The sequence below is a fragment of the Cytobacillus gottheilii genome, from assembly GCF_018582665.1.
Taxonomy (GTDB): domain Bacteria; phylum Bacillota; class Bacilli; order Bacillales; family Cytobacillaceae; genus Cytobacillus; species Cytobacillus gottheilii.
In genome coordinates, this window is the sequence record NZ_CP071709.1 from 808,357 (window position 1) to 866,027 (window position 57,671).

The window sequence follows — 57,671 nt, forward strand, 5'->3', positions numbered from 1 at the left end:
TACCTTCAGCAATCATCATTCCGTAGAAAATTTTACGGCCTTGCTGTTCTTTTTGAGTTGTTCTAGAGATAATAGGTGTTTGTGTTGCATGGAATCCAGATAATGCACCGCAAGTAATCGTAAAGAAAATCAGCGGGAAGATTGGTAAATTGTCAGGATGGAAATTTGATAATGAAATCTCAGGAATTTTTGCACCTGTTACAATTAGACCAATTCCTACTCCTAGTGCACTAATAATCAGAAGTGCCCCGAAGTAAGGGTATAAGCGGCCGATAATTTTATCAACTGGCAGTAAAGTAGCCAAAACATAGTATAAGAAAATGGCTGCAATGATAATCCATAAAGCAACGCTTCCATCTGAAAGTACATATAAAAGATCTGCTGGTGTAGAAACGAAAACAGTTCCGACTAGTAACAGAAGAAGTACTGCAAACGCGTTAACAACGTGTTTCATTACTTTACCAAGAAACTTGCTCGCAAGCTCTGGTAAATGGGCACCGCGGTTGCGGATGGAGATCATCCCTGTTAAATAATCATGAACAGCACCTGCAAAAATACAGCCAATAACAATCCAAATGAAAGCGACTGGTCCGTAAAGTGCTCCCATGATTGGACCAAAAATCGGCCCTGTACCTGCAATATTCAAAAGCTGGATCAATGAGTTTTTCGGTGTGCTCATTGGCAGATAATCGACTCCGTCAGAATGGGTATATGCTGGAGTTGCTCTCGCCGTTTTAACGCCGAATACTTTTTCTACATACTTGCCGTAAGTAAAATATCCGATAATTAAAAGTGCGATAGAGGCAAGAAAAGTAATCATAAATAATTCCCCCTTGTATGCGTTTACATTAAGTATAAAAGATCAAAAAAGAAATATGAACATTTTGTGACTAAGATGTAAGATTAAGAGGTTAATATGTTGAAAAGGCTTTCTAAGATGCAAAATAACGGATAAATACGGTTGTATGGAAGGATTGTGTATGAGTAAAAAAAGAAAAAGGCGAGCTGCCGTCCAGAATATAGACGGCAACTCACCTCATAAATCTGTGCAGTAAGTTAGATTTCTAATTTAGCACGCAGAGCCTTAACATAATTTCGGCTGACAGACAATTTTTCACTGTTTCCTTCAAGTTCAAGCTGATATGCCCCGTTAAACCATGGGCTGAGCTTGCTGACATAATCCAGATTAACAATATAGCTTTTATGAATTCTGAAAAAACGATAGGAAGAAAGGCGATTCTCTAAATCCTTGAGCGGAAGCTTTGTTTCAAAGGATCCTTGTTTTGAAATGATTTTTGTGACTTTATCATCTCGGGAAACATACAAAATCTCAATGGGATCGACATATAAGATCTCTCCATCCTCTTCGACGGCGAGTTTTCCTGCTGGCCGAAGCTGTGTGCTCTCATTTACCGTCAGCAGTTTAGAGATTCTCCCAATTGTGTCAGCAAGCTGTTCTTCGTCATAAGGTTTAAGTAAATAGTCTGTTGCTTCGTAGCGAAATGCCTCTGCGGCAAACTGCGGATAAGCGGTTGCAAAAATAATAATAGGCTTCTTTTTCAATTCCATTAATATCTTTGCAGCTTCCATTCCGTTCATCTTTGGCATTTCGACATCAAGGAAGACAACATTAGGCTGCAGCTGAACTGTTTTCATCACAGCACTTTCTCCTGATTCCGCTTCTCCAATTACATTGATGTTCGGAAAGGAAGAGAGAAGATGCTTCAGCTCTTCACGGCTATAGTGTTCATCATCGGTAATCAACACGGAAATTTGCTTTTCCAATTAAGTTTCCTCCATCGTATTTAATAAAAAATGAATGCTTGTACCTTCATTTATTTTTGAGTGTATTTTTAAAGCAGACTGTTTGCCGAACATCATCGTGAGACGGCGATTTACATTATACAAGGCAAGACCAGAGCCTGTTTGTGAATGAACTTCTTTAACGCCAAGGTCCTTGATCCTTTCTTTTGTTATGCCATTTCCGTTGTCTGTAACCGTTACTTTTACTGCTTCATAATATTTTTTAATGGAGACGGAAATAATACAATTTTCCTCTTTATCCATAATTCCATGCTTAATTGCATTCTCCACAATCGGCTGCAGTGTCAGCGGAGGAATCTTTTCGAGGAGCGTTTCTTCATCAATATCATATTCTACAGTAAGCTTATGGAAAAAACGTGTTTCCTCAATAGCCAGATATGCTTTTGTGTGCTTTAATTCCTGTTCTAGTGTGGTCATTGTCACTGTGGTGGCCGTTAAGTTTTTTCTGAGAAAGTGAGAAAGTGATACGAGCAGGCTGCGTGCTTTATCAGGATCAATTCTTGTTAAAGAGATAATGGTGTTTAACGTATTAAATAAGAAATGAGGACTGATTTGCGCTTGCAATGCCTTAATTTCTGCCTCTTGTGCCAGCTGATACGCTTTTTCGGCTTGTGCAATTTCAAGCTGATTGCTTAAGAGCAGGCTTAAACCTGTAATAAGTTCGATGGATAGATTGGTAATTTCTTTTTCCGAGCTGAAGTAGAATTTAAGTGTGCCAATCGTTTCCCCGCGCTGCTTTAAAGGTGCAATAACAGCTGCTCCAAGCGGACAATCTTTATTTCGGCAATGGATTGTGTCATCCTTTGCAATCACAAGCTCGCCATTTTGGATTACATCCCGTGTGATTTGTGTTTGGATTGTGCTGTTCGCTTTATGATGGTCATCACCAAGCCCCAAATGAGCAAGAATCTCAGTAGTGTTTGTAATGGCGACAGCACTTGATTGTATTTCTTTATGTAAAATATGACAAACAGCATTTGCAGATTCGGCATTCATGCCTTTTCGCAAGTATGCAAGTGTCTGGTCTGCAATCCGCAGTGCTCTTTGTGCCTGTGCTGCCCCGGCTTTTTCTTCTTCATTGATCACATTTTTAATAATTAATAAGAAGAGAGCAGAGCCAAGTCCGTTGGCTAATATCATGGGCAGGCCAATAATTTCAACAAGTGTTAGAGCCTTATCGAACGGTTTGGCCATTAAGAGAATGATCAGCATTTGTACAGACTCGGCTAATGCGCCAATGAAAAAAGCAGCAGGGAGCTTTACATGGCGATCTTTCTTATGAAAAAATCCCGCAATAATCCCGGCTAACATCGCAGCCAAGCCACAGGCAAGTGCTGTAAATCCGCCTAATGTAAAACGGTGAATGCCAGCAATGATTCCTGCTCCAATTCCGACCTTATATCCGCCCAGCAGGCCCGCTAGTACGACGCCAACCACACGTGAATTGGCAATCGCTTCATCTGAAGTAAGTTCTGCCACCCAGCGGTCAAATTGCTGTGTGCCAGTATCTAACGCCATTCCAGAGTATGTACCGATGATGCCAAAGAAACCGAAAAAAATGATCGCTTTATATTGCTGCTGTGTATCTAACCGTTCTTGATGAATCATGTCACGAAAGAAGCTAAAACGTGTTAAAACAAATGCGATCGTAACAATAATTCCAAGACGCTCAACCATGGTAATTAGGAGCTCAAACATGTCAAGCCTCCTCTAAAAGTATATTTCTAAACATAATAAATCAGCTTAAATCTCATACATTATATTACATTTTAACATGATTAAAGAAAAGGGAACTTCTCAGGGGCAGAGAACTGGTCATTTCCCAATTGAATTACGGAGCCGTCATTTAGCTGCTCTGCTGCATAATGACATGGGTGTCTGCTCGGAATCTAAGTTCATTCATTACTACTCTCCAGCAAAATAGACTATAATAATGATACAACTTTTAAAAAGGTAGGATGTAAAATGATTATTAAAACGGAAGAAGACTTAGCAGCTCTAAAAGAAATTGGCCGCATTGTAGCGGAAATCCGAGATAAAATGATTGAAATGACAAAGCCTGGCGTAACCACTAAAGAACTTGATGATTACGCAGGAGAACTTTTTGAAAAGAACGGAGCTATTTCAGGTCCGAAAGGCGAATATGATTTTCCTGGCTTTACTTGTATTAGTGTTAACGAGGAAGTCGCTCACGGAATTCCCGGCAGCCGCGTAATCCAAGATGGAGATTTAGTGAACATAGACGTTTCTGGTTCGAAGAATGGCTATTTTGCTGATACGGGACGTTCATTTGTTGTTGGCGGCCAAAATGAAAAATTAACGCATTTATGCGAGACCGCTCAAAAAGCGTTTGATGAAGGTCTAAAGAAATTGAAAGCAGGCTCAAAGCTTAGTCAGGTTGGGAAAGTCGTTCATAATACAGCGAAAAACAATGGCTATACCGTTATTATGAATTTAACCGGTCATGGAATAGGACGCTCGCTTCATGAAGCTCCTGATCATATCCTTAACTATTTCGAACCTTGGGATAACCAGCTTTTAAAAGAAGGAATGGTTGTCGCTTTCGAACCATTCGTTTCATCTGGAGACGATCAAGTCATCGAGCTTAGTGATGGCTGGACATTTGTAACACCAAATAAAAGCTTTGTTGCTCAATGTGAACACACGGTGGTCATTACTAAAGATCAGCCTATTATTTTGACTTTATAAGTAAGAATGAGGCATGCCTGCATGAGGGGTATGCCTCTTTTTTTCTCTAAAAGGTTTTGTGAATTGCCACTAATCAAAAAATAAAAAGTCAGATTGTTGATCCTAAAGTACTTTTCCTTGTAGTATGGAACTAAGAATTTGAATAAGGAGTGGTATAAATGAGAGCGTTAGCACATGAAGGCACAAATGGAATGGAAGGCCTCTCGTATAGGACATTAGATAAACCGGAACCTGCTCAAGGAGAAGTATTGGTAAAGCTTCTGACAGCAGGACTAAATCATCGTGATTTATTTGTTCTTCACCGCCATCATTCTGCTGATCCTGCCCTAGTAATCGGATCTGATGGTGCAGGGATCATTGATGCTGTTGGAGAAGGGGTGGAACCATCTCTGATTGGCAAAGAAGTCATGATTAATCCTGGTCTCGGCTGGAAGGAGAACAGCGATGCACCGCCAGCTGGGTTCGAGATTGTGGGATTGCCTTATCACGGCACATTTGCTGAGTATATTACCATTCCGGCAGAAAATGCTGCTGCTAAGCCAGGTTTCTTAACATGGGAGGAAGCGGGCGTTACATCCCTTGCCGGAATAACAGCATACCGCGCCTTATTTACTCGAGGAAAGCTGAAAGAGGGGATGAAAGTATTCATTCCAGGGATTGGAGGCGGAGTAGCCACATTCCTGCTCCAGTTTGCAGTTGCTGCAGGAGCTGAAGTATATGTTAGCTCCCGTTCCAAAGAGAAATGTGACGCTGCGCTGAAGTTAGGAGCAAAACAAGCAGTTGACAGCAATGAAGACTGGCAAGAGGCACTTGGGGGCATAGGAATGGATTTAATTATTGAATCTGTAGGTGCTGCCACCTTTAATCAGTCTATGTCTTTATTGCGAAAAGGTGGAACCATCGTAACATTTGGATCATCTACAGGTGATACATTTCAATTTAATTTAAGGGAATTTTTCTACGGCCAGTTTAATTTGCTTGGATCAACAATGGGAAGTGCAGAGGAATACTTAGAAATGCTCTCATTTATTGAGAAACACGGCATCAAACCTGTTCTTGATGAAGTCTACACTTTAGATCAATATGAAGCAGCCTTTACTAGACTTGAAGAGGCGAAACAACTTGGAAAAATTGCTTTTCGAATCGGTGAATAACGAATTAGGACAGGTAGAAAGATAGATTAGCTGCGAGCTAGTCTATCTTTTTTTATTTCGATTATTTCCTAAAGAGTATCAATCCCTTTCCCGATTTTTTTCGGGTCAATTCGAAGATATTTTCGATCATTCCAGGCAGACGTTCAATCATTTCTCTGCATTTAACGGTCAATTCCTAGTGCAGGATCCACCATATTAAAGATTTCTGAAAAAGTTACACTCTACTAACTGGAATATATTGGACTGAACTTAATGCCGTGTAAATCCACACTATTTATCCAACAAAATGCCCTCATTTTTAGTTGCTTTCTTTGCAGCTTCACAGCAGATTAGTTAGCGTTTTTAAGCTGATATCCCACTAAATCAATATGAATTAATCCATTTTTCCTGTTACTTTTTTATATCTATGAAACTTCACTTAATTTTCACAGTTTAAATGTTGCATAGATTGACATATGTTTTAATTTGGAAATTTTCACTATACTGAGGTCACATCCATGAAACACAAATAAATAAATGGAGAGGAGAAATAGGATGAAAAAAAGAAAGCTTGGTGCCGTGCTACTTAGTTTGACTTTGGGCGTATCTCTTTTCACAGGAAATGCATTTGCAAAGGAGGATTCTGCAGCAGAGGCGAAAGAAACCTATCGTGTGTTAATTCAAGGATCTTCTTCAGCAAAAGCAAGTCTGCAGTCGCAGCATGAACCCCGCTGGAATTTTGGCAATGATGGATTCACTACAACAGTAAATGCAAAGCAATATCAAGCACTGCAGAACAATAAAAATATTAAAGTAGAAATTGTTCAAGAGGTAAAGTTAGAAACGGCTTCGACAAAGCGCAAACAAAATAGCCTGTCAAATGACATAAACGCAGTTCCTAGTGACCAGACACCATGGGGCATTCAGGCAATTTATAATGATAGCGGCATTAGAGCCACATCAGGGGGAAGCGGCATTAAAGTAGCTGTTCTTGATACAGGCGTATATACATCGCATATTGACCTGGCAGGATCAGCTGAGCAATGTAAAGACTTCACACAATCGAATCCGCTCGTAAACGGTTCTTGTACGGACAGACAAGGGCATGGAACACACGTAGCTGGCAGTGTATTAGCGCATGGAGGCCATGATGGATTGGGTATTTACGGTGTTGCTCCTCAATCGAAGCTCTGGGCATATAAAGTGCTTGGTGACAATGGCCGAGGTTACTCGGATGATATTGCTGGAGCCATCCGCCATGTAGCAGATGAAGCATCAAGAACAGGCTCTAAAGTAGTTATTAATATGTCTTTAGGTTCAGCTGGTAAGGACACATTGATCACAAATGCGGTTAACTATGCATACAGCAAAGGTGTATTAGTTGTTGCTGCATCAGGTAATAGCGGTCCTTCTAGCAATACAATTGGATATCCTGGCGCCTTGCCAAACGCAGTTGCTGTTGCTGCTCTTGAAAATGTACAGCAAAACGGAACTTATCGGGTTGCAAACTTCTCTTCAAGAGGAAATCCAAATACAGATGGTGACTATGTCATTCAGGAGAGAGATGTTGAGGTTTCTGCACCTGGTGCGAACATTGAATCAACATGGATAGGCGGCGGCTATAATACAATTAGCGGAACATCAATGGCGACTCCGCATGTTGCAGGATTAGCAGCTAAAATCTGGTCTTCTAATCCATCTTGGTCACACACACAGCTTCGCACAGAATTAAGAAACCGTGCCATTCAATACGATATTAAAGGCGGAACTGGTGCTGCAGCTGGAGATGATTATGCTTCAGGATTTGGCTTTCCGCGTGTAAGATAATTCAAAAAAGAAAGAAGCAGTCCAATTCCTAGTTGAATTGGACTGCTCTTCTATTTTTGCATATTCATAAAATCATAGGACTCATTATAGGGGAGAAATTCCGGCTATTTGGTATAACAGGGCAAAATAAGCAAAAATAAAGGGAGGAATTCCGGCTATTCGTTATATCAGGGCAAAATAAGCAAAAATAAAGGGAGGAATTCCGGTTAACTCCTCTATTTAGAGCAAAATTCATTGAATATGTGCATATAGTCGGAAATACTCCGCCTATTTGGGGGGAAATGTAGGTATTTCTCTAAATAAACGTAATTTCTCCGTCTATTTCTAAACCAATTATCATTCTAGTGTGAACAAAATTGAAAACAGCCTGGAGAGATCTTACTCCAAGCTGTTTTCATATCAAGTATAAATGGACATTGGAAATACAAGGTCTGTTCAAATTCCGCCTTCAAAATCAGGCTTTCTTTTTCAAATTCAAGTCACCGAATCCTTCGATAGCTCTGGGTGCCGATGTGTTGATGCAAGTAAAATAAGACCGCTTATAATCAGAAGTGAACTTGTAAGCAGGAAGACGGCTGTAAAACCAAAATAAGCAGATATGATTCCGCCCATTGCAGGTCCAATAACATTGCCTAGGAATCGCAGGCTTGTATTGTAGCCGAGCACCTCGCCTTGCATGGTGAGCGGTGCCTCTTGGCGAATATATGCGACACGCACTGGTATAATGCCGCCGATGGTTACTCCGAGCAGAAAACGAACAAGCACAAGCTGCCACATATTGGTGACAAATCCGCCTGGAATATAGAAAATACCAGCCAATAATAATAGGATTATAAGCACCTTAATATAGCCATGCTGATCTCCAATTTTCCCCCATTTACGTGCCATTAATAAATTTCCTGCTCCTGCTGCAGAAAAGGCAACTCCAGCGAAGAAAGCGAGATTTTCTGGGCCATGAAGCTCGCTGACGTATAGAGATAAGATAGGCTGAATACTAAAATGCGCAATTTGAACTAAGGAGGAAATGAGCATAACGGTTAATAAAACCGGATGGCGGATGATGTGTAAAATAACTTCTTTGCTTGAATACTTTTGTTTGGTTCCCTTCGTGCGTTCGATTACATATTCTTTTGTAAACATCACGAGGATCGCGGAGAGAATAATGGCAAAGGAAGTTCCCTGGAATGTACTTGCGTAGCCATAAGTATCTGCGAGGATACCGCCTAGCAGCGGTCCCATTAAGGAGCCGGTAATGCTTCCTGTCTGAAGCGTGCCGAGAACACGTCCAGCAATTTCTTTAGGAGTTTGTGTGGAGATATAAGCCTGCGAGACACTGATAAATCCTGTGAATATACCCATGAATAGTCTTAATGTAAAAAGCTGTCCGACAGAAGTGACATAGCCCATTAAAAAGATGGATACCCCCATGCCCAGACCGGAAATAATCAATATTTTTTTGCGGCCATATAAATCCCCAATTCTTCCCCATATAGGTGAGAAGATAAAAGCAGTCACAAATGTAATGGCGAATGTCCAACCTGACCAATGCTGAACATAAGCGGAGGAGAAGTCTCCGAATGTCTCAATGTACAAGGAGATAAACGGCAATACCATTGTCATGCTTCCGGCTATGAAGAAATTGGCAAACCACATGATGAAGAGATTTCTCTTTGATTGCTGATTCAATAAAAACACTTCTTTCTTGAAGATATTTCGTTTTCCTAAATATAAGCATAACGGAAATTTCAGAAAAATGAAAGTGATTTAAGTATGACCTAACAAGACAATAACTAGTCCAAATTCTTTTCTAGTGAAAATGTCAAAAAAAATGATTGTATTGAATTTACATATGTCCTATAATTCTTAATATGGTAAAAATTCAGAATAAAGAGGAGGTTTTTGCTTGGAAGAATTCGTAGGCAGTCTTAATAATGTTTTATGGAGCAACCCCGTCATTTATATTTGTTTGGCAATAGGACTATTTTTTACAATCATGACAAGATTTCTTCAAGTAAGGCATATTAAAGATATGTTCTTGCTCATGTTTAAGGGGAAAAGCTCAGAAGCAGGTGTTTCTTCGTTTCAGGCTTTATCACTAGCATTATCCGGCCGTGTAGGGACAGGGAATATTGCTGGTACTGCAACAGCGATCGCAATGGGTGGTCCAGGTGCTGTATTCTGGATGTGGACTATTGCATTCATTGGTGCAGGAAGTGCGTTTGTTGAATCAACGCTTGCCCAAATTTATAAGGTTAAGAAAGACGGTGTATACCGAGGCGGACCAGCATATTATATTGAAAAAGGCATTGGGGTGAAATGGTATGCCGTACTATTTGCACTTGCAGCTTTACTAGCAATGGCAATCCTCATGCCTGGTGTTCAATCCAATTCAATTTCTGTCGGGATTGAAAACGCATTTGGTGTCAGTAAGTATATAACGGGTGGAGCTATTGTCATTTTATTAGCTTTAATCATCTTCGGCGGTGTTAAAAGAATAGCAACTGTTGCTCAGTATGCTGTGCCTTTTATGGCAGTCGGGTATATGATTGTTGCTCTTATTATTATCGGAATGAACATTAGTGCAGTTCCGGAAGTGTTTTCACTAATATTCCGCAGTGCCTTTGCAGCTGATTCGATGTTTGGCGGTATTGTGGGCAGTGCGATTGCATGGGGAGTAAAGCGGGGTATTTACTCTAACGAAGCTGGTCAGGGTACTGGTCCTCATGCGGCGGCAGCAGCAGAGGTATCACACCCTGCTAAACAAGGACTTGTTCAGGCTTTCTCTGTATATATTGATACGTTATTAGTGTGTTCAGCAACAGCATTTATGATTTTATTTACGAATATGTATAATACAGTTGGCCCTGATGGAAGCTTCCTTGTAGAAAATCTTCCAGGTGTTGAAGCGGGTGCAGGATTCACTCAAGAAGCTGTTGAATCCGTGCTTCCTGGATTTGGAGCAGGTTTTGTTGCTGTATCATTATTTTTCTTTGCATTTACAACAATTATGGCTTATTACTATATCGCAGAGACGAATGTTGCCTATTTAGTAAAAGGCAAGAATATTAAGCCGGCAATGTTTATATTGAAATTAGTCCTCCTAGGTGCAACATTTTATGGAGCTGTTAAAACAGCAGGGCTTGCCTGGGCGCTTGGAGACGTTGGTCTCGGATTGATGGTATGGCTGAATTTAATCGCCATCCTCATTTTAACAAAGCCAGCTCTTATTGCCTTGAGAGATTATGAAGCACAAAAGAAACAAGGATTGGATCCTGTATTCAACTCAACGAAACTTGGCATTAAGAATGCTGAGTATTGGGCAGATGGATATAATCTTGAAGAAGAGAAGGATAAGGTTTCATAAATAAAACCACCAGAGGTGTCCAGCGCTATTGCTGGGCATCTTTTAGTTTGTTAGAATAAAAAAGCTTTATGTTGTAAATAAAAAGTGAGTATGACAATGAAAATGCAGAAACTGCACAATCAAATATATGACGTTTAGCGTTTAACCGAACATAACAGTGGTATTTTTAGGTATGATTAACTTCGAACAAATCCTATTTAATACACTGATTAATACAGAAAACTGAAGGTGACAGAAATTGGATACACTTATAAAAGATATGAAGCCATTTATTCAAGAAGCATGGACTAAAAGCGGCTTTCAGCAGCCTACGACTATTCAGCAGCAGGCTATTCCACTTATTATTGATGGTAAAGATGTTATTGCTCAATCTCCAACCGGTACCGGGAAGACATTAGCATACCTATTGCCGCTTCTGGAAAAAATCGATGTTGAGAAAAAAGCTGTACAGGCAGTTATTATAGCCTCCTCGCAAGAATTAATTATGCAAATTTTAGAGGAAATAGGGAAATGGGCAACTGGCAGCGGAATTCGAGCAGCGTCCTTTATCGGCGGAGCCAATGTGAAGAGACAGCTTGAAAAATTAAAAAAACATCCTCATATTGCTTTAGGAACACCAGGAAGAATGCTTGAGCTTATTAAGCAGAAGAAGCTGAAAATGCATGAAGTAAAAACCATTATTTTAGATGAGTGTGACCAGCTGCTTGTACCCGAGCATACATCCACTGTAACAAATATCGTGAAATCCACTCTAAGTGACCGGCAAATGGTTATGTTCTCAGCAACATTACCATCTCACATTGAAAAAATTGCGACAGAAATGGCCAAGTCGCCAAGTATGCTTAAAATTAATAAAGACGAAACCATAGTAGCAGAAGAAGTTTCACACTTTTACTTTATCGCAGAGCAAAGAGATAAAATGAAAATGCTTGAAAAGATCTCCAGGCTTAATGGGATAAAAGGATTGGTTTTTGTAAGAGATATCGGCAATTTAACGGTGCTTTCTGAAAAGCTGGACTTCAAAAACATTAAAGCAAGTACTCTGCATAGCGACCTGGATAAAACAGAACGTCAAAAAGCGCTTAAAGATTTTAAAGAAGGCAGAACGAATCTGCTGCTCGCAACTGATGTGGCTGCAAGAGGCTTAGATATTAAGGGGATTACCCATGTAGTTCATTATGATTTTCCTAAGGATATGGAGCAATATGTTCATAGATCTGGCAGAACAGGCCGATTTGGCGCGAGCGGAACGGTTCTTTCCATTATCAATGAGCGCGAAGAAAGAGAACTAAAAAAGTTTGGAAATCAGCTGAACATCCCTGTACAAAAAATGATGATCAGAGGCGGAGATATTACGGAATACAGTACGCGTGATCAGCGTAAATAAGTTGTTAATGACAAAATAATAAAATCGGATCGATTCCCGAATGATTAGAAAAAGCTTTACTAATCATTCGGGTTTTTTATTTATATTTAAAATAAATTTTTTAAAATGAGTGAAATAGAATGCTCTATTTTTTTGCCAGGGAGAAAGTAAAGGCTTTCAATTATTTTTTTGTAAATTTTAATATAAACCTATAGAAATTAAGTTGAATCGCTGGTATATTTTCTACAAACAGTGTCGAAACATGTAGAACACTGTCAGTATTCTGAATATTATGAATGGTAAGGTTGGATTAACCTGCATAACCATTCTTTCCTTGACTCATACTACTTTTGATTAAACGAAAGGAGTGAGTGTCTTGGGACGTACTAAAAAAGCAAATCAAAATGCGCAGCGAAATAATAATAAAAAACATCCAGACCGTACAAGTGAAGAATTAGTTGAATTTACAACAGGCAGCAGAGAGCCAAAAAATAAAAATGTTCAAGATTAATTTTGCGCCTATACCAATCACACGATTGGTATAGGTATTTGGCACTAAAAATTCACATATTTTCATGTTGCATTATGTTATTTTATAGTATATGGAGATTTGATAAACTGAGGTGCTATCACCTTTAGGGGCGGGGAAAACATGTTAAAGTTTAAGAAACAACCAAAGAGAGAGAACTGGCAAATAGCTGTAAAAGAAATTCAAGTGAAAATTGACATTAAAAATAATCAAAACATACTAGATAAACTGCAAATGCTTAAAATATCAGAAAAAGATTTGCAGCATATTAAGCTGGTGCAGCCTTTAATAGAGAAACAGGTTGATAGGTTAACAGAAGAGTTTTATGGAACTATTCTTCAAGTGGAGGAGCTGCAGGATATAGTAAACAAACATAGTTCCGTTTCAAAATTGCGGGGAACTTTAAGACAGCATATCATTGAGTTATTCAATGGGGAAATCACAGAGGATTTTATTGAGAAGAGATTAAGAATTGCATTTATACACTATAAAATTGGCTTAAAACCTGCATGGTATATGGGTTCGTTTCAAAACCTTCAAAATGCTATTCTGGAAGTCATTTGTGAAAGTACACAATCAATTTTTGAATTAAAAGAAATCATTGCCTCCGTAAATAAGCTTTTAAGTCTGGAGCAGCAGCTTGTCCTTGAGACTTATGAAGAAGAAAATATGAGGATGATTAAGGATACGTTTCAGCAGGGAAAAAATGATTTAAAGGATAAAATCCTCGATGTCAGTGAGGATCTCGTGGCTTTAGCTGAGGAAACGAGTGCATCAGTGGAGAATCTAATTGCAAGAAGTCATGAGTTTAATAGTCTTATTAAGGATAGCGGAGCTCATTCAGAAACCATTCAGTATCAAGGTGGAATAGGGAAAGAAAAGCTTTCCGACCTTTCCAATAAAATAGAGCAAATTCAGTCTGAGACTGCGATTATGACAACAACCGTTGAGCATCTAAACGGAGCATCTGAAAAAGTAAATTCTGTTATTGCTTTTGTTCAAAGTATTGCCGATCAGACAAACCTGCTGGCCTTGAACTCAGCGATCGAAGCTGCCAGAGCTGGAGAACATGGCAAGGGATTTGCAGTAGTTTCACAGGAAGTAAAGAAGCTGGCTGAGCAGACCAAATTATCAATTGGAGAAATCCAGGAGTTAATTCAAACATCTTCCATGCTTACAAAAGCAGTTAGCGACTCTCTATTAAATGTAGCATCTTCTGTTACAGAAGGAATGGAAACATCTCTGCAGACCAATGAAGCCTTTGATGCGATTGCAGCATCCATATCTTCAAACGCTAACTATCTTAGTTCGGTAGGAAACCAAGTAAATGAACTTATTTATAGCATTAATGAAATAGGAACTGCCTCCACAACTGTTGCATCTTCAGCAGAAAGGTTAAATGATGCGGCAAATAATGCATAAAGGTTATAAAGAACCAGCTCTTCTAATATTAGGAGAGCTGGTTGCTTTATTGGGTATATTAACCAGTAATATCATTTAATTTTTTTAACGGCTTGTCTGCTGGCCCTTCTACAACCTCTCCATCATAAGAGAAGCGGGATCCATGGCAAGGGCAGTCCCAAGTTCTTTCTCCGTGATTCCATTGGGTTTCACAGCCCATATGTGTACAGGTAGTGTCGACAACATGCAATTTCCCATCCATATCCTTATAAGCACCAGACCTTTTTCCATCCACAATGACAACAGCACCTTCATCATTCGAGAGATCGCTGATTTCTTTTGGAACATATTCGAACTTGCCTTTTAACAGTTGTCCAGCGGTATCGGTGTTATAGGAAATGACCTTTTTAATGCTAGGGTCCGCCACAAAACGGGAAGGAGAAAATAACTCACTGTACGGATTTTCTTTTTCAAGTATTTGATCTCTTAAAAGCAAAGCTGCTGCAGTACCATTCGTCATGCCCCATTTTCGGTAGCCTGTTGCGACAAAAATATGAGGCTGGTCAGCAGTGATCGGTCCGATATATGGCATCTTATCAAGTGAGGTGAGATCCTGAGCTGACCATCGATAAGGGTACTCTTTAATGCCAAAGATGCCTGAAGCAAATTTTTCTAGTGCTTCATAATGCTTCAAGGTATCTGGCCCTTTACCAGTTTTATGTCCTTCTCCGCTTATTAATAAGAGTTTTTCACCATTAAAAGGAGTATAGCGCAATGATCTAGTAGGCTGATCTGCACTGTAATACATTCCTTCCGGATATTCCTTCTCTGCCTTAATAGCGATTATATATGATCTTTCTGGCAGCAGGCGGGCAAAATAGAATCCCTTCATATCTGCAAAGGGAAAATGAGAGGCTGCTATCACATATTTACTCTTTACCCGATGTCCTTCTCTTGTTACAACATCTGGACGTTCCCCTTTTTCAAGATCAACAGCTGTTGTATTCTCGTATATAGTGCCGCCCATATCTGTAAATGCCTGAACAAGCTGAAGCAAATATTTCAGAGGATGAAATTGAGCTTGATTATTCATGGTTAAAACAGCCTTAGTTTCGATAGGAAAAGGAAAATCATTGCCAAGATGGCCAGAAATGCCAAGCTTTTCATATGCACCCATCTCTTTTTCAAGCTTTTCTCTATACTCATCTGATTCTGCATAAATAATGGCATCTTGCTCGCTGTAATCACAATCAATATTTAATTCGTTCTTTACTTTTGAGATGAATTCCTGAGCTCCTTTGGAAGCCTCATAATAGAGTTTAGTCTTTTCAAGTCCAAAATGCTGAATGAATTCATCGTAAATAACTCCATGCTGTGCAGTTATTTTCGCCGTTGTATGTGCGGTTGTGCCATTTAAGATTTTCCCAGCTTCTAAGAGCGTAACTTTAAGTCCTTCTTTAGCCAGCAAATATGCCGATGTGATTCCTGTAATTCCTCCGCCTACAATCACCACATCTGCAGAAGTATCTTCCTTTAAGGGCTGAAAAGAGGGCAGATCAATATCTGTCCAATATGATTCTGGAAATCTTGGCATTTGATTCGTCATAAATATCCTCCTCTTACATTATCTGATTGTATGTTTTCCTATATTAAGACTTTGTATACGATAAGTACCCGAAGCTGGAAGCTTTCACACATTGACGTTATAAAGATTCGTTGCTATAATCCTTATCAGAATTTACAAATATTTTAACGAGCTAAAGTCTTTTGCTCAAAGGGAGATCAAGCAAATGAATTTCGAAACATCGGTGTTACATAATCAAAATAAAAAGGAACGGATCATTAAAAGCAAGGTAACACCAATCTACCAAACGTCTGCTTTTGCCTTTTCCAATTTAGAAGAATTAGAAGGCTTCTACCAGGGGAACGGCAATTATCTTTATTCGAGAGTTGGCAACCCAAATACAGATGAATTGGGCCAGCTAGTTGCCCGTCTTGAGGGCACACCAGAAGGAGCAGCAGCTTCATCAGGCTTATCTGCTATTCTGGCAGCTATTTTATCAATAGCACAAAACGGCGATCACATTGTGGCAGCAGATGATGTATATGGAGGCACTTTTCATATGCTAAAAGAGGAGCTTTCCTCATTAGGAATTAGTGTCACGTTTGTTTCATTTGCAAATCCGGCTGAAGTGGAAGCAGCCATCCAAACAAATACAGTTCTTTTATATACAGAATCAATTACTAATCCACTCTTAAGAGTAGAAGATCTGACTCAGCTTGTTCAATTAGCGCAAAAGCACGAGCTGAAAACGATTGTTGATAATACATTTGCGACACCATTGCATTGCCAGCCATACCGATTAGGAGTTAACATAGTTGTTCATAGTGCAACGAAATACATTGGCGGACATAGTGATGTGACAGCAGGTGTCGTAGTTGGCGATCAGGAACTTGTGGAAAGAGCTAGAACCAAAATTGTGAATCTTGGTGCCAATTCCACTCCATTTGAAGCATGGCTGACATGTCGCGGCGCGAAAACCTTAGCATTAAGAATGAAGGCACAATCTGCAAACGCTCGCGCTGTGGCTTTATCCTTAAAAGAAAATGAACATGTTGAGACGGTTTACTACCCTTTAGAGCATGGTGAACAAGGATTTGGCGCCATGGTAACAATCAAGTTAGCGGAAACAGTTAACATTAGCTCCTTCTTTAAAAATTTGGAGTGGATCAAAATTGTTCCAACCCTTGCTGGTGTGGAAACATCGGTTTCACATCCATTAAGAACCTCTCATCGGGCATTGCCGCCAGAAGCATGCGCTGCACTTGGCATTACAGATCAAGTAGTGAGAATTTCAATTGGAATTGAAAATGCAGAAGATATCATTGCAGTATTCAATCAAGCTATTTCGAAATCTATTTAAAGGCTAAGTTTCTACATGCAGATAATGGGGTATTAGAGTATAAATTCCTTAATAAAGGAGGAGTTTATATGAATCAGCAGCATTATAGGCTTGCTGGCGCGTATCAAGTGGAAGAAGATGCAGTCGCCGCAGTCAAACAACTGCAGGATCAAGGCTTTAAACCAGAAGAAATTGCTGTCATTGGTGAGCAGTATGCAAGCTTAGAGCAGATTAATACAGAAGATGACAATTATCAGCAGCAGGTTGAAGAAGGGAAAACACTTGTCTTTGTTGATAGCCAGTCGCCACTATTGCGGCAGCAAAAACAAAATCCTGGTGAAGCAGGTCTAGAACGTAAACAATATTAAGATGATATGAACACTTCTGCTGTTAGGGATATCTAACAGCAGAAGTGTATTTTTTTGTTCTGCGGCAGTTAAGCAAATTTTTCTTCCGGCATAGGGAATCCTACTTTCATTCTCCAGTCAATCCATCCTTCGTGCATAATTTCTCGGAGTCAATCAACATACTATACAAAAAAGTGCTAAAGGGGAGCGAAAGAATATGCCGGAACTGCCGGAAATGGAAACCTATAAGCAGCAGCTTCATGCCATCCTCGCAGGAAAAAGAATTATCCAGACAGAAATTCAGCGTGAAAAATCAATAAATGTGACTGCTGACTTGTTTAAACAAGAACTCAATGGAGCGGTAATTGTTAAAATTGAGAGAAGAGCGAAGCATTTAATTTTCCACTTAAGCACAGGGAAATTTCTGTTGCTTCATCTAATGCTTGGAGGCTGGATGTATGTGGGGAACGATCAAGATGCACCAAACAGAACAAAGCAGATCACTCTTACTTTTGACAGCATTAGACTTTATTTTATTGGATTGCGGCTAGGTTATTTGCACTTACATAACAAACAGACGCTTGAGGATGAACTTGCAGATTTAGGACCGGAGCCGCTGCAGGATAATTTTAATCGTGAGGCATTTCAGCAGCTATTAGAAGGAAGAAGGGGCATGCTGAAAACAACACTTGTAAACCAGCATGTGACTGCTGGAATAGGAAATTGCTATAGCGATGAAATTTGCTATGAAGCCTATCTGCTTCCAGATCGAGGAATGGATATGCTGAGTGAAGAGGAGAAAGACAAGTTGTATTCTGCGATGGTATCCGTTTTAACAAATGCAACTCAGCTTGGAGGTTATATGGAAAATCCCTTATTTCAAGGTGATCAGCTCACTGGCGGTTATAATGACCACTGTCTTGTTTATGATCGTGAAGGCATGGAGTGTAACAGATGTCATAGTAAAATTGTTAAAACAGAAATATCCTCCAGAAAGACATTTTTTTGTCCAGGGTGTCAAAAATAGCACAGAAATACAATAAGCGGCTGCAGCAGCATCCGCTTATCTTTCATTCATCCACTGTATTAACTGCTGTTGATCTTCTTCTAATTCATCAGTTTTAGGAACTTTGCGGGGTTCTAAGTCAATTTCATCTGAAGAAAGAACTTTTACAACCATTTGACCGCCGTAAACTTTTGCACGAAGCAAGATTGGATGAGTGTACAGGTTTTGGAAAACGAAATCTGGTCCATACCAGCTGACCGTTGCATCTCGGCCAGGCGGAACATAATGGACACGCTTGCTGTGTGAATAGCGCTCGACGATGGAAAGGCCTGCTTGGTCAACAGCATTAAATAAAGTAGAAGAGACTTGGCAGATTCCTCCGCCAATGTCCTCTGATAATTCTCCCCTTACAATAACAGGAGCACGCTGAAAGCCACGGTTGGTTGTTCGCTGCCCGACACTTTGATTAAAGGAAAACAATTCACCGGGAAAAACAACTGTATTATCAATTTCTTTAGCAGCTAAGATAATATTATTCGTGCGGCTGACATTGCGGCTATTAAAATAAGTAGCATATTGGCCGATCATCTTTACATTTATCTGCAGCAGCAGGTCACGATCTACTCTTGGATGAATGGGCAGAGTAGGGATTTCCATTTTCTTTAGATTGTTATTATAGAAATAGTGAGAAAATAAATGGGCAAATTTCTCCCTGTGTAATTTTACGCCAACCTTCTCTTCAATAACTTGCCCATATTCACCTATATAAGCGTCCGCAGGTGGCAGGCAGATTTGCTTTTCAAGAGTACTGAGTAATGTATTGTATTGCTCTATATTTAGAAGCGGGATACTTGATAATGGAATTTCATATTCTTCTTTTTGAATTTCAGCGATCTTTTTATTCTGATGATGAATGATAAGTCCTTCATTTGGATGAAGTGAATGTGCACTTAAAAGCAAAGCGCATAAAGTGGCTTTTAGCATGAAAATCCGCACCTCCGAATTTTATTATTTGCGGAGGTGCGGATTTTCATGTGATTTGTTAATTGGTAAAACTTTGACAATCTTGAGAGGTTTGTTTGCACTCTTTTCCCTTCAAAGTCGAATAGATCATTTTTCCATCACTTGCCGTTCCATCCGGAAAGTCCATCGGCAATAAAGCGAAGAAAACATAATAGATGGAGAAATAAATAAACTGATACGTGAGCATAGAAGGATTAATGATACTCTCATGAATCAATATATTTACAATCAGAATACCAAGCAGATTAAATAGAGAACCTCCAATCAAGATCAGACATTGAGAGTATTTATTAGTGTATTTCAAAGGTCCAAGGCTGCAGCTGCCATGCCAAAAATAATATAATCTGACTTCAATGTTCCGCACTGAAAATAATTTTTTTCCTACTCCAATTACTACCTTCATTTTCTTACAGCCAAAAAAATAGGCGAAGGTTAGATGACCGATTAAATGCAAGATCGTTACAATCGGAAATACGACGAAAAATGCTTGAATGAAATGATAAAAGTCTTCGATTCCAAACATCTTTTTTCCTCCTCCTTACAGTGCGATTATCCTTTTACTACCCCTCCCTAAATTGTTCATAACCAATAAAAAGGACATGGATGAATGTTCCATGAGTTACAGTCTTAAAGGCTTATACGCCTCAAGTCTTATATGAAAATACGCTTGTGGCTCGTTATAGAAGTTTTGAAATCACGGTAAGATGATATCAAGAAAGGAGGAAACGAAATGAAAAAATTCGGTTTACTAATGGCAGGAGGCATAGCGGCGCTGATCTTGATTGGAAACATTGGACCAATGCTCGCGCTGGCAATCAGCATCACCATCCTATATTTCGTCTATAAACAGTTTATTAAAGCAAACTCAAATTGGGAGAAAGCAGGATGGGGGATTATCGGTTTAGCGGCGCTCCTTGCATCGGCATCTAACATTCCGGCAATTATCGGTATTGCTGCAGCATATGTGCTATATCTCGTATATAAGAACTGGAATAAAACAAAACAGTCGTTTCCAAAAGAAAATCATAATGATCCATTCGCAAACTTTGAAAAGCAATGGGCTGAAATCAATAAAAAATAACCTAAAGGAGAGCATATAAAATGTCAAATCTATTCACACGCATAAAAAATACAATTGTAGCGGACTTAAACGAGGCTTTGGATCATAAAGAAAAGAAAAATCCAATCGCGTTATTAAATCAGTATTTAAGAGAAAGTGAACAAGAAGCTGAAAAAGTCCGCAAGCTATTAGAACGCCAATACCAACTAAAAGAAGAATTCACACGTGAGTATAACGAAGCTGCAGACCTTGCACAAAAAAGAAAGAAGCAAGCTGAAATTGCGGCTGCTGCCGGCGAGCAGGAACTGCAGGCATTTGCTCAGCAGGAATACGAACATTATGAGCAGCGTGCAAGCCGCCTGCAGGAAATGCTGAAACAGGCTAATACTCAGCTTCTTGAATTAGAAAGAAATTATGAGGATATGAAGCATAAATTAAAAGATATGCACTTGCGCCGTATGGAATTAATGGGCAGAGAGAATATTACCCGAGCCAATCATCAGATGAGCAAGGTGCTTCATAACGAAGAATATTCAGATCAGCCATATTCACGCTTTAATGAAATAGAAACATACATTGACAGACTAGAACACGAAGTCAATACATCCTATTACCGCAGCACCATTGATGCGAAAATCGCTCAGCTTGAAAAAGATATGAAAAAAGCAGAATAACACTCAAAACAGAATAAAAAAATGGTAGTATAAAAAGAAAAGCGGAAACGCCAGGTCGGTCTTTACCTTCTGGACAGATTGACTTAAGACCTCGAGGGGCTAGGCGTTGGAGCTGGACAGAAAGAAAAGCGGAAACGCCTTGCAGCCCCGAAATGCTTAAGGCGAGATGGCAAGAAGGTTGTTCTTTAACCTTCTGGACAGATTGACTTAAGATCTCGAGGGGCTAGGCGTTGGAGCTAGACAGAGAGAATAGCGGTAACGTTGGAGCTAGCCCCATCTTAAAGGCGCAGATATGCTGCGTCTTTTCGATACGAATATAAATTTTCATCATCATTAAGAAATAAGAATGTACCACTGATATAAAGGAGGGAAGCCCGATGAAAGAAAAAATAAAGAGTGATTATACGAGCTGGCTGATCATCATAGGGATTGTTATGCTCTTTTTAGAATTTACCTTTTTTAATTCGGGACTCATTTTTTCTTTATTAGTTCAAGTGGGCATGATTTATATTGGAAGCAAACGGATGTCAAAAAAGCTTGGCAAACTGCTTTTTTGGGGAGGAATTGTCTTTCTCGTCATCTCTGTTTTAAGCATGCTGACATTCCGCTTTTTGCTGCTGGCCATTTTAATACATTTTCTAATTCAATATTCTCAAACGAAAAAAAATCCTATTCAAATTAAACCAGTGATTGATTTGTCAAAAAACCCTGTAAAAGATGAAAATCTTGTTAAGAAAAAACCGCTGATTACAAATGTCTTTTTCGGGAAGCAGAAGACTCCTCAGGCTGTATATGAATGGAATGATATCAATATTCAGGCTGGCCTTGGCGATACGGTTATCGATTTAAGCTATACCGTTCTGCCAAAAGGAGAAACGATTATTTTTATCCGCAATATAGTAGGCAATATCGAAGTGCTGGTACCTTACGATATGGAGGTATATGTAAACCACACCTCCTTTGCTGGCACTGCCCGTATATTAGACTTACAGGATGAAAAGATGTTCAATCAATCCCTTCAGCTTCATACAGCTGATTATGAAAATGCTCATCAAAAGGTGAAAATTGTGAGTTCTATGTTCGCCGGGAATATAGAGGTGAAAAGAGTATGAGTGCAGTTCAGCGCCAGGTAATGTGGGGAGCTGGATTGTCATTATTCCTGCTCGCTGCTTTTTCCCTAGCCTTTTTTACCGTTTTCCCGCTAAATAATTGGCGAGACCTTTGGGAACTGGATATTATGGATATTCCTTTTATCATTTTTATGCCTAGTATCTGTTTAGCCATTGGCATTATTTTTGGCATTTTTTCAGGCTTTCATTGGAGAAAGCAGATTGACATGGCTGATGAATGGCTGCATCAGCTTGAGGAAGGACGCCAGCTTGATTTGACCAAGCTGCCGGTATCCGGAGAACTGCAATCTGTATCCGAGCGTGTAGGCAAGATTCAAAAACAAATTGTTGAACAGGCAAAATTATCTCAAAAGCTAGCAACAGAGAAGGCGGAGGATATTGAAAGCAGAATGCAGGAAATTGTTTCACAGGAGCGGAACCGTCTGGCAAGAGAGCTTCATGATTCAGTCAGTCAGCAGCTTTTTGCAGCTTCCATGCTTATGTCCGCATTAACAGAAACAAAGACAAAAGATGAAGACAGACAGACAAAACAGCTTAAAATGGTAGAAGCAATGATTCACCAGTCACAGCTGGAAATGCGTGCTTTACTTCTGCATTTGAGACCAGCCGCTTTAAAAGGAAAATCCCTAAAAGAAGGGGTTGAAGAACTGCTGGTTGAGCTTCTGCAAAAGGTAACGATGAATATTAATTGGAAGCTTGAAGAGTTTCCTCTCGATAAAGGAGTAGAGGATCACTTATTCCGTATTTTGCAGGAATCTGTCTCGAACACTCTTCGTCATGCAAAATCGGAAATGCTTGAAGTTTTGCTGATTGAAAGAGATGGTTATGCGATTCTGAGGGTTGTAGATGACGGAGTAGGATTTGATGTAGAGGAAGCAAAAGCAGGGTCTTATGGCCTTCAAAATATGTATGAACGTGCTGTGGAGGTAGGCGGAACACTCAAGATCATTAGTTTAAAAGATAAAGGAACAAGACTTGAAGTGAAGGTGCCATTAATCTGATCAGCCAGAAATGAGTATTTAGGAAGGATGGACAGTATGATTAAAGTGCTATTTGTTGATGATCATGAAATGGTTAGAATAGGGGTTTCTTCTTATTTAACAGCACAGCCTGATATTGAAGTAGTTGGCGAGGCAGATAATGGCCGTACAGCGATTGATATGGCACTGGAATTGCGCCCGGATATTATTCTGATGGATCTTGTTATGGAGGAAATGGACGGAATTGAGGCGACTAGAAATATCATTGAGCGCTGGCCGGAAGCTAAGATCATTATTGTCACGAGCTTTCTGGATGATGAGAAAGTTTACCCTGCCCTTGAAGCAGGTGCTACTAGTTATATGCTAAAAACTTCAAAGGCAAGCGAAATTGCAGAAGCCGTTCGCCAAACCTATTCTGGCCAATCAGTGCTCGAGCCTGAAGTCACTGGAAAAATGATGGTCAAAATGCGCCAAAAAAAGGAGTACCTGCCCCATGAAGAACTAACGAGCAGGGAAATGGAGATACTCCTCTTAATGACTGAAGGAAAAACGAATCAAGAAATCGCTGACGAGCTTTTTATTGCCTTAAAAACCGTTAAAACGCATGTAAGCAATATATTAAGCAAGCTTCAAGTTCAAGATCGCACGCAAGCTGTCATTTATGCTTTTAAACATTCACTCGTAACCTGAATTTGTGTTGGACTTTGAGTGAACTAGGAATATGCTGGCTAGGATGGCGATTGCCAGTCCTAAGGCAACACTGCCTACATATGGAGCATCTTCTATGTTTCTGACTGTAATGCCAACAAATGCCCAGACAAACACAAGCGGATATACCCAATCATTCCAATTTTTTCTCATAAAGACCGGAACTAATCCAGAAACTAATAGTAAACCGATTGTCCAATATATCTGTGTTTCAACAATTAATTCAACATCTGTGAAGACGGCATAATAGCTGATATTAGCCAAGAAAGCAACTGAAATCCATCCTAGATAAAGGGAAAAAGGAAATCTAGTGATTTTAGAAGAATGCTGGATGGTTATTTTGTAAATCATGATTAGCGTGATAAGCAAGAGAACCATAACGGCTACTGATAGGAGAAATAACCCGTTATGCCATACGAGAATCCAGCTTGCGTTCAAAATAGAGCTGAAGATAAATAGAGTATGCAGGCGTGAGTTGATATGTCCATCTTTCCTATATTGAATCCATTCCCGAATGAGCCAAACAGCAAGGAGAAGATAAATAAGACTCCAAATAGAAAATACATAACCTGCCGGTGTAAAAAGGACCTCAAGGGCATTTGAAATCTCCCCAGTTGTTCTGCCGCCAATCGGCAGTATATTGGAGAGCGCATTAATAACAATCATCACTATATAGGATAGAGTACTAATCCATAACATGCAGAAAACCTCCTTCTTTGGAGTATATTCCACAATTCTTTGTATCTAACCCTAATTACGTGATCATTATCACAAATCAGCAGAAAAATATGTTGTTCATACATTTTATCAATTATCATTCATGTTAGTCTTCATGAATAACTTCTAAAATGTATCCTTCAAGAGGATAGCGAACGGAGTTAATAAAGTTTTTGCCTGACCCCCATCCTATATTGAAAAGACCTTCACCATTTCCGGCGGAAATACACTTCATGATCGTTTCGCCGTCGAAATTTTCAAGAATGACAGTTAAAGAGGCAGAGCTTGAAGTCCTAAAATAGAATTTCTCTAATACAAGAATGCTCATTTGTTTGTTTTGGTTTTCTGCCAGCTTATAGTCCTGAAAAACAAGTAGATCTTTTAAATCTGCAGCCTCAGTTAATCTTGTTGCCGCCTCAAAAGGCGTTAATCTTAATTTGTATTCACTATATTTCTTCATTGTGCTGCCTCCAATCATCAATATGCCAATACATTTCTTGTCTGTATATACGATACAAATGCTAAAACGTTCCAAAGAAAATAAAAACTTGATCTTTTAATTCAGCTTCTATCTAAAAGGTTATTGTTTCTTTAAAGGAATATTTTAGCAATATGCTAGTTGATTGGAACGGAGGGTGTGAGACTCCTGCAGGACGAGGAGGCTCAGCCCCCGCCCCGCCGGAAAGAGAGTACCCTGGAGTGTAAATCTAATTTCTCTTATCCTTGAACAGTAAAGTTTACAAATATAGCTTTACATTAAGTTTTATCCAAATAGAAAAAACCTCATCATATTCTTGTCATGTTCACAGGGACTTGTCTCATATGCTATAGAGAATGTGAATATGGGGGAGAGTTTAGATGAAAACATTTTTTAAAGGGACAATTTTGCTGGCAGTTGCCGCATTTGCTGGAGAGTGTATTGAGTTTGTTGTAAACATGGTGCTGGCGAGGGAACTTGGTGAGCAGGGGCTCGGTATGTATATGTCTATTCTCCCGACAGTGTTTCTGATCATATTGCTGGCAAGCTTTGAACTGCCTGTATCCATTTCAAAGTTTGTCGCTGAAAAGGACAAGAACCAGCATTATAGTATGCTGAATTATGTATTGAAATGGACCGTGATTTTTACCATTATCGTGCTTCCAATCGTTACATTTATTATCCCTCATATCAGTGTATTCAACGAATTCCATCCAGCTTTAAAATGGATCGTCATTGCTTTTATTCCATTTGTATCCTTTTCTTCTATTGCCAGAGGCTATTTTATGGGGAAAAATCTAATGGGAAAAATTGCGGCTGCAAATCTATTAAGAAAGCTAATGCAGCTGATTTTACTGGCCAGTCTATACCAAATGTTTGAATTTAGCATTGAAATGGCTGTATTTGTTGCCTTCTGTACACTGATCGGCAGTGAAGCCATTGTGTTTATCTATTTAATTCATATGTTTGTGATCCATTACCAGCAGATGAAAAGATCTCCAAAAGAAGCCTTAGCAGGAAAAAGTGTTCGAAATGATTTACTCTCTGTTTCAATCCCAACGACTGGTTTGCGTGTATTTCATGCCATTACACATGCGATTCAGCCATTCCTCATAAAAGCAGCACTTATCAAAGCAGGTGTAGGGGCAGAGGTAGCAACAGAGCATTTCGGTATGGTAGCAGGAATAGCGATGACAATTGGATTTTTCCCGGCATTTATTGCCCATTCCTTTATGATTATGCTGATCCCTACTGTGTCAAAAGAATATGCTGAGAGAAACCTGCCAAGACTGCAGCATTTGCTTCAGCAAGTATTTTTAATCACCTTCATATACGGAATTCCTGCTGTTCTCTTTTTCTATATCTTTGCAGAAAAATTAACAACGGAGTTTTTTCATTCGCCAGACGCCTCTGTCTACTTGCAGCTGCTATGGCCGTTTTTCCTGCTCCATTTCTTTATTATTCCGATGCAGGCATTTCTCATTGGTCTCGGCTTAATGAAAGATGCATTCTTTCATTCGGTGTGGTCTACGATCGTCTCCTATGCTGTTATGTACTTTTTAGGCTCAATGCCTTCTTTTCAAATGGATGGAATCATTATGGGGATCAATGCTGGAGCAGTCTTATTAATGCTGATGCACTATGTGACCATATGCAAAGTCATCGGTGTCAACTTAAACTTAATGCCTGTTAAGCGCATTGACTTTAAATCATAAAAATTAGAAAAAAGTGTAGGGAAAGGTAAGTCAGATTTCGTTTATTAGAGTGAAAGATAAATAGAAAGGAGGCAGGCCCGTTATCATGATGGACCTCCAATTGAATCAAAATACGAAGCAGCAGCAATTTGAAGAATGTATAGAAGAGCATGGTAACGCGCTGTTCCATTATATCTATTCACTCGTAAAACATAAGCAGCTGGCTGAGGATTTATATCAGGATGTGCTGATGGCAGCTTTTATTGCCTTGCCGTCCTTTCAGGAACAGACAAAGATGAAAAACTGGCTATTTAAAATAGGTATTAATAAATGCCGTGATCATTGGAGAAAACAAAAGGCACAGCAGCGGTATTGGGAGGAGAAGGCGTATATGAATGATGATTACTCCTTAGTAAATACAATTTTAGAAGATGAGATCATCCAAAAAGATACCAATAAGGAAGTTAAAGAGACGTTAGAGGATTTACCTGAAATTTATAAGGAACCACTGCTTCTATTTTATTATCATAATCAAACTCTTGTTGAAATTAGCCGCAGTTCGAACATTCCCTTGTCGACAGTGAAAACAAGAATTAGAAGAGGCAAGGAACGTTTAAAACCATTAGTAGCGGGGATGCAATAGCCTATGAGCCAAATGCATCCTCGATTTCCTTTTGGTTTCCAAATAGATATAATATATCACCCTCGTGCAGGCTAGTGTGTAAGATGTCATTTCGGATAATTTTCTCACCTCTTTTAATGAAAAGTACTGTCAGATCAAACTCTTGAATAAGCTCTTTTGCAAGTTTACCATTATATTTAGAAGAATCTTCAATCGTATAATTAACTAATGCATCGTCTTCATCCATTAAGAAGACATCCTTCATTGGCATATCCTGCAGATCAAACTTTTCCTCAAGTTCATGTGTCATCTCTTTTGATAACAATTTTCTGATTTTAGGTATTTTCAAAATAAGCAGCAGGATGAAAAGGACACCAGCGATAATTGCGATTTTTGATGTATAAAAATCGTCTGCCAATATATTCGAAATAGCCGAAATAATGACGGCAAGAGAAAACGCTCCAAAAAAAATTAAAAAACCGCAAATTTTTCTTCTAATCGGATGATCAATGATTAATTCAGACTCTCCAGTAGTAAATCCCGTGCCTGTCAGCATAGAAGTTGCCTGAAAACGGGATATTTGCTTATCCAATCCGGTATACTCAAATAACATCGCACTTATCTCAATAACGATTAATACAACAGCCAAATAAGCACCAATGAATAAAAAGCCCATAGTATCCCCCTAACCAAAATGATATTCCATACTGTATTTATTCGTCATAGAGTAACAAATTCAAAAAACACCTAAGGGCAAGAGGCCCTTAGGTTATTTCTGCTGTTCATTTTCATTATAGTAGGCGACTGAATACATTGCCCCTTCACTAACCATTTTGTTATCTTCAATATCTTGAGGATCCGGATGGCCAGCTTTTTTGAGCGGAAGATCTTCGTTGGCAAATCTGTCTCTAATCATGTTTTTAAATTTAACCGTTACGGTTTGCACCTTGTTTCTGTTAGCTTTGCTTGCAAGTAATAAAACACTTGTGATTCCTACTCCTGCCAATAAATATGAGTTAAGTGGACGAGAATTCATAGTCAAAACTCCTCCTATTGTTTAGATTTTTCTAGCATGTTTAATGAATACCCCGCCAAGAATGATAGGAAACATCCAAAAATAAGAAAAAGGCAAACAACAGAAGAATAGGTTTTTAGAATAATGGGTTTTATAGAAGAGAAGAAAAGGGAAATATTTTGTAATAATCCTTAAAAAAATGAGAAAGTATCATAAAAAACGGAGGAATTGATAATGGGGCAGGCATTTAAATATTCGAATTGGAAATGGCTTCACTATAATCATGAGGAAGAACTGGATATGAAGATCGCTCCGCCTTTTCAAGAAGTATTTAAGATATGGATTGATTCTTTGCAGGACAGTGAAACTAATGTTTTAACCATAGATTCAACAAAGCGAAATGCAGAATCGGTAAGAGGTTCATTGATTTATCAGCAAACAATTGATGAGCAGCGTGAGAATCGAATTTTCCATTATTTCATAACAGAGAACTCATTATATACAGTAGGTTTCGATTTAGAAGCCATAGATGTAATAGAAGAGGATACATTAATGAAAAAGATGGAGCATGCTCACAATGGAATTGAAGGTTTTTTTGTTCTTCTTGGAGAAATATTGTCGTACAGCATAAAAAAAATTGACCAATTTGAAATAAGGCTAAATGATTTGTTATGGAAAGTGAAGAAAAAAAATAGCATAAAAAGATTGGAAGAAATCTATAAATTACGACATGAACTTTTGGTATGGAAAAATTTAATGATTCCTATTAAAGAGCTTGAGATCGGCCTTAATGAAGCTTTTGGAAGTGAGGAGTCAAATTTGCCTGAATATAAACGAGTATGTAATAGAATTAAACGGGGCTCAATGCTAATTCAAGAGTATCAAGATGAGATTAATACATTAGTTAATTTTGAAGAAATGGTTTCCACACATAGAGGGAACGAGATTATGAAAACGCTAACTGTTATTACGACTCTTTTTACTCCTGTAAGTGCTTGGGGAGCTTTGTGGGGCATGAATTTTAAGCTTATGCCTGAGCTTGATTGGAAACTGGGATATCCGCTCTCATTATTGATCATCATTGGATCAACTGCTGCGCTTTATATTCTACTCATAAAGAAAGGCTGGATGGGAGATATTTTAAAAGGAAGGAAGAGGGATTCCTTCTTTAAGTGAGTGTAATTTTGGAGGGGTATGGGATGATTAAAGAAAAGAGATGCAAAGAATCATTTGTGGTGAAAACGAGTATTGTACAGCCGCCAGATACAAATAATTATGGAACGTTATTTGGCGGGAAATTGATGGCGTATATTGATGATACTGCCGCAATAGCAGCGATGCGCCACGCACGGAAGGCTGTTGTAACAGCATCAACTGATTCGGTGGATTTTCTTCACCCCATTTACGAAGGAAATTCAGTTTGTTTAGAGGCATATTGCACGTATACAGGCAGAACCTCAATGGAAATTTTTGTGAAGGTGATTGCGGAAAATCTTTTAAGCGGGGAACGAAATGTCTGTGCGATTTCGTTTCTAACAATGGTGGCGATTGATGAAGATGGCCGTCCAGCTGAAGTGCCGCAAGTCATACCGGAATCGGATGAAGAAAAAAGCCTTTACGCTACAGCAAAGGATCGTGCAGAGAACCGTAAAAACAGAAGAAAAGACAGTGAAGAAAGAGCCAAAAAGTATGGATCAAAATATCCATGGCAGTAAAATAAAAAAAATGAATTCATATTCATTTCATGAAGGTTTTTCCGCTTTCTTTGTCGTAATTAATGTAGAAAGAAGGTTCATAATCTGGAGAAATTAACGAAAAGATTATGTGTTTTCAATCATAATAGGACAGAAAAGGCGGGGAAATTAGAAATGTCTGTTATAGCTGAATTAAATGAACTTGTCTCTAAAATGAATGAACATCCAAAGTTTATTCAAGATGAAAAAAATCGGATTTTTCAAGTGAATTTAGCAGAGTATGGGCCATTGCAGATTATTATTCAAGATGGAAGAGTTTTAATTGAAGAAGGTGAAGCAGAAAACACCGAAGTCATACTTCATTTGAATGAAGAAAACTTTTCGAAACTATTAAAGGATAATCTCAACACAACAGTCGCGTTTATGACTGGAGGACTTAAAGTTGAGGGGAAAATGGGGCTGGCTTTGAAGCTGCAGGAAATCGTAAAGAAGTATCAGTGAAAGAGGAAAAGGTGAGTACGGCCACTGCCATGGTGACCGAAATTCACCTTTTATTCGTTTTGTGAATGGGTCAGATAAAACAGATAGTCTGGAATTAGTGCCTCAATATTAACATCATATGATCTTCGTCATAATAAGCTCCATCTACCTTTAAAGCATTTTTTTCAACCCCATAGGTTTTGAAACCATAAGATTCATAAAGCCTTTTCGCTGAATGATTTTCAGACATGACAGTTAAATAGAGCTGTTCAATATCAGCACACTCTCTTGCCTTTTTAATTGCTTCACTTATCAGAGTCTTAGCGATACCCTTTCCGCGGTGTGCTTCCGATACATACATAGCGAATAGATAAGCTTTATGCTGCATCTTTACCTTGCTATCCTGAAACAGGGTAACACTTCCTGTTAATACATCTCCTGCAAAGGCGCCAAAGGTAATAGCATTACTAGAAGAAAGGCGTTCCTCAAACGATTGTACAGATTGAGATTTTTCTTCCTCATAACTTGCTGCAAATGCCTCAGGGTGCTGCTGTAAGGCCTCAAGTCTATGTACTTTATAAAGTTCCCCGTCTTGTTTAAGCAGGGGACGTATGCTGATCGCAGCTGAAGCCATTTAAAATATCCTCCTTTCATTCATTCCATTAGTATATACCATAAAGCAGATTAACGTTAAAGGCACAGTCATTTGGAAATACTAGAAGACAATTGTTTCTCCGATGCCCTCATCAGGGTATACAAAATGTATGATCTTGAATGAGAGAAGGAAAAAGGATGAGAAAACGACGCAGAATAGAAATTGCTTTTGTAATAATTATTATTTTGATTGCCTATATCGTTTTGTTTACAGACATTGGCCAGCCGTATAAGATTGGAGCATTGATTTTATATGGAAGTATTATCTTCATAACCATTTATTCTCTCATGCTTGAAAACCGTTCTCCCCAGCATACACTCCTTTGGATGTATGTACTGTTATTTTTCCCAGTGGCAGGCTACTTATTTTATTTATTTTCAGGTCAGCTGTATTTAAAGGGCTATTTATTTAAAAGCAAAAGACGGCGAGATCGTGAAGAATGGAAAAGGATGATAAAAGGAGAGGAAACGCCTGATATCTCATTTTTAAATGATAATCAGAGAAACTTTGCCTGGTATGTGAACGAGTCCGCTTTAACCCCAATGACAACAGCATCAAAAGCGACAATTTTAAAAAATGGACAACAAACGTTTCAAGCTATTAAAGAGGAATTGCTTCGTGCCGAAAGATATATTCATATGGAATATTATATTTTTCGTTCGGATCGGCTTGGAAAAGAAATTATAGATATTCTAATGATGAAAGCGAAAGAGGGCGTTGAAGTTCTTTTTACATATGATGCAGCAGGAAGTATGACAATGTCCCCAAAACATGTGCGCCGTATGGAGGAAGCAGGTATTCAGGTGAAGATTTTTTCCCCTCTTAAATACGGCTTTTTCAATCAGAAATTTAATTTCCGTAATCACCGGAAAATTGTGGTCATCGATGGGAAGGTTGGGTTTGTCGGCGGATTAAATGTCGGTGTAGAGTATTTAGGTGAGGACGAACGAATAGGCTTCTGGCGCGACACGCATATGATGCTTCAGGGGGAAGCGGTATACACACTGCACACAATTTTCTTGCTGGATTGGGAGTATGTGAGCGGAGAAGATGTGCTGGAGTTGTACCGTGAAGAAAAAAAGCACCCTGTCAATGAAGATGTTGTTGATGGAGCTATTCAAGTTGTAGCAAGCGGACCAGATACTCAGCCTGGAATCATGGGCGATTTATATTTTGCCATGATCGCTTCAGCTCAGCATTCGATCTGGATTGCCACTCCCTATTTTGTGCCAGATGAATCAATCCGGACAGCTCTTCGGGTAGCTGCTGCAAAAGGGGTTGAAGTGCGCATCCTCGTTCCAGAAATTAACGATGGGTTCCTGACCCAATATGCGAGCCGATCTTATTTCTCTGAGCTGCTTCGATATGGTGTGGAGATCTATTCGTATAAAAAGGGATTTTTGCACCAGAAGCTTATTATCATAGACGGCAATTTGGCAACCATTGGGACAGCCAATCTTGATATGCGCAGCTTTCACTTGAATTTTGAAGTGAATGTATTTCTGCTGGAGACAAGCAGTATTCGTGAACTTGTGGCTCATTTTGAGGAAGACATGCGCGAAAGTGAGAAAATCAGTCCCGTCCAGTATTACAAACGCGGTTTTGTGGAGAGAACGAAGGAGTCATTCGCAAGATTATTTTCTGGAGTTTTATAAACATAAATATTGTTTTAAAGATAAACCGAACGATTTAGAGGAATTTGCAGGAATCTGCAGGAACCTCTCTAATCGTTCTTTTTTGAAAATAATTGTTTCGTCTGACGAAATAAGGTATGATTTGAATAGTTAGAATTGTATAAAAATAATTAATGTTTAGCGCAATTTTTGCCTTTTATAAGGAGTGAATTTTTCACCGGTCAATGAGGTATTGCGCTTTTCTATTTAGGAGGGGAATTATGCTTGCAAAATCCGTAATTGAAGATGTATTAACAGCAGCACTCCAAACGGGGGGAGATTTTGCTGAGGTATTCGCAGAGGATCGATTTGCCAACACGCTGTCACTAAGAGAGAACAAAGTAGAGGGCAGTCTATCTGGCCGCGATTTTGGCATTGGCATTCGAGTATTTAAAGGTTTTCAAAGTGCTTATGCCTATACAACGGATGGTTCAAAAGAAGGCTTGCTAAAGGCTGCCTATCAGGCTGCAGCAGGAATTAAAGGGGAGAGGAATGTCACAGCCAGCCCTTTAGTACAAGAAAAAATCGTATCAGCTCATTCAATTGCTGCTTTTCCAAGAGAGGTTGAAAAACAGCGTAAAGCCGATGTAATGAGAAAAGCTTATGAAATAGCAAAGAATTATCATTCCAGCATTCAGCAGGTTGGTATTCGTTATTTAGACGAAGAACAACATGTACTTATTGCGAATTCTGAAGGGAAGTTTGTAGAAGATAAGCGTGTGCGAAGCAGGCTGTCAATTCAATCGATTGCTTCAGACGGCAAAGGGATGCAGTCAGGCTATTATGGACCAGGTGCACATCAGGGCTTTGAATTTATGGAGAGTCTGGATTTAAATCATTACGCTTCAGAAGCATCGCGAATTGCGGTAACGATGCTAGGTGCCGATCCATGTCCAAGCGGAAAGTTTCCCGTTATTATTGATAATGAATTTGGCGGCGTTATTTTCCATGAAGCATGCGGGCATGGTCTTGAAGCAACAAGTGTGGCAAAAGGCAATTCTGTGTTTGCTGATCAGATTGGAGAAAAAGTAGCATCTGATGTTGTTACCTATATAGATGACGGAACGCTTGCAAATGAGTGGGGTTCTTTAGCGATTGATGATGAAGGAGAAGCCGCGAGAAAGAATGTCCTGATTGAAAATGGAATTCTAAAAGGATATTTAATTGATAAGCTGAACGGACGAAGAATGGGAATGCCCTCGACAGGCTCAGGCAGACGACAGTCTTATCGTTTCGCTCCAACTTCAAGAATGACGAATACATATATCGCCAATGGAAAGTCGACACCAGTGGAGATCATTGCCAATACCGAGCATGGAATCTATGCGAAATACATGGGCGGCGGACAAGTGAATACAACGACAGGTGATTACAACTTTGCGGTCATGGAGGCTTATGCAGTAAAAGACGGAAAAATAGGCAAACCGTTAAGGGGGGCAACTTTAATTGGAAATGGTCCTGAAACATTGAAGCTTGTTGATATGGTCGGAAACAATCTTGCCCATGGAGCGGGCATGTGCGGGTCGTTAAGCGGCAGTCTCCCTGTAAATGTTGGGCAGCCGATGATTCGTGTAAGCGAGATGACCGTTGGCGGAAGAAAGGGGGAAGAATAAGATGAGAATAGAAGATTTTCAGGAGAGAGTATTCCAACTTGGAAAACAGCTTGGTTTCACAGATATGGAAATCTATTCGGAAAAAGTAGAGAGTTTAGGCTGTAAGCTTTACAAAGGAGAAATCGATTCATATCAAACATCTGAAACATTAGGCGTTTCTTTTCGGGGAAAAATGGACGGAAAGATGGGCTATGCTTATACAGAAAATACAGATGAAGATTCTGTTCAATATTTGGTTAACGAAGCAAAAGCGAATTCTCTTTTAATTGAAGAGGATGTTCAGGAAGAGATTTTTAAAGGATCAGAACAATATGGCGACCATACCTTTTATTCTGAGGAATTAAACGATGTATCTATTGAGGAGAAAATTGAGTTTTTAAAAGAGATAGAAAAAGAGGTTTATGCTTTTGATGAGCGCGTAACAGGTACAAATACTCTATCTTTAAGCAGCTCAGAAAAGGAAAAAAGATTAGTGAACTCCAACGGACTGGAGCTTAAAGATCGAACAAATCATATTGGCCTCTCCGTATCCGTTATTGTAAAACAAGGAAAAGAAGTGAAAAATGGAGTGTTTTCACGCGTCACTCGAAACTACCATTCACTAGCAGCAAAGAACGTTGCGGAGCATGCTGTAAAAGAGGCGTTGTCTAAGTTGAATGCTGAAAGTGCAGATAGCAAAAATTATTCTGTCATCCTGCGCAATAAAGCTGCCGCAGCTTTACTTCAAACATTTTCACCGATTTTTTCTGCTGAACAGATTCAGAAGGGCCAATCACTTCTAAAGGGGAGATTAGGGCAAAAAGTAGCGGCAGAGCATGTGCATATTGTTGATGATCCATTTTACGGGGATGGAGTTAGAAGCGGAAATTTTGACAGTGAAGGATATGCAACAAGGAAAAAAGATGTCATTAAAGACGGAAACCTCCTTACATTTTTGCATAATAGCATAACAGCGAAAAAGGATAATGTGGAATCTACGGGAAATGCTTATAAAGCATCATATAAAGGAACTATAACAGTCGCACCTTCTAATTTTTATATTATCCCTGCTGAAAAAGATTTGCCTGATCTGGTAGCTCAAGTGGGTGATGGTATCTTGGTAACTTCTTTTTCGGGACTGCATTCAGGAACCAATACTGTTTCCGGTGATTTCTCGATTGCAGCAGGCGGTTTTCTTATCGAAAATGGAGAAATCAAAACAGCACTAAAACAAATGACGGTTGCAGGGAACTTTTTTGACTTGCTTCAGCAAATTGAAGAAGTTGGTTCAGATCTCGAATTTTCGCTTGCATTTGGTTCGCCGTCACTGCTGATTAAGGAGCTGGCAGTCACGATTGAATAAGGGAATGCAAGAAAAGGGAACTGATAATGAACAATTGAATTGAGGAAAATATGAAAAAATAAAATAGGAAGTGAAAAAAAATAAGTTTAGAGTTTTGCGCTCTGAACTTATTTTTTTCGGCATATTATTCTTCTGGATATACTGCACTTTGAAAAACAACTGCTTAAAAGAACATTAACTCTCCTAAATTGAGGTTTTCTTTTGGAATGAGAATGGATATAACGTATTATAGGATGTTAAAGGGAAGGGGAGAATGGGGAGAGCAGTTTAAGCCAAAAGGAATTCAATGGGACCTTGTTACAGAAGAAGAGATGCTGGTATTAAAAGAAATATGGGACCTAATTCAGAATAGGAAATGATAGAGACACAGAGGAGTGATTTGTTGCGGTTTATTGCACAGCATCCTTATATAAAAGTCAGCAGGCAGATCAAATGGACTGAGCAGAAAATCATTGAAGAAGAACTTTCGCTTATACTATATGAAGATCGCATTGAAACACAATTTCATGTTCATTATATAAGAGACGTATGGGATGTTTCCTATAAAAGTACCAGCGCAGGCACGGGGCTGCTTTATTTACATACCAGGAGCGGTGTAAATGCTTTTTATGTGAAACAAAATCCTTCAGAGTTTATTGACCACTTTATAAAAATAAAAGCAAGCTTGTAGAAATTTTTCAATAGCTAAAAAGTGCAAATAAAAAGGTGCATTCCGCTTATGGGAATGCACCTTTTTGGTCCGTATAACGGACATTCAAGGTACGTTTACTGAGGCCGTCCGATTTTAAGTATATCGGTTAAAGACGAGAGTGCCTATCGAGCGCTCTGCAAACCCTCCTTGATCCAAAGCAATGCCAAGACAAGAATCTGAAGTCGCTGTTATGTTCTTCAAGGTGAACCAGTCCCTTCTGCAAGTCGTAATGGCCTTGCATTATTTGTTTACCACCATGAGAAGAGTTAAAACATTTCTCGACAAAATTATTTATGTTTGTCCATAATCTCCATTATTTTTGCAAGGGGTGCATGATTTTCAGGTGATTCGTCAATGTGGTTCCAAAGGACTTTTCCTGAACTAGAATAAACCCAAGTTCCCCCTTGAATATAAACATCTTGTGTCTTCATTGACTCCATAACGAACTTTTTTTGCTTTTCGTCTTCTGGGACAAATCCTTTTACTTTTCCGGTAACAAAACCAAAGGCAGCTTTGGAGAGCAGCTTCCATTTTGGCATTGTCTTATGTCCCATTCCTTTATAGGCAACTCTTGCAGGATCGCCTAAAATCGGAAATGGATAAGGACCAAACTCTTTTAAGAACATGTTGATAAAGCTGCCTTTAGAAGGTGCAATAACAATCAGCTGATAACCGCGCTTTGAAAATTCATCATAATGCTCACGCAACTGCGTGAGATACTGCCTGCAGACAGGTCAGCCAAGATGGCGTACAAACACCACAACACTTGGTTTTCCTTGAATCAATGCTTCTAGAGAGAGTTTTTCTTCAGAATCTGTTCTTTCAAGCAGAAAATTCATGAAAATACCACCTTTCGAATAGATTAGTCAATCATAACGTTATTATTAGATATTTTGAAGTAATTGACACACTATCGAAAGTTTTTTATAGTTATATTGGTATTTTAAAATATGCGTTTCACGCAAAATGAGAGAGGTTCATAGCACTTACCCTCTATAAAAAACTATGGAACGGATGAATTGCATTCAGCCATGTCCATGGAGGGCATGGTTTTTTTATATTCAATTCCCTCATTCCAGCATGAAATGCAATCCAAGGAGGCACTAGCATGACAGGAAGAAAAGATGAAGAATTAGAAGGGGTAACCCTGCTGGGGAATCAAGGGACACAATATTTATTTGAATATTCCCCAGAAATCTTAGAAAGCTTCGATAATAAGCATCCAAACCGTGATTATTTTGTAAAATTTAATTGTCCAGAGTTTACGAGTTTATGCCCTAAAACAGGACAGCCAGACTTCGCGACAATTTATATCAGTTATATACCAGATCAGAAAATGGTGGAAAGCAAATCGCTTAAACTGTATTTGTTCAGCTTCCGCAATCACGGAGATTTTCATGAAGACTGCATGAATATCATTATGAATGACTTAATTGAGCTAATGGATCCGCGTTACATCGAGGTGTGGGGCAAGTTCACGCCTAGAGGCGGCATTTCCATTGATCCTTACACGAACTATGGAAAACCAGGCACAAAATACGAAAAAATGGCTGAGTTCAGATTGATGAACCATGATCTATATCCAGAGACCATTGATAATCGTTAATCTTAATAGAGGCTGAAGGTCCATATTTTAACCAATAATCAAACCAAACATTTTAGCAGATCATTTTTAACTGTTAAATTTGTTTGGTTTTTTAATTGCTTAAGTGCTTCATTTTTGTGTAAAGGTATGTCTTCTCTTTGAGACGGTTTTGTTATTTAGGATAAAGTACATTCAATTTACCTATAAATACTACAAATTTATAATTCTTTTGTAATCTTTGTAATAAATGGGTTTGTGAATTGATTGTCCATTTGTTACACTGATAATTGGTTAAATCTCTGTGAATGTTTAATTATGAGATTACTAAAATATGAATGGATGCTTTATTAGGAGATTATCATGAAAAAATTTTATATAACAGTTTGTTTATTATTGTTGACGGCTTGTTCGTATGACACGATCGCGTCAATTAAATCGGAGACACTTTCTGAAACGGAAGAGGCAAAAGATGCAGCAAAAGAGGAAAAAACAGAACCAGCTGTAATTGCAGAAGGTAAAGAAAAGATGGATACGGTTACTCTTAAAGAGGAATCTCTTTTCAAATTTGAAGTTAAAGATGGCAGTTATGATTATAACGTGTTTGTATACGCTAAAAATGCAGAAAAAAAGGATGTTTTCTATTCTGGCCATTATGCATTTTACCTAGCTGAAAAAGATTCAACGGTAGCTTATAAACAAAATGTTTTAAACGATGAAGAAATACTCACTTTTAAAACAGGGAATGATGAGCAAATTTACCCTTTGAAAATTGGAAAGAAAACGATATTTGCTGTGGCTGAACAAATAGATCAGGTGCATAGCCAATATCTGTTTGCGGGAATTGACAATGGAGAATTAAAGCTAATAAGCAATGGAGAAATCGAATCTTTAAATGATATTACAATCAGAAACATAAACCAAAAATATCTTCAGACAATAAAGCGAGACAGTTCTTCAGATACCATATACTTTACAACATGGGGATTAAATGAAGAGACCCTAAAGCTAGTTGAACAGGACCAAGAAACGATTACAGATAAAGAGAAAGTAGACTTCTGGCTAGATAGTTTAAATGAAAAAAATGCATTCTATTATCCATTTAAAGATTTGGAGCTAAATACAGATCTCTTGGCAAAAGCAAAGCAAGGCATTCCAGTTGGAAGCCCATACCCGCTAGGCACCAATATACAAGAAATAAAAAAGTCTGAACCATATTACATGCGGGAAGGCGTGAAAGAGGAAGGCCCGTATGTCATGTATCCTGAAATCACCTATTATTATAATGCTGAAGACAGTAAGGTGACAGCAGCTGAAATTCCTGGAGAACGTCTAAGAACAACCCTAACTGAGGCAGAAAAGATATTTAAGCAATTCGGAGAAACATTTAAAAACGACACAGGTACATCCATCTATTTAAATACGGAAAAGTATCAAATTGAAGCAGTGGCCGATCATGATGATAAGGTGAAGTTGCTGCGATTAAAAAGAAGATAGCGGATGGTAAAAAATGGCTCGGGTATTGAATTTGCCCGGGCTATTTGTCATACAAAATAATGAGCGGGATAGCAGTATGAGATTCTCAATGCTGTATCATCAGAATAGCAGTATACGGCTAGAATAGATTGAGGCTTATCTTGATTCAGTGGGGAGTGTAGAGAGTGAGATTTTCATGTGTTATGTTTGCTGTTTTAAGTTTTATTAGCTTGATCCTTTTTTTAGTGGGAAATTCAATGACTCCACCCCCTGGAACAATATCTGGGAACGGAAACCCCGCGCTAATTCTGTTTTTTATACTAATCCCAATTCTTATTTGTCTCGTCCTTTTTTCAGTCATTCTTATTCGCTCATACTCTATAAAGAATAAATATTTGTATTTCACCATGATTATTTTAATCCTTCATTTTATTTTAGGGTTTTTATATCAGAGGAAGGAGTTAAATGAATATCGGGAGGTTATTAAGGGTGTGCTGCTTGAGAGGGATGGAATAGCAGATCTTCACTATGTTGAAAGTATGACGGGGTTTTTATCTTATCATGTAAATAATCAATATTTTAATGTAAATACGTTTTTCATGTTTTTAGCTTTTGCCTTATTGAGTGCTATTATCTATCACTTTTGGGATAACTGGGATAAGAAGGGAGAAATGAATGAAAAAGACCAGCCACAATGATGAACAATATGGCCAGCCTTCTGTATAAGATTATTTATGAATAGAACTTAAAACGCCCAATCTCCGTTACGGAATACCGGTTCTTCCTGACCGTCAGCCGTAATGCCATCGATATTCATCTCAGCAGAACCAATCATAAAGTCAACATGTGTTAAGCTTTCGTTTAAGCCATGTTCTGCAAGTTCTTCGCTAGACATTTGCTTGCCGCCTTCAATACAGAAAGCATAAGCACTGCCAATGGCTAAATGGTTTGATGCATTTTCATCGAACAATGTGTTATAGAAAAGCAGGTTTGATTGAGAAATCGGTGAATTATGCGGAACAAGCGCGACCTCGCCAAGATAATGAGAGCCCTCATCTGTATCAACAAGCTGTTTAAGGATTTCTTCTCCTTGCTCTGCTTCTACTTTCGTTATTCTTCCGTTCTCAAAGTAAACAGTGAAGTTGTCAATGATATTACCGCCGTAGCTTAATGGCTTTGTGCTTGCAACCTTGCCGTTTACACCTGTTTTAAAAGGAACAGTAAAGACTTCTTCAGTCGGCATATTGGCCATAAATTCATTGCCGCTTTCATTAATGCTGCCTGCTCCAGCCCAAATATGCTTTTCAGGCAATTCGATTGTTAAGTCAGTTCCAGGAGCAGTGTAGTGCAGTTTTTTATAACGTTTGCCGTTTAAATAGTCTACTTTTGTATGCAGAGTTTCATCATGCTGCTTCCATGCTTCAACAGGATTGTCTAAATCAGAGCGAGTTGCTTTGAAGATGGCATCCCATAATAGACTTACACGCTCTTCTTCAGCTGCCTCCGGGAACACCATGTTTGCCCAGCTTTGCGATGGCACAGCGATTACAGTCCAGCTGACCTTATCGGATTGAATATACTTGCGGAATGGCGCCATTGCTTTTCCGGAAGCCTTCTGGAATGTGCTGATCTTTTCGGATTGAACACCTTTTAGAAGATCAGGACTTGAAGAAACGATAGACATAAAGGCAGCACCGCCTTCAGCAAGCTCCTTCATTTCTTCTGCTCTCCATTTTGGATATTCCTCAAACGCATCCAGTGGAGCAAGCTCATACTTTGTCCGAGTAACACCGTCATCGTTCCAGTTTACAATTACTTCTTTTGCACCTGTTTCATAAGCTTTTTTTACAGCGATGCGTACAAATTCAGCGGCATCAAGTGTTGCCGTAATGACGAGTTTCTGTCCTTTTTGGACATTGACACCGACTTTAACCGCAAGTTCGGCATATTTCTCTAGCGCAGTTTGAAAGTTTGTCATATGTATTGGCTCCTTTGTCAGAATCTTTCCTTATTGTAGCCTGTAATGATAAAAAAATAAATAGAATCGTTTGAGGACCGAAGAGGTGCAAAGCAAATTTCTAATAATGAAAAGGCTGTCCAATACGGACAGCCTTTTAAACTACCTGCATTTCCTTTATAAGTCGAGCAGATTTGGCAGGAACAAGGATATCTGCGGTATATAAGTGACAGCGAGCAAGACTACAAGAATAGCTCCGTAAAAAGGAAGAAGCGGCCTTGTTACCTGCTCAATTTTCACCTTACCGACGCTTGCTCCTACAAACAAGGCACTTCCAACAGGAGGAGTAATGCTCCCGATACATAGATTCATACACATCATAATTCCAAAGTGTACAGGATCCATTCCAAAGGAATTGACAATCGGGAAGAAGATCGGTGTGAAAATAAGTACAGCAGGTGTAATATCCATAAATGTACCAATAAAGAGCAGAATGATATTCATAAGCAACAAAATCACAATTGGATTATCCGTTAAGCTTAGTATTCCTGAAGTAATTGCTTCTGGAATACCTGTAAAGCTCATGACAATAGACAGAATAGAAGATGCTGCTACAAGAAGCATAATGATAGCTGTCATCTCAACTGTTTCCACCAGGATTCTTGGAATATCTTTTAACTTTAATGAACGATAACAAAGCGATAAGATAAAGGAATAAACAACCGCAATGGCCGAACCTTCTGTAGCTGTGAATATTCCTGCAATAATCCCGCCGATAACAATTACAATAAGCAGCAGGCTTGGAATGGCATCCAAAAAGACTTTTAATTTTTCACTAAATGAAATCTTTGCTGAAACCGGGTAGTTTTTCTTCTTTGCAATAACATAAGCAACAATCATGGTTGCAACGGCCCAGAGGATTCCAGGAAGATAGCCGGCAATGAAGAGAGCCGCAACAGAAGTTCCTCCACTCACAAGGGAATAAACAATCAGTAATCCGCTCGGAGGAATTAGAAGTCCCGTCGGAGCAGATGCTACATTGACAGCAGTAGAATATGTACGATCATACCCCTCTTTTTCCTGAAGCGGTGACATCACTCCGCCAATGGCTGCAGCTGCAGCTACGGCACTTCCAGAGATTGAGCCAAATAAGGCATTACCCACCACATTCGTATGTGCGAGAGATCCGGGCATTCTGCCGGAAATAATTTTTGCCAGATTAATTAATCGAATAGCAATTCCGCCGTTATTCATAATGATTCCGGATAAAATAAAAAATGGAATAGCTAGAAGAGAAAAGCTGTCTAATCCAGATACTAATTTTTGTGCACTTGTAAACACGGCCACATCAAACGGAAATAGGATCAGCATAGTAAGAATCGAAGCGCCGGCAATACTAATGGCAATCGGAACACCAATTAACAATAGTAGAAAAAACAGAAATAATAACAGAAGTCCTGCTGTTAGTGTCAATGTAAGCCCTCCTTTTTATTCTGATAGTGAAGGGTCTCAGCTGCTTCTGCTTCTTCTGCATACATTTGGACCTTTTCTTTGGTTATAATTTCATAGATTGAAATGATTGAATACATAACGATTAAAATACCGCTGACAATGAGAGAAAAATAGACGGTGCTCATCGGAATCCCCAATGCTGCCGAATATTGATTTGTAGCAAGGCTGACCGTTTGTGCGCCGCCGATGATCATCACAACGATGGCAAACAGCAGAACGATTCCTTCTGCTAGGATATTGACCTTTCTGGCTTTATCAGATGTAAGCTTAGAGACAAAAAGCTCAATTGCCAGATGTTTCTTGCTGCCAAATGCGTAAGCTGCGCCAAGCATGGAAATCCAAATTAATGAATAGCGTAGAAATTCTTCAGAAATCGTGCTTGGAGAATTTAAAATATATCGGGAAAAAACCTGCCAGACGGCCATAAAGACCATGACCGTCAATAATGTACAGGTGATAAAGATGATTCCCGTATTCATCCATTTTTTAATCTGCTGCAATGAAATGACCTCCCCAGTTATTCTTCTTCCACAAGTTTGCGGATTTCTTTATAGTATTTTGCTGTCTCTTTCTTTTCAGCAAACTCATCATGAAGCGGTTGAACAGCATCCATAAATGGCTGTTTATCAGGAGTACTGAAGTTTACACCCTTATCCTTTGCCCCTTCAATTGCATCTTCAACTGCCTGTTCCCAAACTTCTTTATGAAAGGCTGTTGACTCCTCAGCTGCTTCTGTGATTGCATTCTTTTGTTTTGCACTTAATTGATCCCACTTGCTGTTGTTCATAATCAGAATGTCAGGGACCATGGCGTGTTCACTGTAGCTATACTCCTTCGCTACTTCTCCGTGATTGCTGTCTGTTAAAGCTGTTTCATTGTTTTCTGTCCCATCAATTACGCCTTGCTGCAATGAGGTATAAACCTCTCCATATGGCATCGGAGTAGGAGAGCCGCCCATTAGTTCCACCATTTTTATGGATGTAGGACTCGGCTGCACGCGGATTTTTAAGCCTCTTAAATCATCTGGATGTGTGATTTCTACATTGTCAGTATAAAAATTTCTTGTACCAGAATCATAGAATGTCAGTCCGCTGAATCCAATATCGGAGGTTGTCTGATAGATTTCTTTTGCAATATCACTGTTCATGGCTTGATAGTAATGTTCTTGGCTGTCAAATAAGTAGGGAAGACTGAAAAGAGAATATACTTTAGAAAAGTTTTCAAGTGTGCTTGAACTTACTTTTGCAATATCAATCGCCCCAGTTTGCGTTAATTCAACAGCCTCACGCTCACTGCCTACTTGTCCATTAGGATACAGCTTGATTTTTATGCTGCCATCCGTCTTTTCTTCCACCAATCTGGCAAATTCAACCAGTGACTTATGTACAGGATGTGTTTCCCCCTGATTATGGGCAAGTCTCATCGTAATGGCGCTTTCCTCTTCGGCAGCCTGTGCTACGCATCCGGAAATCACCCCTGCTAGTAATAGAAGAATCATACTGAATGTAATAAACTTTTTCATATATACTCCTCCCTTAAAATGGAATCTATAATTTGGAAATCTTCTAAAAGACCGATACGGATGGGTTTACTAACCGGCTGGTCAGTAGAATGTGCTAGAATCTCAAAGATTGGTATATGGGGCGATAAAGACAAATCTATGAATTTAATTATGTAGGAATAACATTCCCAAAAATTCGTTTAATGAAACAACCTAGAACGAGGGGTCATAAAAAGAGAGACTGTGGAAAATGGATATAGGCCTATTTTAAAGGTTTTTTTACTAGAAGGTGTATTATTTTGTGAAAATTTTGTATTTTATAAATATTATTTAGATATTACCTCTTTTTAAAACAGAAGCAAGCAGATCTTTTTCTGAGGAAAGCTTGAACACGGGAAATAATACTTTAGGAAGATGAATACATGTTTAAAATAGGGTTAAGATGTTTCCTATTTTTTCACCAATCGTTTAGGATGGAGAGAGAATATAATTTTTGAAAGGGGTATTTGAAATTGGACAGTATTATTTTTGATTTAGACGGCACCTTGTGGGATTCTGTAGATTCTATTAAAGTTTCCTGGAACAATGTGATTCAGGCAAATAACCAGATACGAGAAGACCTAACTCGGGAAGACCTTGAAGGGGTAATGGGCCTGCAGATGGATGACATTGCTAAAAAACTATTTCCTGCTCTAGAAGATGAAGTTCGCAGTAAAATTTTAAATGAATGCTTTGAAGTTGAAAATACTTATATAGAAAAACATGGAGGTATCCCTTATAAAAATGTTGAAAACGTCTTAAAGGAGCTTTCCAAAAAATATAAACTTTTCATCGTCAGCAATTGTCAGGAAGGATACATAGAAGCTTTTTATAAATATCATGGACTGGAAAAGTATTTTAATGATTTTGAGAATCCAGGGCGTACGGGTCTTTCAAAAGGAGAGAATATTCAGCTGATCATCAAACGAAATCAGTTATCAAGCCCTGTTTATGTTGGTGATACGGACGGTGACTTAAAAGCGGCAAGATTCGCGGGAATTCCATTTGTATATGCCAAATACGGATTTGGTGAAGTAAGCGAATATGATGAAGTAATTGAGGAATTTGAGGATTTGTTGAAGTTATACTAAATGTCCTTTCCAATGAGTTTAGGTGTTAGATTGAGCCCGTTCCATTGCGCTGCAGACACTCGCTTTCCGCGGGGAGGAAGCTGAGCCTCCTCGTCGCTGTCGCTGAGGGCACTGATTTTCTTATAATTTTATGTTTCTTGTTTAACCCAGTGGGAATCTATAATGAATTTTATAAAGCAAAAAAGCCATTTTCTGTCTTTTATCAGATAGAAAAGTGGCTTTTTCTGTCTTAATACCTTAATTTCTGGGTTGTCTTATCTCTTTAGTCACTTCATTAATTTTAAAATCCGTTTTAGATTGACTGCAAATATGGTTGTGGCCCCTTGAATTTGCATGCCAAATAAACCCGAGGATTTCGCTGTATCATACTCGTGTCCATGCTTCAGTTCACTATTTTTAGCCTCAATCTTATATCGACTTTTAGATAACTCCTTAAATTCATCTGTATTCTGGAACGCCTCTTGGTCTTTATGCTCGGTTGATTTTATGGTGACTGAATATGTTTTTGATTTCGCTCCTTTTTTATAACAGCCTTCTTGGAATGGACAAACCTTACATTTTTCGATATCAAAGAAATATTTCATTCTTTGGTTTCGATCTTGGCCCTTTCTTTCCTCAAATTTCTTTTTGGTCGCTAAATGGCCTGCCTTACACACATACATTCCCGCATCTTTATTAAACGTGAATTCGTCTTCTTTTTTACGGGTACCATGTGTTACGAGTGGATGCAGTTTCGAAACTAGCTCCAACTCTTCTTTCTTCATAAAACGAATATTTTCTTTCTCCGAATATGCCGTATCTCCAATTACCGTTTTAATTTCCATTCCGGTTTCTATGCTTTTCTCCACTAATTCTTGTAGGTATTTTCCATCACTTTTTTCTCCAGTCGTAATCACCGCAGCCGTAATAATCCGTTCATCAGCCATTGCCAGATGTGTTTTATAACCAAAAAAGGAGGATTCTTCAGATTTATGTCCTACTTTGGCATCAGGATCCATGGAAAAACTCAATTGTTCTGTACAATCTTCAACGACTTCTTTTAAAACATTTATTTTCTCTTTTACCGCAGGTATTTCTGAAATTCTTGGCTCTGATTCAATGACCTTTATGAGATCCTGGCAGTAAACGATTTCATCCTCCACATTATTACTAATCGTTTTGGGTGGTAATTTCTCTTTCATCGATTCATCAATCTGATAAACAGATTTCCGTACATTTTTTGATTTTTCCTGTAGGAATTCTTTAACTGACTTTTGATTATAGCGTGATTTTGTGTGAGTGGAGTCGACAATAATCGTTTTACTTTTTATGATTTCTTTCTCTAGCGCAATTTCTACACTTTTGTTTATAAGCATGTCTAATAAATTCATGTCTTGTAGTCGCTGTTTACGAAATTTCGTTAGGGAACTTGGATCAATGACAGGTTCTTCTGGTGCCATTTCAAGAAAATATTTGAATGACATATCATATTTTGAGCGTTCAACAACATCGACATCGGATAAACTAAAGATTGATTTGAGTAAGAGGTATTTGAACATACGAATAGGATGAACGGCATTCCGGCCGTTATTTAAACAATACTTTGATTCTAATTCTTCAAGAATAAAGCTAAAGTCCACAAGATCGTTGATTTTACGTAACATATTGTCTTGAGGAACAACAAGGTCGTATATTTGTGAATATGGGCTGAAACTAAAGGATTGTTGGTTGGAGATCATTGGATTTCACCTGCAATATAATTATTACTTTCATTATAAAACAAAAAGCCAGCGAAACAATGTTTCACTGGCTTTAAAAAGGACTTTTTCAGTGCCCTCGCTGTCGCTCCTGCGGGGTCTCACCCTTTCCTCTACTTCCCGCAGGAGTCGAGTGTCCTCCGCTCCATTGCACTCAGGATTGAAAATAATATATACAAACAATTGATGATAAAAAGTCAATATACCCTAATCATTTGGGTATATATATTTGCAGAAGCACATTATAACGTCGACATCATTATGAAACATTTTCCACTTTCCTTTCGTATAAATTTATAGTAGGACATTTTGGAAACATGTCTTTCTTTTTAAGCATAATTGAACGGGGGTGAGGTGGTTTTATGAAGAAAAAATGGTTTCTCATACCGAGCGGTGCCATAGTGGGTGCGATTGTCTTTTATGCCTATCTGCTGTTTAATCCACCATTAGATGTCGGTGCATTAAGTCATGGAGCAGATAATGATATGTATCTAATCGAAGTGGGGAATAAGGGTTTTTTCAATCTTCAGCCTACAGGTGTTTTAATAAATGATAAGGACCCCCAAAACGTCCAAATGCAAGTAATTCCTAATAATGATGATGAAGCATTTTATATTACTTTTGATATTGAGAATGGTGAAAGGTTTACAGATTTGAATGAAACAATTCTTCCTGCAGGTTCAGGCATACAGGAAAGAATAAACAATAGGGATGAAGATACACTCTCTTATGGAATAACCGTTCACTCCAAAGAACCATTGAATACTGTAACGATCAATTATCGATATGCAGGTATTATGTTTAAAGAAACAATGGATTATTAAATAAGGGAAGGTCGTTCATCTTAAGCCGCACTTCCAAGAAGGCTAATCAGCTTCTTGGAAGCACGGCTGTGACAAAAATAGGAGGTATGCTTACTTTATCTTCACTTCGATCCTGGTCACATACTGGTTAACAAGGCTTGTTTCGTGAAAGTCAATTAAATAGGTTTCGAAAAAATCTCCATCCAGTACATAATGATTTTTGGTTAAGTAATCTGTTAACTTCAGAAGATAGGTATGTGTTTTGGAATAGCTGCCTCTGTAGCAAATTGTTGCATATCGTCCCTTTGGAATAAGCATTGTATAATTAGCTGAATTCTGTTCGAGAAAATAAAATACACTATGATGCAGGGCAGAATCAGAATGAGCATACAGGAAGCTTCCAAACACGAACTGATCTAAGTGGGGAAGTTTTTTTTCGTATTCTTTATATAATTCTTTTAAGGCAAAGTCGATATTGGCACTTTCTATCTGCTTATCAGAACTGGCAATAACATAGCGATCTGGCTGTTCAAGTATAATGCACTCACCTTCACTTACTTCAGTGCTATGTGTAAACAAGTTAATTCGTTCGTTAATGCGGTTTTGCTGTTCTTGTAATAAGATGATTTCTTGTTGAATAAAAGACTGCTGTTTTTTTAATAAGTTTAACGTTTTATCAACTGTGCGATTCTCCAGATAATCTTTAATTTGCTCTAAAGGGATATTGAATTTTCTAAGATCGCGGATGATATTAATTTCTGCAGATGTTCTTCGGTATAGATGCGATAATTGTTCTCCCCTCTATGGGGGACGACCAGATTAATTTCTTCATAATAGCGCAATGTATGTGAACTGATATCATACAGGCGGGCTATTTCGTTTATTTTCCACTTCATGATTGCTGCTCCAGACTAGATTTGTAAATTAAGCTTTTGCATGAGCTTCTAACGGTTTGCAGAGATGCTCATAGTGATGGCCACTTAACGTAATATCAGCCACTTTTATAAATCCTATAGAAGAATATAACTTCTTTGCCTTCGGATTTGCAACATCTACATTTAATCCTATTCTTTCAAAACCTGCATCAGACGCGGTTTGACACATAGCTTTTAATAGGAGGGTTCCAATCCCCATTCCTCTATATGCTTTATTAACGACGATGGAATCTAAGTACCATTCATTAGGAAGTGCCTCTTGGTCAATAAACAAACTTTTGTCTGGATTAAAACCGTGTTTTTGCAGCACTTTTCTAAAAGGTTCATCAATGCTCAGCTCTTCCAATGCAGGATAGCCAAAAATAGCACCGGCAATCTCCCCATTGTGTTCATAAACTAACCCTCTATTCACACCATAACGGTAGCTAGGATCTTTTGCTGCTTCTGCGACCATCTCCATTAATTTTAATTGGGGAATTTCCTGTAATAAGGGCAATTCCATATCCTCGAATATCTCCCATAATAAAACTGCAATCTCCATAGAATCTTCTGCTTTTATTGTTCTGATCATGTATATCCAACTTTCCTTTATTATTCATTCGATAACGTCAGTATAAACCTTCTAGTGATTCTAAGGTCAACAAGAACAGTACGTATGGGTAGAGGTGGACATAATAACTTTTCATGCAATGTATGGTATATTAGACGTTACACAGCTAGTAAAGGAGTTCGGAAAAATGGCAAAAAGTGTAGTCATCGCTGAAAAACCTTCCGTTGCCCGTGATATCGCCAATGTACTGAAATGTACGAAAAAGGGGAACGGATTTTTAGAAGGCGACAAATATATAGTAACTTGGGCGCTAGGGCATTTAGTGACATTAGCAGATCCGGAAAATTACGATCAAAAATATAAATCATGGAAGCTTGAAGACTTGCCGATGCTCCCAGATCGTCTGAAATTAGTGGTCATCAAGCAGACAGGCAAACAATTTAATGCAGTGAAAACACAATTGAACCGCAGTGATGTAAAAGAAATTATCGTGGCAACAGATGCTGGAAGAGAAGGCGAGTTAGTGGCACGCTGGATCATTGATAAGGCAAAAATTAATAAGCCATTCAAACGTTTATGGATCTCCTCTGTTACGGATAAAGCGATCAGAGAAGGTTTCAACAATTTAAAACCAGGAAGAGCATATGACAATCTATATGCAGCTGCCGTCGCACGCTCGGAAGCGGACTGGTATATCGGCTTAAATGCAACACGTGCATTAACGACTAAATTTAATGCGCAGCTAAACACCGGTCGTGTGCAAACACCAACTGTTGCGATTGTTGCATCGAGAGAAGATGAGATCAAGAACTTTAAACCGCAGGCCTTTTACGGAATTGAAGCGTCAACAGATGGCCTTGTGTTAACATGGCAGGATTCTAACGGCAATAGCCGCAGCTTTGATAAAGAGAAAATGGAATCGATTGTGAAATCGCTCGGGCATAAGGATGCTGAAGTAGGTTCCATTGACCGAAAAGCGAAAAAAACATTTGCTCCAGCATTATACGACCTAACCGAATTGCAGCGTGATGCTAATAAAATTTTTGGCTACTCTGCAAAAGAAACACTTAATATCATGCAGAAGCTATATGAACAGCACAAAGTATTAACATACCCAAGAACAGATTCACGCTATCTTTCTTCCGATATTGTCAGCACCCTTCCTGAAAGGTTAAAGGCATGCGGTGTAGGAGAATATCGTCCGCTTGCAAACAAAGTGCTGAAAAAACCGATTAAAGCAACAAAAGCGTTCGTAGATGACAGCAGAGTGAGTGATCACCATGCCATTATTCCAACAGAAGGCTATGTGAATTTTTCGGCGTTTACAGATAAAGAAAGAAAAATATATGACCTCGTTGTAAAAAGGTTTTTGGCTGTTCTTTTCCCGGCGCATGAGTATGAGCAACTAACATTGCAGGTGAAAATCGGTACTGAGAAATTTATTGCCAAAGGAAAAACAGTGTTAGAGGCAGGCTGGAAAGAAGTATATGAAAATCGGTTTGATGATGATGAAGGAACAGATGATGTTAAAGAACAACTCTTACCGAGAATTGAAAAAGGGGATGTCCTTAAAACAAAATTGATTTCACTAACTTCTGGGCAAACGAAACCGCCAGCGCGCTTTACAGAAGCAACATTGCTATCAGCAATGGAAAACCCGGCGAAGTATATGGAAACCAACGATAAAAAGTTAGCAGATACGTTGAAATCAACAGGAGGACTTGGAACGGTTGCAACGCGTGCGGATATTATTGATAAGCTTTTTAACTCTTTTTTAATTGAAAAGCGGGGCGGAAAAGATATTTTTATTACATCAAAAGGACGTCAGCTGCTTGACCTTGTACCAGAAGAATTAAAGTCACCGTCTACAACCGCACAGTGGGAGCAAAAGCTGGAACTGATTGCTAAAGGCAAGCTGAAAAAAGATGTATTTATTAATGAGATGAAAAAGCATACGAAAGAAATTGTGACGGATATTAAAAACAGCACGAAAAAATACAAGCATGATAATATCTCGACAAAATCCTGTCCAGATTGCGGCAAGCCAATGCTTGAAGTGAATGGCAAGAAAGGCAAAATGCTCGTATGCCAGGACCGTGAATGCGGACATCGAAAAAATGTCTCAAGAATTACGAATGCCCGCTGTCCGCAATGTAAAAAGAAAATGGAACTTCGCGGCGAAGGGAAAGGGCAGATTTTTGCCTGTAAATGCGGCTATCGTGAAAAACTCTCCTCCTTTGAAGAAAGACGGAAAAAAGAATCAGGAGGAAAAGCGGATAAGCGCACTGTACAAAAATATTTAAAACAGCAGCAAAAAGAGACAGAACCAATCAACAACGCGTTTGCTGACTTATTAAAAGGAATTAAGTTTGACGACTAAAATCCTTTACTCTGATAATTCGCTGATACACTAAAATATGGAAAAATAAATTGACAGACCAGCTGTAGCTTCGATAATATAAGTGTATATTCAGAAAATTTATAGCTATGGGACTGTTGATGATGAATCATATGCAGAACGTAAATATACAAGCAAAAAAGGCTGTATTTCAAACATTCGTTTGAGATACAGCCTTTTTCTTTACTCTGCTAATATAATGAGGAGGAATAAAATGGTTATTTTAACAGGACATTCATTAACCTTGAAAGAGGCAGCGAAGATTATATTTGAAGGAGAAAGAGCTGCAGCTTCACCAGCCAGTTTGGCGGAAGCTGCAAGAAGCCATGATGCCGTAACAAAAATTGTTGAAGAGCAAAGAGTTGTATATGGGATTAATACAGGCTTTGGCAAATTTAGTGATGTGCTGATCCATCAAGGTGATGTAAAGGAACTGCAGCTGAATTTAATCCGCTCACATGCCTGCGGGACAGGCGATCCTTTTCCTGAATCCGTCTCAAGAGCGATGCTTCTACTGCGGGCAAATGCATTATTAAAAGGATTTTCCGGGGTACGGCCGGTGGTGATTGATACTCTTCTGAAACTACTGAACCATGGCGTTCACCCTGTTGTTCCGCAGCAAGGCTCACTTGGTGCAAGCGGAGACTTGGCACCTCTGTCGCATCTCGCTCTTGCTCTAATTGGAGAAGGTGAGGTATATCATAAAGGAACACGAAAGGCATCGTCCCTCGCTTTAATGGAAGAAGGCATAAGCCCACTTGTGTTAGAGGCAAAGGAAGGGCTGGCTCTTATTAATGGAACACAGGCGATGACTGCGATGGGAGTCATCGGATACTTGGAAGCGGAAAGATTGGCGCTGCAGTCTGAAATCATTGCAGCGATCACGATGGAAGGGTTAAATGGCATTATTGATGCATTTGATGAAAATGTTCATATGGCAAGAGGATACCACCAGCAGACAGATGTAGCGAGAAGAATGAGAGAGCATTTAGAAGGGAGTAAGCTGATATCCAGACAAGGAGAAATCAGGGTGCAGGATGCGTATTCGATTCGCTGTATTCCACAAGTACACGGAGCTTCGTGGCAGGCCCTTGATTATGTAAAAGAAAAATTGGAAATCGAAATGAATGCTGCCACAGATAATCCGCTTATCTTTGATGATGGCATGAAGGTGATTTCAGGAGGTAATTTTCACGGACAGCCAATTGCCTTTGCAATGGATTTTATGAAGATTGCTGTTGCAGAGCTTGCTAATATTTCTGAGAGAAGAATTGAAAGACTTGTCAATCCGCAGCTTAATGATCTGCCGGCTTTTCTAAGCCCTGAGCCTGGATTGCAGTCTGGAGCGATGATTCTGCAATATTGTGCGGCCTCACTTGTCTCCGAAAACAAAACACTGGCACATCCGGCAAGCGTGGATTCAATTCCATCTTCAGCTAACCAAGAAGATCATGTGAGCATGGGGACAATCGGATCAAGGCATGCGTATCAAATCATTCAAAACACAAATAAGGTGCTCGCCATTGAACTGATTTGTGCACTTCAAGCTGCTGAATTCAAAGGGATTGAAAAGATGGCAAAAAAAACAAGAGATTATTATCAATTGGCGCGAGATATCGTTCCATCTATTACAAAAGATCGGGTTTTTGCACATGATATGGACGCCTGTGCAGCATGGCTAAAGAATAATCATACAGAGGTGGCATTATAAATAGTTTTATTAAGAAGCCTGCAGGTTCATATCCACTGCAGGCTTGCTACTATTATTGCTTAGCACGGCTTTCCAGCTCTTTCGCTTCATCTTCTTCAAAGCGATTTTTAAAAGCCTCCTGGACAACAATAAATTCTTCATCCTCTTGTGCTTCAGTTGTATGGCGCTCTACTTGCTCTGCGCTGGCAGGAAGATCTCCTGGATGATGTTTATTTTTGTGATTGAAATGTTCACCGCGACCCATTGTTTGGCTCCTTTCCATTTATCAGCTTCATATCATATTCTTTCCTAGAGAGGCATCACTATGTACAGATAAATATATAAGTGCTATTACAATAATTGGGTATAATAAAAATAAAGATTCTTAAATGGGAGGGAAGGACAATCGACTTATTTTCCATTATTGCAGAAGAGAAAATCAAAAAAGCATACAAAGACGGAGAATTCGAAAACCTGCCAGGCTATGGAAAGCCATTGCCAAAGGATGATTTAGCAGCAGTGCCTGAAAGCATGCGCATGGCTTATCGCATCCTCAAAAACGCAGGATACACCCCTGAAGAAAACGACTTGAAAAATGAAATAAAATCAATAGAAGATTTAATAAAACTTTGCGACGATCCCCAAGAAAAAAAGGAATTGCAAAAAAAGGTCAACGAAAAACTGCTTCACTATAACCGCATTCTTTCCAAAAGAAAAGCCAACACAAACTCAGCTGTGTTTAAAAGCTATGAGAATAAAATTCAGAATAAATTGCTGTAGGGAAGCGCGCGGATAACCCTTTCTGAATTGGGTGGCAGTATGCAAAACATATTGTCACCTATCTCCTTAATTAACCCTCTTCACCATTTCTTACTAACCCGCATATGAATTCTCTGCTTAATGCCATCACTTAGATAAATTAATTTCTATAACATGCACTAATTTACTAAAGGAAGATAGAAAAATGTCGAAATAGATAGTATAGGGAGTATGACTGGAGTAATCACTTATAATGGTAGTTTACTAGGTTGAAAGTCATGTTAACAGAGAATCTAATGAATAGGTGTGGCACATATGGATAAAACAACAATAATTGGGTTAATTTTAGGCTTAGTCGCAGTTGGAATTGGGATGGTTTTTAAAGGGGTAAGCCCTGGCGTTCTTGCCAATCCAGCAGCTTTATTAATTATTATTCTGGGAACTGCCGCTTCGGTAGCGATCGCATTTCCAACGAGTGAAGTGAAAAAAGTTCCTAAACTATTCGGAGTTATTTTTAAAGAAGAAAAAGCAATTGATCAAGCCGAATTAATCAAGATGTTTTCTGAATGGGCTCAGCTGGCAAGAAAAGAAGGCTTGCTTGCGCTTGAGACGAAAACGAATGAAGTGGATAATGCATTTTTAAAAAATGGTCTTTCCTTAGCAGTTGATGGTCAAAGTGCGGACTATATCCGTGACGTATTAAGTGAAGAAGTAGAAGCAATGGAGGAAAGACATCAGGCAGGTGCGCAAATCTTTACACAAGCTGGAACATATGCACCAACACTAGGGGTGCTTGGAGCAGTTATCGGCTTAATCGCGGCACTTGGTAATATGAGTGATACAGATTCATTAGGCCACGCAATTAGTGCTGCCTTTGTTGCTACACTTCTGGGGATTTTCACAGGGTATGTATTATGGCACCCATTCGCAAACAAGTTAAAACGCAAATCAAAGCTTGAAGCAAAGCAAAAATATATGATGATTGAAGGGATTTTATCTATCCTGGAGGGAGAAGCTCCACGTGTTATTGAGCAAAAGCTTGCTTCCTATCTTCCTGCTGGCGAGAGGAAAAGAATCCTCGATGAAGGCAGTGTGACTGCAAATGAGTAAAAGAAAAAAGAAAGAGCATCATGAAGAACATGTAGATGAATCTTGGCTATTGCCTTATGCCGATTTATTAACATTGCTTGTTGCGCTGTTTATCGTTTTATTTGCAATGAGCTCTGTTGATGCTGAAAAGTTTCAAAAGCTTTCAAAATCGTTTAATGATGTGTTTACTGGCGGTACAGGGGTTATGGAATTTCCAAGCCCGATACCTGAAGGGTCAAGGGAAGCCACTGATGTAAGCAAAGATAATCTGCCGGAAAGCGGACAAGAGCAGGAACAGCCGCAGGATCAAGAGGCACAAGCAGCTCTTGAACAGCTTGCGAATGAAGAGCTGAGAAAACAAGCTGACCAAGAAGAATTATCTTCTCTTCAGGAAAAAGTGAATTCATATATTACGAACAATGATTTAACGGATAAACTGGAAACATCCTTAACAACTGAAGGGCTGCTTGTCACGATTCGGGATAATGTTTTGTTTCAATCGGGAAGTGCGGACGTCAGAAGAGAAGATTATGATGTCGCTGGAGAAATATCTGATCTGCTCGTCATGGATCCGCCGAGAAACATTATGATTAGCGGCCATACGGATAATGTCCCTATTAGCAATGCTCGATTTTCATCAAACTGGGAACTAAGCGTTATGCGTGCCGTTAACTTTATGAAACTAATTTTAGAAAACGACAAACTCGATCCTGGCAAATTTAGTGCCAAAGGCTTTGGGGAATTCCAGCCATCTGCAGCAAACGACACAGCAGACGGCCGCGCTAAAAACCGAAGAGTTGAAATTTTAATCTTGCCTAGAACAGAAAGCTGAACCGCAAAAGGTTCAGCTTTTTTATATAAGTTATAGCAAGTGGTATCAGGGAATGAGTAGAAAATTTATAAAGGATGCCATAAAATAGGCAGTTTTAAACATGTTATAGAAATAGTTTAATAATCATTTCGGATCGGAAAGATGTTCCTAGGTGCAAAGATCACCCTATGCAGACAAATCGGTCTGCTGTGTTCCCCGGCCACCCTGATAATGACATAGAAAATAATAAGGAATAACCGTCAGCAGAATAACGATCGAAAGAATACTGTACAAACTGCCAATGCTCATATAAGCTGCAACAACACCCAATGCATAAGAGCTTATGCCAAAGCCTGAATCAAAAAACGTGAAGAAAGTGGAGGTTGCTAAGCCTCTTTTTTCAGGAGCTGCCCGATTAATCGCCATGGTTTGCAGGCTTGGAGAAAGAGTACCGAAACCAAGGCCAATTAATCCGCCTGCTAATAAAAAGACAAATGCGCCTGATGCCTGACTTAAAACAAACATTCCGACTGCAAAAATGATAATAGCAGGATAAATAATTTTATGTGAGCCATATAAATCAAACCATTTTCCCGTAAATGGACGGGAAAGGATAATAAACGCAGCAAATACTACAAAAAAGAAGCTCGCCGCTTTGAGTAAACCTAATTCCGTTGCATAAACCGAAATGAAAGAAAGAATACCTGAGTAAGCAAAAGCAAGAATCCCCCCTACAATAGCAACGGGAATCGCTGATGCTTCAAAAAAGCTGGCAAAGGATAATTTCTCTTGTACCTTTTGAAGCGGTTTTCTCTCTGGCACTTTAACAATCAATGAAAGTAATAAACCAAACAGAGCTAAAATCGCACAAAGGATGAAAAGAGCGTCAAATGAGAAAGAACGAATAATGGTCAATCCGGTGAATGGACCTGCAACCATGGCAATATTCATAAACAATGCATAATAGCCAAGTCCTTCGCCTTTTCGTTCATCTGGAATTACGTCTGCAACAATAGTCCCTGTAGCTGTTGTCGCTACGCCAAAGCCAATGCCATGAATGAAGCGGAGTGCCAGCAAGAATGGA

The 57,671-nt window shown here is 39.0% G+C and carries 56 protein-coding genes, 1 pseudogene and 1 riboswitch (2 of these 58 only partly in view); of the genes and pseudogenes, 34 read left to right on the top strand and 23 right to left on the bottom strand.

The window, feature by feature from the left end; translation table 11 throughout:
- The 3 genes from J1899_RS03890 to J1899_RS03900 form a co-directional block, all read right to left on the bottom strand.
- Window positions 1-820, bottom strand: partial view of a carbon starvation CstA family protein gene (locus J1899_RS03890; RefSeq protein WP_066449770.1) — the 5' portion only. The gene continues 638 nt to the left of window position 1, outside the view; the window shows 820 of its 1,458 coding nt (coding positions 1-820); it begins with the start codon at window positions 818-820; its stop codon lies off the left edge, out of view.
- Between the two features lie 236 nt (window positions 821-1,056).
- Window positions 1,057-1,785: a LytR/AlgR family response regulator transcription factor gene (locus J1899_RS03895; protein WP_214477768.1), complete on the bottom strand. Its 729-nt coding sequence runs from the start codon at window positions 1,783-1,785 to the stop codon at window positions 1,057-1,059.
- Complete coding sequence (locus tag J1899_RS03900; protein ID WP_214477769.1) at window positions 1,786-3,522, bottom strand: LytS/YhcK type 5TM receptor domain-containing protein; 1,737 nt, start codon at window positions 3,520-3,522, stop codon at window positions 1,786-1,788.
- A 267-nt stretch (window positions 3,523-3,789) separates the two neighbouring features.
- Here J1899_RS03900 and map point away from each other — a divergent pair, with 267 nt between their 5' ends.
- The 3 genes from map to J1899_RS03915 all read left to right on the top strand — a co-directional run bounded on the left by map (window position 3,790) and on the right by J1899_RS03915 (window position 7,493).
- Window positions 3,790-4,533, top strand: coding sequence for a type I methionyl aminopeptidase (gene map, locus J1899_RS03905; protein WP_066449766.1), 744 nt, complete (start codon window positions 3,790-3,792; stop codon window positions 4,531-4,533).
- A 158-nt stretch (window positions 4,534-4,691) separates the two neighbouring features.
- On the top strand, window positions 4,692-5,687 hold the full coding sequence (locus J1899_RS03910; RefSeq protein WP_214477770.1) for a zinc-binding dehydrogenase: 996 nt from the start codon (window positions 4,692-4,694) through the stop codon (window positions 5,685-5,687).
- 534 nt (window positions 5,688-6,221) lie between these two features.
- A complete protein-coding gene (locus tag J1899_RS03915; RefSeq protein WP_066449759.1) occupies window positions 6,222-7,493 on the top strand; it encodes a S8 family peptidase in 1,272 nt (423 codons plus the stop codon).
- A 474-nt stretch (window positions 7,494-7,967) separates the two neighbouring features.
- On the opposite strand, the gene J1899_RS03920 is transcribed toward J1899_RS03915, so the two are convergent.
- A complete protein-coding gene (locus J1899_RS03920; RefSeq protein WP_066449752.1) occupies window positions 7,968-9,179 on the bottom strand; it encodes an MFS transporter in 1,212 nt (403 codons plus the stop codon).
- Window positions 9,180-9,396: 217 nt separating this feature from the next.
- On the opposite strand from J1899_RS03920, the gene J1899_RS03925 reads away from it, so the two are divergent.
- The 4 genes from J1899_RS03925 to J1899_RS03935 all read left to right on the top strand — a co-directional run bounded on the left by J1899_RS03925 (window position 9,397) and on the right by J1899_RS03935 (window position 14,174).
- Window positions 9,397-10,857 carry an alanine/glycine:cation symporter family protein gene (locus tag J1899_RS03925; RefSeq protein ID WP_214477771.1) on the top strand — a complete coding sequence of 487 codons (1,461 nt, stop codon included), beginning with the start codon at window positions 9,397-9,399 and terminating at the stop codon, window positions 10,855-10,857.
- A 259-nt stretch (window positions 10,858-11,116) separates the two neighbouring features.
- Complete coding sequence (locus J1899_RS03930; RefSeq protein ID WP_214478744.1) at window positions 11,117-12,244, top strand: DEAD/DEAH box helicase; 1,128 nt, start codon at window positions 11,117-11,119, stop codon at window positions 12,242-12,244.
- Window positions 12,245-12,599: 355 nt separating this feature from the next.
- On the top strand, window positions 12,600-12,734 hold the full coding sequence (locus J1899_RS22700) for a hypothetical protein (protein WP_281420631.1): 135 nt from the start codon (window positions 12,600-12,602) through the stop codon (window positions 12,732-12,734).
- Between the two features lie 141 nt (window positions 12,735-12,875).
- Window positions 12,876-14,174, top strand: coding sequence for a globin-coupled sensor protein (locus J1899_RS03935; protein WP_214477772.1), 1,299 nt, complete (start codon window positions 12,876-12,878; stop codon window positions 14,172-14,174).
- A gap of 58 nt (window positions 14,175-14,232) precedes the next feature.
- On the opposite strand, the gene J1899_RS03940 is transcribed toward J1899_RS03935, so the two are convergent.
- Window positions 14,233-15,759: an FAD-dependent oxidoreductase gene (locus tag J1899_RS03940; protein WP_214477773.1), complete on the bottom strand. Its 1,527-nt coding sequence runs from the start codon at window positions 15,757-15,759 to the stop codon at window positions 14,233-14,235.
- Window positions 15,760-15,943: 184 nt separating this feature from the next.
- Between J1899_RS03940 and J1899_RS03945 the strand changes: the two genes are divergently transcribed.
- From J1899_RS03945 to J1899_RS03955, 3 genes are all read left to right on the top strand, one after another.
- Window positions 15,944-17,077 (top strand): trans-sulfuration enzyme family protein, encoded by a 1,134-nt coding sequence (locus J1899_RS03945; protein WP_214477774.1) that lies wholly within the window; start codon window positions 15,944-15,946, stop codon window positions 17,075-17,077.
- A gap of 68 nt (window positions 17,078-17,145) precedes the next feature.
- On the top strand, window positions 17,146-17,424 hold the full coding sequence (locus J1899_RS03950; RefSeq protein ID WP_066449730.1) for a general stress protein: 279 nt from the start codon (window positions 17,146-17,148) through the stop codon (window positions 17,422-17,424).
- A gap of 196 nt (window positions 17,425-17,620) precedes the next feature.
- Window positions 17,621-18,430 (top strand): Fpg/Nei family DNA glycosylase, encoded by an 810-nt coding sequence (locus J1899_RS03955; RefSeq protein WP_214477775.1) that lies wholly within the window; start codon window positions 17,621-17,623, stop codon window positions 18,428-18,430.
- Between the two features lie 36 nt (window positions 18,431-18,466).
- Here the strand turns inward: J1899_RS03955 and J1899_RS03960 are convergent, their stop codons facing one another.
- Together J1899_RS03960 and J1899_RS03965 are read right to left on the bottom strand one after the other, a co-directional pair.
- The gene (locus J1899_RS03960) at window positions 18,467-19,393 is read right to left on the bottom strand and encodes a VanW family protein (RefSeq protein WP_214477776.1); all 927 of its coding nucleotides are present in this window, start codon (window positions 19,391-19,393) and stop codon (window positions 18,467-18,469) included.
- A 58-nt stretch (window positions 19,394-19,451) separates the two neighbouring features.
- Window positions 19,452-19,955 carry a hypothetical protein gene (locus J1899_RS03965; protein ID WP_066449724.1) on the bottom strand — a complete coding sequence of 168 codons (504 nt, stop codon included), beginning with the start codon at window positions 19,953-19,955 and terminating at the stop codon, window positions 19,452-19,454.
- Window positions 19,956-20,162: 207 nt separating this feature from the next.
- Between J1899_RS03965 and J1899_RS03970 the strand changes: the two genes are divergently transcribed.
- The 5 genes from J1899_RS03970 (at window position 20,163) to J1899_RS03990 (ending at window position 23,966) form a co-directional block, all read left to right on the top strand.
- Complete coding sequence (locus J1899_RS03970) at window positions 20,163-20,513, top strand: lmo0954 family membrane protein (RefSeq protein WP_066449714.1); 351 nt, start codon at window positions 20,163-20,165, stop codon at window positions 20,511-20,513.
- Window positions 20,514-20,533: 20 nt separating this feature from the next.
- Window positions 20,534-21,166, top strand: coding sequence for a PspA/IM30 family protein (locus J1899_RS03975; RefSeq protein WP_214477777.1), 633 nt, complete (start codon window positions 20,534-20,536; stop codon window positions 21,164-21,166).
- Between the two features lie 377 nt (window positions 21,167-21,543).
- The gene (gene liaF / locus J1899_RS03980) at window positions 21,544-22,278 is read left to right on the top strand and encodes a cell wall-active antibiotics response protein LiaF (RefSeq protein WP_214477778.1); all 735 of its coding nucleotides are present in this window, start codon (window positions 21,544-21,546) and stop codon (window positions 22,276-22,278) included.
- Window positions 22,275-23,297, top strand: coding sequence for a sensor histidine kinase (locus J1899_RS03985; RefSeq protein ID WP_214477779.1), 1,023 nt, complete (start codon window positions 22,275-22,277; stop codon window positions 23,295-23,297). The genes liaF and J1899_RS03985 overlap by 4 nt, the downstream gene beginning before the upstream one ends.
- 36 nt (window positions 23,298-23,333) lie before the next feature.
- A complete protein-coding gene (locus J1899_RS03990; RefSeq protein WP_214477780.1) occupies window positions 23,334-23,966 on the top strand; it encodes a response regulator transcription factor in 633 nt (210 codons plus the stop codon).
- Here J1899_RS03990 and J1899_RS03995 read toward each other — a convergent pair.
- Both J1899_RS03995 and J1899_RS04000 read right to left on the bottom strand, forming a co-directional pair.
- Window positions 23,952-24,683, bottom strand: coding sequence for a tryptophan-rich sensory protein (locus tag J1899_RS03995; RefSeq protein WP_214477781.1), 732 nt, complete (start codon window positions 24,681-24,683; stop codon window positions 23,952-23,954). The two genes, J1899_RS03990 and J1899_RS03995, sit on opposite strands and share 15 nt — an antisense overlap.
- A gap of 124 nt (window positions 24,684-24,807) precedes the next feature.
- Window positions 24,808-25,161: a DUF6054 family protein gene (locus tag J1899_RS04000; protein WP_214477782.1), complete on the bottom strand. Its 354-nt coding sequence runs from the start codon at window positions 25,159-25,161 to the stop codon at window positions 24,808-24,810.
- Between the two features lie 398 nt (window positions 25,162-25,559).
- On the opposite strand from J1899_RS04000, the gene J1899_RS04005 reads away from it, so the two are divergent.
- Window positions 25,560-26,894, top strand: a complete 1,335-nt coding sequence (locus J1899_RS04005) for a polysaccharide biosynthesis protein (protein ID WP_214477783.1) — start codon at window positions 25,560-25,562, stop codon at window positions 26,892-26,894.
- A gap of 85 nt (window positions 26,895-26,979) precedes the next feature.
- Window positions 26,980-27,516, top strand: coding sequence for an RNA polymerase sigma factor (locus J1899_RS04010; protein WP_214477784.1), 537 nt, complete (start codon window positions 26,980-26,982; stop codon window positions 27,514-27,516).
- A gap of 1 nt (window position 27,517) precedes the next feature.
- On the opposite strand, the gene J1899_RS04015 is transcribed toward J1899_RS04010, so the two are convergent.
- Both J1899_RS04015 and J1899_RS04020 read right to left on the bottom strand, forming a co-directional pair.
- Window positions 27,518-28,171, bottom strand: coding sequence for a cation:proton antiporter regulatory subunit (locus J1899_RS04015; protein ID WP_066449681.1), 654 nt, complete (start codon window positions 28,169-28,171; stop codon window positions 27,518-27,520).
- Between the two features lie 93 nt (window positions 28,172-28,264).
- On the bottom strand, window positions 28,265-28,531 hold the full coding sequence (locus tag J1899_RS04020) for a hypothetical protein (protein WP_066449679.1): 267 nt from the start codon (window positions 28,529-28,531) through the stop codon (window positions 28,265-28,267).
- Between the two features lie 213 nt (window positions 28,532-28,744).
- Between J1899_RS04020 and J1899_RS04025 the strand changes: the two genes are divergently transcribed.
- From J1899_RS04025 to J1899_RS04035, 3 genes are all read left to right on the top strand, one after another.
- Window positions 28,745-29,686 carry a magnesium transporter CorA family protein gene (locus J1899_RS04025; protein WP_214477785.1) on the top strand — a complete coding sequence of 314 codons (942 nt, stop codon included), beginning with the start codon at window positions 28,745-28,747 and terminating at the stop codon, window positions 29,684-29,686.
- 23 nt (window positions 29,687-29,709) lie between these two features.
- Window positions 29,710-30,225 carry an acyl-CoA thioesterase gene (locus tag J1899_RS04030; RefSeq protein ID WP_214477786.1) on the top strand — a complete coding sequence of 172 codons (516 nt, stop codon included), beginning with the start codon at window positions 29,710-29,712 and terminating at the stop codon, window positions 30,223-30,225.
- 153 nt (window positions 30,226-30,378) lie between these two features.
- The gene (locus J1899_RS04035; RefSeq protein WP_214477787.1) at window positions 30,379-30,705 is read left to right on the top strand and encodes an SCP2 sterol-binding domain-containing protein; all 327 of its coding nucleotides are present in this window, start codon (window positions 30,379-30,381) and stop codon (window positions 30,703-30,705) included.
- 94 nt (window positions 30,706-30,799) lie between these two features.
- Here J1899_RS04035 and J1899_RS04040 read toward each other — a convergent pair whose 3' ends face one another.
- Window positions 30,800-31,318 (bottom strand): GNAT family N-acetyltransferase, encoded by a 519-nt coding sequence (locus J1899_RS04040; protein WP_214477788.1) that lies wholly within the window; start codon window positions 31,316-31,318, stop codon window positions 30,800-30,802.
- Between the two features lie 158 nt (window positions 31,319-31,476).
- On the opposite strand from J1899_RS04040, the gene cls reads away from it, so the two are divergent.
- The 4 genes from cls to J1899_RS04060 all read left to right on the top strand — a co-directional run bounded on the left by cls (window position 31,477) and on the right by J1899_RS04060 (window position 36,637).
- Window positions 31,477-32,994 (top strand): cardiolipin synthase, encoded by a 1,518-nt coding sequence (gene cls, locus J1899_RS04045; RefSeq protein WP_214477789.1) that lies wholly within the window; start codon window positions 31,477-31,479, stop codon window positions 32,992-32,994.
- A 239-nt stretch (window positions 32,995-33,233) separates the two neighbouring features.
- Window positions 33,234-34,625, top strand: a complete 1,392-nt coding sequence (locus J1899_RS04050; RefSeq protein WP_214477790.1) for a TldD/PmbA family protein — start codon at window positions 33,234-33,236, stop codon at window positions 34,623-34,625.
- 1 nt (window position 34,626) lies between these two features.
- Window positions 34,627-35,967: a TldD/PmbA family protein gene (locus tag J1899_RS04055; RefSeq protein ID WP_214477791.1), complete on the top strand. Its 1,341-nt coding sequence runs from the start codon at window positions 34,627-34,629 to the stop codon at window positions 35,965-35,967.
- A 382-nt stretch (window positions 35,968-36,349) separates the two neighbouring features.
- The gene (locus J1899_RS04060) at window positions 36,350-36,637 is read left to right on the top strand and encodes a hypothetical protein (RefSeq protein ID WP_214477792.1); all 288 of its coding nucleotides are present in this window, start codon (window positions 36,350-36,352) and stop codon (window positions 36,635-36,637) included.
- Between the two features lie 308 nt (window positions 36,638-36,945).
- Here the strand turns inward: J1899_RS04060 and J1899_RS04065 are convergent.
- Window positions 36,946-37,380 (bottom strand): annotated as a pseudogene (locus J1899_RS04065) (peroxiredoxin-like family protein); the annotation flags it as partial.
- Window positions 37,381-37,624: 244 nt separating this feature from the next.
- Window positions 37,625-37,671: riboswitch (PreQ1 riboswitch) on the top strand.
- A 95-nt stretch (window positions 37,672-37,766) separates the two neighbouring features.
- Between J1899_RS04065 and queF the strand changes: the two are divergent.
- The 3 genes from queF to J1899_RS04080 all read left to right on the top strand — a co-directional run bounded on the left by queF (window position 37,767) and on the right by J1899_RS04080 (window position 40,414).
- Window positions 37,767-38,264: a preQ(1) synthase gene (gene queF, locus J1899_RS04070; protein ID WP_066449650.1), complete on the top strand. Its 498-nt coding sequence runs from the start codon at window positions 37,767-37,769 to the stop codon at window positions 38,262-38,264.
- Between the two features lie 339 nt (window positions 38,265-38,603).
- Entirely contained in the window at window positions 38,604-39,737 is a 1,134-nt protein-coding gene (locus J1899_RS04075) for a hypothetical protein (protein ID WP_214477794.1), read from the top strand.
- Window positions 39,738-40,207: 470 nt separating this feature from the next.
- Entirely contained in the window at window positions 40,208-40,414 is a 207-nt protein-coding gene (locus tag J1899_RS04080) for a hypothetical protein (RefSeq protein ID WP_156495825.1), read from the top strand.
- Between the two features lie 47 nt (window positions 40,415-40,461).
- Here J1899_RS04080 and J1899_RS04085 read toward each other — a convergent pair whose 3' ends face one another.
- The 4 genes from J1899_RS04085 to J1899_RS04100 form a co-directional block, all read right to left on the bottom strand.
- Window positions 40,462-41,694 carry an aminopeptidase gene (locus J1899_RS04085; RefSeq protein WP_214477795.1) on the bottom strand — a complete coding sequence of 411 codons (1,233 nt, stop codon included), beginning with the start codon at window positions 41,692-41,694 and terminating at the stop codon, window positions 40,462-40,464.
- 156 nt (window positions 41,695-41,850) lie between these two features.
- A complete protein-coding gene (locus tag J1899_RS04090) occupies window positions 41,851-43,146 on the bottom strand; it encodes a TRAP transporter large permease (protein ID WP_066449640.1) in 1,296 nt (431 codons plus the stop codon).
- Complete coding sequence (locus J1899_RS04095) at window positions 43,143-43,685, bottom strand: TRAP transporter small permease (protein WP_214477796.1); 543 nt, start codon at window positions 43,683-43,685, stop codon at window positions 43,143-43,145. The genes J1899_RS04090 and J1899_RS04095 overlap by 4 nt, the downstream gene beginning before the upstream one ends.
- Window positions 43,686-43,702: 17 nt before the next feature.
- Window positions 43,703-44,707 carry a TRAP transporter substrate-binding protein gene (locus tag J1899_RS04100; protein ID WP_066449632.1) on the bottom strand — a complete coding sequence of 335 codons (1,005 nt, stop codon included), beginning with the start codon at window positions 44,705-44,707 and terminating at the stop codon, window positions 43,703-43,705.
- Window positions 44,708-45,198: 491 nt separating this feature from the next.
- On the opposite strand from J1899_RS04100, the gene J1899_RS04105 reads away from it, so the two are divergent.
- Window positions 45,199-45,816 (top strand): HAD family hydrolase, encoded by a 618-nt coding sequence (locus J1899_RS04105; RefSeq protein ID WP_214477797.1) that lies wholly within the window; start codon window positions 45,199-45,201, stop codon window positions 45,814-45,816.
- A gap of 266 nt (window positions 45,817-46,082) precedes the next feature.
- Here J1899_RS04105 and J1899_RS04110 read toward each other — a convergent pair whose 3' ends face one another.
- Window positions 46,083-47,534 (bottom strand): IS1182 family transposase, encoded by a 1,452-nt coding sequence (locus J1899_RS04110; protein ID WP_214475527.1) that lies wholly within the window; start codon window positions 47,532-47,534, stop codon window positions 46,083-46,085.
- Window positions 47,535-47,914: 380 nt separating this feature from the next.
- Between J1899_RS04110 and J1899_RS04115 the strand changes: the two genes are divergently transcribed.
- Window positions 47,915-48,376 carry a hypothetical protein gene (locus J1899_RS04115; RefSeq protein WP_214477798.1) on the top strand — a complete coding sequence of 154 codons (462 nt, stop codon included), beginning with the start codon at window positions 47,915-47,917 and terminating at the stop codon, window positions 48,374-48,376.
- 90 nt (window positions 48,377-48,466) lie between these two features.
- On the opposite strand, the gene J1899_RS04120 is transcribed toward J1899_RS04115, so the two are convergent.
- The 3 genes from J1899_RS04120 to J1899_RS04130 all read right to left on the bottom strand — a co-directional run bounded on the left by J1899_RS04120 (window position 48,467) and on the right by J1899_RS04130 (window position 49,861).
- The gene (locus J1899_RS04120; RefSeq protein ID WP_214477799.1) at window positions 48,467-48,934 is read right to left on the bottom strand and encodes a GyrI-like domain-containing protein; all 468 of its coding nucleotides are present in this window, start codon (window positions 48,932-48,934) and stop codon (window positions 48,467-48,469) included.
- Between the two features lie 134 nt (window positions 48,935-49,068).
- Window positions 49,069-49,251, bottom strand: coding sequence for a MerR family transcriptional regulator (locus J1899_RS04125; RefSeq protein WP_214477800.1), 183 nt, complete (start codon window positions 49,249-49,251; stop codon window positions 49,069-49,071).
- 28 nt (window positions 49,252-49,279) lie between these two features.
- Window positions 49,280-49,861 carry a GNAT family N-acetyltransferase gene (locus J1899_RS04130; RefSeq protein WP_066449608.1) on the bottom strand — a complete coding sequence of 194 codons (582 nt, stop codon included), beginning with the start codon at window positions 49,859-49,861 and terminating at the stop codon, window positions 49,280-49,282.
- Window positions 49,862-50,027: 166 nt separating this feature from the next.
- Between J1899_RS04130 and J1899_RS04135 the strand changes: the two genes are divergently transcribed.
- The gene (locus tag J1899_RS04135) at window positions 50,028-52,220 is read left to right on the top strand and encodes a DNA topoisomerase III (protein ID WP_214477801.1); all 2,193 of its coding nucleotides are present in this window, start codon (window positions 50,028-50,030) and stop codon (window positions 52,218-52,220) included.
- A gap of 232 nt (window positions 52,221-52,452) precedes the next feature.
- Window positions 52,453-53,949, top strand: coding sequence for a histidine ammonia-lyase (gene hutH, locus J1899_RS04140; RefSeq protein WP_214477802.1), 1,497 nt, complete (start codon window positions 52,453-52,455; stop codon window positions 53,947-53,949).
- Window positions 53,950-54,001: 52 nt separating this feature from the next.
- On the opposite strand, the gene J1899_RS04145 is transcribed toward hutH, so the two are convergent.
- Window positions 54,002-54,193: a hypothetical protein gene (locus tag J1899_RS04145; protein ID WP_066449594.1), complete on the bottom strand. Its 192-nt coding sequence runs from the start codon at window positions 54,191-54,193 to the stop codon at window positions 54,002-54,004.
- 140 nt (window positions 54,194-54,333) lie between these two features.
- Here J1899_RS04145 and J1899_RS04150 point away from each other — a divergent pair, with 140 nt between their 5' ends.
- The 3 genes from J1899_RS04150 to motB all read left to right on the top strand — a co-directional run bounded on the left by J1899_RS04150 (window position 54,334) and on the right by motB (window position 56,608).
- Window positions 54,334-54,708 carry a DnaJ family domain-containing protein gene (locus J1899_RS04150; protein WP_214478745.1) on the top strand — a complete coding sequence of 125 codons (375 nt, stop codon included), beginning with the start codon at window positions 54,334-54,336 and terminating at the stop codon, window positions 54,706-54,708.
- A 294-nt stretch (window positions 54,709-55,002) separates the two neighbouring features.
- Window positions 55,003-55,797 (top strand): flagellar motor stator protein MotA, encoded by a 795-nt coding sequence (gene motA / locus J1899_RS04155; protein WP_066449592.1) that lies wholly within the window; start codon window positions 55,003-55,005, stop codon window positions 55,795-55,797.
- Window positions 55,790-56,608 carry a flagellar motor protein MotB gene (gene motB / locus J1899_RS04160; RefSeq protein WP_214477803.1) on the top strand — a complete coding sequence of 273 codons (819 nt, stop codon included), beginning with the start codon at window positions 55,790-55,792 and terminating at the stop codon, window positions 56,606-56,608. The genes motA and motB overlap by 8 nt, the downstream gene beginning before the upstream one ends.
- A 165-nt stretch (window positions 56,609-56,773) precedes the next feature.
- Here the strand turns inward: motB and J1899_RS04165 are convergent, their stop codons facing one another.
- On the bottom strand, window positions 56,774-57,671 hold the 3' portion of the coding sequence (locus J1899_RS04165) for an MFS transporter (protein WP_214478746.1). 293 nt of this gene lie beyond the right edge of the window; the window shows 898 of its 1,191 coding nt (coding positions 294-1,191); its start codon lies beyond the right edge, outside the window; the stop codon is at window positions 56,774-56,776.

Coding starts and splice junctions, on each gene's coding strand:
- J1899_RS04100 (WP_066449632.1), bottom strand. CDS start 44,707: ATGAAAAAGTTTATTACATTCAGTATGATTCTTCTATTACTAGCAGGG.
- J1899_RS04085 (WP_214477795.1), bottom strand. CDS start 41,694: ATGACAAACTTTCAAACTGCGCTAGAGAAATATGCCGAACTTGCGGTT.
- J1899_RS04135 (WP_214477801.1), top strand. CDS start 50,028: ATGGCAAAAAGTGTAGTCATCGCTGAAAAACCTTCCGTTGCCCGTGAT.
- J1899_RS04015 (WP_066449681.1), bottom strand. CDS start 28,171: ATGGGCTTTTTATTCATTGGTGCTTATTTGGCTGTTGTATTAATCGTT.
- J1899_RS04075 (WP_214477794.1), top strand. CDS start 38,604: ATGAAAAAATTTTATATAACAGTTTGTTTATTATTGTTGACGGCTTGT.
- J1899_RS04125 (WP_214477800.1), bottom strand. CDS start 49,251: ATGAAGTGGAAAATAAACGAAATAGCCCGCCTGTATGATATCAGTTCA.
- J1899_RS04025 (WP_214477785.1), top strand. CDS start 28,745: ATGGGGCAGGCATTTAAATATTCGAATTGGAAATGGCTTCACTATAAT.
- J1899_RS04050 (WP_214477790.1), top strand. CDS start 33,234: ATGCTTGCAAAATCCGTAATTGAAGATGTATTAACAGCAGCACTCCAA.
- J1899_RS03995 (WP_214477781.1), bottom strand. CDS start 24,683: ATGTTATGGATTAGTACTCTATCCTATATAGTGATGATTGTTATTAAT.
- hutH (WP_214477802.1), top strand. CDS start 52,453: ATGGTTATTTTAACAGGACATTCATTAACCTTGAAAGAGGCAGCGAAG.
- J1899_RS03965 (WP_066449724.1), bottom strand. CDS start 19,955: ATGTTTGGAATCGAAGACTTTTATCATTTCATTCAAGCATTTTTCGTC.
- J1899_RS03970 (WP_066449714.1), top strand. CDS start 20,163: ATGAAAAAATTCGGTTTACTAATGGCAGGAGGCATAGCGGCGCTGATC.
- J1899_RS04115 (WP_214477798.1), top strand. CDS start 47,915: ATGAAGAAAAAATGGTTTCTCATACCGAGCGGTGCCATAGTGGGTGCG.
- J1899_RS03900 (WP_214477769.1), bottom strand. CDS start 3,522: ATGTTTGAGCTCCTAATTACCATGGTTGAGCGTCTTGGAATTATTGTT.
- J1899_RS03985 (WP_214477779.1), top strand. CDS start 22,275: ATGAGTGCAGTTCAGCGCCAGGTAATGTGGGGAGCTGGATTGTCATTA.
- cls (WP_214477789.1), top strand. CDS start 31,477: ATGAGAAAACGACGCAGAATAGAAATTGCTTTTGTAATAATTATTATT.
- motA (WP_066449592.1), top strand. CDS start 55,003: ATGGATAAAACAACAATAATTGGGTTAATTTTAGGCTTAGTCGCAGTT.
- J1899_RS04005 (WP_214477783.1), top strand. CDS start 25,560: ATGAAAACATTTTTTAAAGGGACAATTTTGCTGGCAGTTGCCGCATTT.
- J1899_RS03940 (WP_214477773.1), bottom strand. CDS start 15,759: ATGACGAATCAAATGCCAAGATTTCCAGAATCATATTGGACAGATATT.
- J1899_RS04040 (WP_214477788.1), bottom strand. CDS start 31,318: ATGGCTTCAGCTGCGATCAGCATACGTCCCCTGCTTAAACAAGACGGG.
- J1899_RS04035 (WP_214477787.1), top strand. CDS start 30,379: ATGTCTGTTATAGCTGAATTAAATGAACTTGTCTCTAAAATGAATGAA.
- J1899_RS04010 (WP_214477784.1), top strand. CDS start 26,980: ATGATGGACCTCCAATTGAATCAAAATACGAAGCAGCAGCAATTTGAA.
- J1899_RS03945 (WP_214477774.1), top strand. CDS start 15,944: ATGAATTTCGAAACATCGGTGTTACATAATCAAAATAAAAAGGAACGG.
- motB (WP_214477803.1), top strand. CDS start 55,790: ATGAGTAAAAGAAAAAAGAAAGAGCATCATGAAGAACATGTAGATGAA.
- J1899_RS03915 (WP_066449759.1), top strand. CDS start 6,222: ATGAAAAAAAGAAAGCTTGGTGCCGTGCTACTTAGTTTGACTTTGGGC.
- J1899_RS03950 (WP_066449730.1), top strand. CDS start 17,146: ATGAATCAGCAGCATTATAGGCTTGCTGGCGCGTATCAAGTGGAAGAA.
- J1899_RS04110 (WP_214475527.1), bottom strand. CDS start 47,534: ATGATCTCCAACCAACAATCCTTTAGTTTCAGCCCATATTCACAAATA.
- J1899_RS04130 (WP_066449608.1), bottom strand. CDS start 49,861: ATGATCAGAACAATAAAAGCAGAAGATTCTATGGAGATTGCAGTTTTA.
- J1899_RS04055 (WP_214477791.1), top strand. CDS start 34,627: ATGAGAATAGAAGATTTTCAGGAGAGAGTATTCCAACTTGGAAAACAG.
- J1899_RS03935 (WP_214477772.1), top strand. CDS start 12,876: ATGTTAAAGTTTAAGAAACAACCAAAGAGAGAGAACTGGCAAATAGCT.
- J1899_RS03955 (WP_214477775.1), top strand. CDS start 17,621: ATGCCGGAACTGCCGGAAATGGAAACCTATAAGCAGCAGCTTCATGCC.
- J1899_RS04030 (WP_214477786.1), top strand. CDS start 29,710: ATGATTAAAGAAAAGAGATGCAAAGAATCATTTGTGGTGAAAACGAGT.
- liaF (WP_214477778.1), top strand. CDS start 21,544: ATGAAAGAAAAAATAAAGAGTGATTATACGAGCTGGCTGATCATCATA.
- J1899_RS03975 (WP_214477777.1), top strand. CDS start 20,534: ATGTCAAATCTATTCACACGCATAAAAAATACAATTGTAGCGGACTTA.
- queF (WP_066449650.1), top strand. CDS start 37,767: ATGACAGGAAGAAAAGATGAAGAATTAGAAGGGGTAACCCTGCTGGGG.
- J1899_RS04145 (WP_066449594.1), bottom strand. CDS start 54,193: ATGGGTCGCGGTGAACATTTCAATCACAAAAATAAACATCATCCAGGA.
- J1899_RS03910 (WP_214477770.1), top strand. CDS start 4,692: ATGAGAGCGTTAGCACATGAAGGCACAAATGGAATGGAAGGCCTCTCG.
- J1899_RS04000 (WP_214477782.1), bottom strand. CDS start 25,161: ATGAAGAAATATAGTGAATACAAATTAAGATTAACGCCTTTTGAGGCG.
- J1899_RS03990 (WP_214477780.1), top strand. CDS start 23,334: ATGATTAAAGTGCTATTTGTTGATGATCATGAAATGGTTAGAATAGGG.
- J1899_RS04020 (WP_066449679.1), bottom strand. CDS start 28,531: ATGAATTCTCGTCCACTTAACTCATATTTATTGGCAGGAGTAGGAATC.
- J1899_RS03960 (WP_214477776.1), bottom strand. CDS start 19,393: ATGCTAAAAGCCACTTTATGCGCTTTGCTTTTAAGTGCACATTCACTT.
- map (WP_066449766.1), top strand. CDS start 3,790: ATGATTATTAAAACGGAAGAAGACTTAGCAGCTCTAAAAGAAATTGGC.
- J1899_RS03930 (WP_214478744.1), top strand. CDS start 11,117: ATGAAGCCATTTATTCAAGAAGCATGGACTAAAAGCGGCTTTCAGCAG.